General features: G+C 62.9%; 54 protein-coding genes, 1 tRNA gene and 2 pseudogenes (1 of these 57 only partly in view). 28 read left to right on the forward strand and 29 right to left on the reverse strand.

Features of this window, described 5'->3' with window-relative positions:
- On the forward strand, nt 1–281 hold a 281-nt coding region (locus IM784_RS00005), incomplete at its 5' end, for a transposase (RefSeq protein WP_199553265.1).
- 13 nt (nt 282–294) lie between these two features.
- On the opposite strand, the gene IM784_RS00010 is transcribed toward IM784_RS00005, so the two are convergent.
- Nucleotides 295–1,443 (reverse strand): acyl-CoA dehydrogenase family protein, encoded by a 1,149-nt coding sequence (locus IM784_RS00010; RefSeq protein ID WP_199553266.1) that lies wholly within the window; start codon nt 1,441–1,443, stop codon nt 295–297.
- A 140-nt stretch (nt 1,444–1,583) separates the two neighbouring features.
- Between IM784_RS00010 and rpmH the strand changes: the two genes are divergently transcribed.
- The 7 genes and pseudogenes from rpmH to IM784_RS00045 all read left to right on the forward strand — a co-directional run bounded on the left by rpmH (nt 1,584) and on the right by IM784_RS00045 (nt 7,455).
- Nucleotides 1,584–1,718, forward strand: coding sequence for a 50S ribosomal protein L34 (gene rpmH / locus IM784_RS00015; RefSeq protein ID WP_199553267.1), 135 nt, complete (start codon nt 1,584–1,586; stop codon nt 1,716–1,718).
- A 60-nt stretch (nt 1,719–1,778) separates the two neighbouring features.
- Nucleotides 1,779–2,195, forward strand: a complete 417-nt coding sequence (rnpA, locus tag IM784_RS00020) for a ribonuclease P protein component (RefSeq protein WP_199553268.1) — start codon at nt 1,779–1,781, stop codon at nt 2,193–2,195.
- Nucleotides 2,192–2,416, forward strand: a pseudogene (gene yidD / locus IM784_RS00025) (membrane protein insertion efficiency factor YidD); the annotation flags it as partial. The gene rnpA and the pseudogene yidD, both read left to right, overlap by 4 nt.
- 67 nt (nt 2,417–2,483) lie before the next feature.
- Nucleotides 2,484–4,190 (forward strand): membrane protein insertase YidC, encoded by a 1,707-nt coding sequence (gene yidC, locus IM784_RS00030; RefSeq protein ID WP_328799398.1) that lies wholly within the window; start codon nt 2,484–2,486, stop codon nt 4,188–4,190.
- Entirely contained in the window at nt 4,187–4,825 is a 639-nt protein-coding gene (yihA, locus tag IM784_RS00035) for a ribosome biogenesis GTP-binding protein YihA/YsxC (protein WP_199553271.1), read from the forward strand. The genes yidC and yihA overlap by 4 nt, the downstream gene beginning before the upstream one ends.
- Nucleotides 4,826–4,894: 69 nt before the next feature.
- On the forward strand, nt 4,895–6,310 hold the full coding sequence (locus IM784_RS00040; RefSeq protein ID WP_199553272.1) for an NAD(P)H-dependent flavin oxidoreductase: 1,416 nt from the start codon (nt 4,895–4,897) through the stop codon (nt 6,308–6,310).
- Between the two features lie 71 nt (nt 6,311–6,381).
- A complete protein-coding gene (locus tag IM784_RS00045) occupies nt 6,382–7,455 on the forward strand; it encodes an OmpA family protein (RefSeq protein ID WP_199553273.1) in 1,074 nt (357 codons plus the stop codon).
- A gap of 35 nt (nt 7,456–7,490) precedes the next feature.
- Here IM784_RS00045 and IM784_RS00050 read toward each other — a convergent pair whose 3' ends face one another.
- On the reverse strand, nt 7,491–7,700 hold the full coding sequence (locus IM784_RS00050) for a hypothetical protein (RefSeq protein WP_199553274.1): 210 nt from the start codon (nt 7,698–7,700) through the stop codon (nt 7,491–7,493).
- Nucleotides 7,701–7,803: 103 nt separating this feature from the next.
- Between IM784_RS00050 and IM784_RS00055 the strand changes: the two genes are divergently transcribed.
- The 3 genes from IM784_RS00055 to IM784_RS00065 all read left to right on the forward strand — a co-directional run bounded on the left by IM784_RS00055 (nt 7,804) and on the right by IM784_RS00065 (nt 12,767).
- Nucleotides 7,804–9,167, forward strand: a protein-coding gene (locus IM784_RS00055; RefSeq protein WP_408006028.1) for an IS3 family transposase whose coding sequence is annotated in 2 segments (ribosomal slippage) — nt 7,804–8,151 and nt 8,154–9,167 — 1,362 coding nt in all. Because the reading frame shifts where the segments join, the coding sequence is not laid out codon by codon here.
- A gap of 130 nt (nt 9,168–9,297) precedes the next feature.
- Nucleotides 9,298–12,192, forward strand: a complete 2,895-nt coding sequence (locus IM784_RS00060; RefSeq protein WP_199553275.1) for an ATP-dependent Clp protease ATP-binding subunit — start codon at nt 9,298–9,300, stop codon at nt 12,190–12,192.
- Nucleotides 12,193–12,269: 77 nt separating this feature from the next.
- Complete coding sequence (locus IM784_RS00065) at nt 12,270–12,767, forward strand: HPF/RaiA family ribosome-associated protein (protein ID WP_199553276.1); 498 nt, start codon at nt 12,270–12,272, stop codon at nt 12,765–12,767.
- On the opposite strand, the gene IM784_RS00070 is transcribed toward IM784_RS00065, so the two are convergent.
- The 6 genes from IM784_RS00070 to IM784_RS00095 form a co-directional block, all read right to left on the reverse strand.
- Entirely contained in the window at nt 12,764–12,889 is a 126-nt protein-coding gene (locus IM784_RS00070; protein WP_328799399.1) for a hypothetical protein, read from the reverse strand. The two genes, IM784_RS00065 and IM784_RS00070, sit on opposite strands and share 4 nt — an antisense overlap.
- Entirely contained in the window at nt 12,886–13,965 is a 1,080-nt protein-coding gene (gene arsB, locus IM784_RS00075) for an ACR3 family arsenite efflux transporter (RefSeq protein ID WP_199553277.1), read from the reverse strand. The genes IM784_RS00070 and arsB overlap by 4 nt, the downstream gene beginning before the upstream one ends.
- Entirely contained in the window at nt 13,962–14,402 is a 441-nt protein-coding gene (arsC, locus tag IM784_RS00080) for an arsenate reductase (glutaredoxin) (RefSeq protein WP_199553278.1), read from the reverse strand. Before arsC ends, arsB begins: the two co-directional genes overlap by 4 nt.
- A 61-nt stretch (nt 14,403–14,463) precedes the next feature.
- Nucleotides 14,464–14,793, reverse strand: a complete 330-nt coding sequence (locus IM784_RS00085) for an ArsR/SmtB family transcription factor (protein ID WP_199553279.1) — start codon at nt 14,791–14,793, stop codon at nt 14,464–14,466.
- A gap of 321 nt (nt 14,794–15,114) precedes the next feature.
- Nucleotides 15,115–15,372: a hypothetical protein gene (locus IM784_RS00090; protein ID WP_199553280.1), complete on the reverse strand. Its 258-nt coding sequence runs from the start codon at nt 15,370–15,372 to the stop codon at nt 15,115–15,117.
- Between the two features lie 448 nt (nt 15,373–15,820).
- A complete protein-coding gene (locus tag IM784_RS00095; protein WP_199553281.1) occupies nt 15,821–16,582 on the reverse strand; it encodes a hypothetical protein in 762 nt (253 codons plus the stop codon).
- Nucleotides 16,583–16,670: 88 nt separating this feature from the next.
- On the opposite strand from IM784_RS00095, the gene IM784_RS00100 reads away from it, so the two are divergent.
- The 3 genes from IM784_RS00100 (at nt 16,671) to istB (ending at nt 19,419) form a co-directional block, all read left to right on the forward strand.
- Nucleotides 16,671–16,955, forward strand: a complete 285-nt coding sequence (locus IM784_RS00100) for a hypothetical protein (RefSeq protein ID WP_199553282.1) — start codon at nt 16,671–16,673, stop codon at nt 16,953–16,955.
- 207 nt (nt 16,956–17,162) lie between these two features.
- Nucleotides 17,163–18,695 (forward strand): IS21 family transposase, encoded by a 1,533-nt coding sequence (gene istA / locus IM784_RS00105; RefSeq protein WP_199553283.1) that lies wholly within the window; start codon nt 17,163–17,165, stop codon nt 18,693–18,695.
- A 49-nt stretch (nt 18,696–18,744) separates the two neighbouring features.
- Nucleotides 18,745–19,419 carry an IS21-like element helper ATPase IstB gene (istB, locus tag IM784_RS00110; RefSeq protein WP_199553284.1) on the forward strand — a complete coding sequence of 225 codons (675 nt, stop codon included), beginning with the start codon at nt 18,745–18,747 and terminating at the stop codon, nt 19,417–19,419.
- On the opposite strand, the gene IM784_RS00115 is transcribed toward istB, so the two are convergent.
- Nucleotides 19,399–21,168, reverse strand: coding sequence for a TonB-dependent receptor (locus IM784_RS00115; RefSeq protein WP_199553285.1), 1,770 nt, complete (start codon nt 21,166–21,168; stop codon nt 19,399–19,401). The genes istB and IM784_RS00115 overlap by 21 nt on opposite strands.
- Nucleotides 21,169–21,618: 450 nt before the next feature.
- Here IM784_RS00115 and IM784_RS00120 point away from each other — a divergent pair, with 450 nt between their 5' ends.
- Nucleotides 21,619–22,134, forward strand: a complete 516-nt coding sequence (locus IM784_RS00120; protein ID WP_199553286.1) for a MarR family winged helix-turn-helix transcriptional regulator — start codon at nt 21,619–21,621, stop codon at nt 22,132–22,134.
- Nucleotides 22,135–22,141: 7 nt separating this feature from the next.
- Here IM784_RS00120 and IM784_RS00125 read toward each other — a convergent pair whose 3' ends face one another.
- From IM784_RS00125 to IM784_RS00135, 3 genes are all read right to left on the reverse strand, one after another.
- Entirely contained in the window at nt 22,142–23,389 is a 1,248-nt protein-coding gene (locus IM784_RS00125; protein WP_199553287.1) for an acyl-CoA dehydrogenase family protein, read from the reverse strand.
- A gap of 543 nt (nt 23,390–23,932) precedes the next feature.
- Nucleotides 23,933–24,178: a saccharopine dehydrogenase NADP-binding domain-containing protein gene (locus tag IM784_RS00130; RefSeq protein WP_199553288.1), complete on the reverse strand. Its 246-nt coding sequence runs from the start codon at nt 24,176–24,178 to the stop codon at nt 23,933–23,935.
- Nucleotides 24,175–25,386, reverse strand: coding sequence for an FAD-dependent oxidoreductase (locus IM784_RS00135; RefSeq protein WP_199553289.1), 1,212 nt, complete (start codon nt 25,384–25,386; stop codon nt 24,175–24,177). The genes IM784_RS00130 and IM784_RS00135 overlap by 4 nt, the downstream gene beginning before the upstream one ends.
- A 317-nt stretch (nt 25,387–25,703) precedes the next feature.
- Here IM784_RS00135 and IM784_RS00140 point away from each other — a divergent pair, with 317 nt between their 5' ends.
- Entirely contained in the window at nt 25,704–28,166 is a 2,463-nt protein-coding gene (locus IM784_RS00140; protein ID WP_199553290.1) for a TonB-dependent receptor, read from the forward strand.
- Nucleotides 28,166–29,761, forward strand: coding sequence for a CehA/McbA family metallohydrolase (locus tag IM784_RS00145; RefSeq protein ID WP_199553291.1), 1,596 nt, complete (start codon nt 28,166–28,168; stop codon nt 29,759–29,761). Before IM784_RS00140 ends, IM784_RS00145 begins: the two co-directional genes overlap by 1 nt.
- 112 nt (nt 29,762–29,873) lie before the next feature.
- On the opposite strand, the gene IM784_RS00150 is transcribed toward IM784_RS00145, so the two are convergent.
- The 5 genes from IM784_RS00150 to IM784_RS00170 are packed head-to-tail and all read right to left on the reverse strand — an operon-like array spanning nt 29,874 to nt 35,049.
- Entirely contained in the window at nt 29,874–31,469 is a 1,596-nt protein-coding gene (locus tag IM784_RS00150; protein WP_199553292.1) for a PepSY-associated TM helix domain-containing protein, read from the reverse strand.
- 4 nt (nt 31,470–31,473) lie between these two features.
- Entirely contained in the window at nt 31,474–31,767 is a 294-nt protein-coding gene (locus IM784_RS00155; protein ID WP_199553293.1) for a hypothetical protein, read from the reverse strand.
- On the reverse strand, nt 31,767–32,033 hold the full coding sequence (locus IM784_RS00160) for a hypothetical protein (protein WP_199553294.1): 267 nt from the start codon (nt 32,031–32,033) through the stop codon (nt 31,767–31,769). The genes IM784_RS00155 and IM784_RS00160 overlap by 1 nt, the downstream gene beginning before the upstream one ends.
- The gene (locus IM784_RS00165) at nt 32,030–32,842 is read right to left on the reverse strand and encodes an alpha/beta hydrolase (protein ID WP_199553295.1); all 813 of its coding nucleotides are present in this window, start codon (nt 32,840–32,842) and stop codon (nt 32,030–32,032) included. The genes IM784_RS00160 and IM784_RS00165 overlap by 4 nt, the downstream gene beginning before the upstream one ends.
- Nucleotides 32,836–35,049, reverse strand: a complete 2,214-nt coding sequence (locus tag IM784_RS00170; RefSeq protein WP_199553296.1) for a TonB-dependent siderophore receptor — start codon at nt 35,047–35,049, stop codon at nt 32,836–32,838. The genes IM784_RS00165 and IM784_RS00170 overlap by 7 nt, the downstream gene beginning before the upstream one ends.
- 291 nt (nt 35,050–35,340) lie before the next feature.
- Here IM784_RS00170 and IM784_RS00175 point away from each other — a divergent pair, with 291 nt between their 5' ends.
- Nucleotides 35,341–36,603 carry an NAD(P)/FAD-dependent oxidoreductase gene (locus IM784_RS00175; protein WP_199554079.1) on the forward strand — a complete coding sequence of 421 codons (1,263 nt, stop codon included), beginning with the start codon at nt 35,341–35,343 and terminating at the stop codon, nt 36,601–36,603.
- A 234-nt stretch (nt 36,604–36,837) separates the two neighbouring features.
- Here the strand turns inward: IM784_RS00175 and folE are convergent, their stop codons facing one another.
- Complete coding sequence (folE, locus tag IM784_RS00180) at nt 36,838–37,437, reverse strand: GTP cyclohydrolase I FolE (RefSeq protein WP_199553297.1); 600 nt, start codon at nt 37,435–37,437, stop codon at nt 36,838–36,840.
- A gap of 109 nt (nt 37,438–37,546) precedes the next feature.
- Here folE and IM784_RS00185 point away from each other — a divergent pair, with 109 nt between their 5' ends.
- From IM784_RS00185 to hisI, 3 genes are read left to right on the forward strand one after another with little or no spacing between them, the layout of a single operon-like run.
- Nucleotides 37,547–38,743, forward strand: a complete 1,197-nt coding sequence (locus IM784_RS00185; RefSeq protein ID WP_199553298.1) for a CobW family GTP-binding protein — start codon at nt 37,547–37,549, stop codon at nt 38,741–38,743.
- Complete coding sequence (gene cysS, locus IM784_RS00190) at nt 38,740–40,146, forward strand: cysteine--tRNA ligase (protein ID WP_199553299.1); 1,407 nt, start codon at nt 38,740–38,742, stop codon at nt 40,144–40,146. Before IM784_RS00185 ends, cysS begins: the two co-directional genes overlap by 4 nt.
- Complete coding sequence (gene hisI / locus IM784_RS00195) at nt 40,143–40,613, forward strand: phosphoribosyl-AMP cyclohydrolase (protein WP_328799401.1); 471 nt, start codon at nt 40,143–40,145, stop codon at nt 40,611–40,613. Before cysS ends, hisI begins: the two co-directional genes overlap by 4 nt.
- A 140-nt stretch (nt 40,614–40,753) precedes the next feature.
- On the opposite strand, the gene IM784_RS00200 is transcribed toward hisI, so the two are convergent.
- Both IM784_RS00200 and IM784_RS00205 read right to left on the reverse strand, forming a co-directional pair.
- Nucleotides 40,754–42,877 (reverse strand): TonB-dependent receptor, encoded by a 2,124-nt coding sequence (locus tag IM784_RS00200; RefSeq protein ID WP_199553301.1) that lies wholly within the window; start codon nt 42,875–42,877, stop codon nt 40,754–40,756.
- A 146-nt stretch (nt 42,878–43,023) separates the two neighbouring features.
- On the reverse strand, nt 43,024–43,854 hold the full coding sequence (locus IM784_RS00205) for a helix-turn-helix transcriptional regulator (protein ID WP_199553302.1): 831 nt from the start codon (nt 43,852–43,854) through the stop codon (nt 43,024–43,026).
- A gap of 300 nt (nt 43,855–44,154) precedes the next feature.
- Between IM784_RS00205 and IM784_RS00210 the strand changes: the two genes are divergently transcribed.
- The 5 genes and pseudogenes from IM784_RS00210 to IM784_RS00230 all read left to right on the forward strand — a co-directional run bounded on the left by IM784_RS00210 (nt 44,155) and on the right by IM784_RS00230 (nt 47,170).
- The gene (locus IM784_RS00210) at nt 44,155–44,310 is read left to right on the forward strand and encodes a hypothetical protein (protein WP_199553303.1); all 156 of its coding nucleotides are present in this window, start codon (nt 44,155–44,157) and stop codon (nt 44,308–44,310) included.
- Complete coding sequence (locus IM784_RS00215) at nt 44,307–44,885, forward strand: integrase arm-type DNA-binding domain-containing protein (RefSeq protein WP_199553304.1); 579 nt, start codon at nt 44,307–44,309, stop codon at nt 44,883–44,885. Before IM784_RS00210 ends, IM784_RS00215 begins: the two co-directional genes overlap by 4 nt.
- A gap of 59 nt (nt 44,886–44,944) precedes the next feature.
- Nucleotides 44,945–45,669, forward strand: a pseudogene (locus IM784_RS00220) (transposase); the annotation flags it as partial.
- Between the two features lie 233 nt (nt 45,670–45,902).
- Nucleotides 45,903–46,529, forward strand: coding sequence for an SOS response-associated peptidase family protein (locus tag IM784_RS00225; protein ID WP_199553305.1), 627 nt, complete (start codon nt 45,903–45,905; stop codon nt 46,527–46,529).
- A gap of 233 nt (nt 46,530–46,762) precedes the next feature.
- A complete protein-coding gene (locus IM784_RS00230) occupies nt 46,763–47,170 on the forward strand; it encodes a YybH family protein (protein ID WP_199553306.1) in 408 nt (135 codons plus the stop codon).
- A gap of 471 nt (nt 47,171–47,641) precedes the next feature.
- Here IM784_RS00230 and IM784_RS00235 read toward each other — a convergent pair.
- The 5 genes from IM784_RS00235 to IM784_RS00255 all read right to left on the reverse strand — a co-directional run bounded on the left by IM784_RS00235 (nt 47,642) and on the right by IM784_RS00255 (nt 51,283).
- A tRNA-Met gene (locus IM784_RS00235) sits at nt 47,642–47,718 on the reverse strand.
- 40 nt (nt 47,719–47,758) lie between these two features.
- Nucleotides 47,759–48,373, reverse strand: a complete 615-nt coding sequence (locus IM784_RS00240; protein ID WP_199553307.1) for an ABC-type transport auxiliary lipoprotein family protein — start codon at nt 48,371–48,373, stop codon at nt 47,759–47,761.
- On the reverse strand, nt 48,370–49,323 hold the full coding sequence (locus IM784_RS00245) for an MlaD family protein (protein WP_199553308.1): 954 nt from the start codon (nt 49,321–49,323) through the stop codon (nt 48,370–48,372). Before IM784_RS00245 ends, IM784_RS00240 begins: the two co-directional genes overlap by 4 nt.
- Nucleotides 49,323–50,147: an ABC transporter ATP-binding protein gene (locus tag IM784_RS00250; RefSeq protein WP_199553309.1), complete on the reverse strand. Its 825-nt coding sequence runs from the start codon at nt 50,145–50,147 to the stop codon at nt 49,323–49,325. The genes IM784_RS00245 and IM784_RS00250 overlap by 1 nt, the downstream gene beginning before the upstream one ends.
- A complete protein-coding gene (locus IM784_RS00255) occupies nt 50,147–51,283 on the reverse strand; it encodes an ABC transporter permease (protein ID WP_199554080.1) in 1,137 nt (378 codons plus the stop codon). Before IM784_RS00255 ends, IM784_RS00250 begins: the two co-directional genes overlap by 1 nt.
- Before the next feature lie 70 nt (nt 51,284–51,353).
- On the opposite strand from IM784_RS00255, the gene IM784_RS00260 reads away from it, so the two are divergent.
- Nucleotides 51,354–51,911 carry a thermonuclease family protein gene (locus IM784_RS00260; protein WP_199553310.1) on the forward strand — a complete coding sequence of 186 codons (558 nt, stop codon included), beginning with the start codon at nt 51,354–51,356 and terminating at the stop codon, nt 51,909–51,911.
- Nucleotides 51,908–52,564, forward strand: a complete 657-nt coding sequence (locus IM784_RS00265; RefSeq protein WP_199553311.1) for an HAD family hydrolase — start codon at nt 51,908–51,910, stop codon at nt 52,562–52,564. Before IM784_RS00260 ends, IM784_RS00265 begins: the two co-directional genes overlap by 4 nt.
- Here the strand turns inward: IM784_RS00265 and IM784_RS00270 are convergent.
- The 4 genes from IM784_RS00270 to pabB all read right to left on the reverse strand — a co-directional run.
- On the reverse strand, nt 52,509–53,192 hold the full coding sequence (locus IM784_RS00270; protein ID WP_199553312.1) for a protein-methionine-sulfoxide reductase heme-binding subunit MsrQ: 684 nt from the start codon (nt 53,190–53,192) through the stop codon (nt 52,509–52,511). The two genes, IM784_RS00265 and IM784_RS00270, sit on opposite strands and share 56 nt — an antisense overlap.
- 7 nt (nt 53,193–53,199) lie before the next feature.
- The gene (gene msrP / locus IM784_RS00275; protein WP_199553313.1) at nt 53,200–54,126 is read right to left on the reverse strand and encodes a protein-methionine-sulfoxide reductase catalytic subunit MsrP; all 927 of its coding nucleotides are present in this window, start codon (nt 54,124–54,126) and stop codon (nt 53,200–53,202) included.
- A 232-nt stretch (nt 54,127–54,358) separates the two neighbouring features.
- A complete protein-coding gene (locus IM784_RS00280; RefSeq protein ID WP_199553314.1) occupies nt 54,359–55,561 on the reverse strand; it encodes a pyridoxal phosphate-dependent aminotransferase in 1,203 nt (400 codons plus the stop codon).
- A 67-nt stretch (nt 55,562–55,628) separates the two neighbouring features.
- On the reverse strand, nt 55,629–56,073 hold the 3' portion of the coding sequence (gene pabB / locus IM784_RS00285) for an aminodeoxychorismate synthase component I (RefSeq protein ID WP_199553315.1). 1,241 nt of this gene lie beyond the right edge of the window; 445 of the gene's 1,686 nt are visible here — the last part of the coding sequence; the start codon falls outside the window, past its right edge — the gene reads right to left on this strand; its stop codon occupies nt 55,629–55,631.

Here is a 56,073-nt window from a genome sequence, read left to right on the forward strand (position 1 = left end):
AGGGCCAGCAAGCGGATGCCATCCTCGCCGATAAAGCCTATGACAGTAATGGCTTACGCGAGACGATCGCTCAGATGGAGGCGCAGGCGGTGATACCGTCCAAGCGCAATCGCAAAGTCTTCATCCCCCACGACACCGAACTCTACAAGCAGCGCAACCGGATCGAGCGATGCTTCGGCCGCCTCAAGCATTTCCGCCGTTTCGCTACCCGCTACGATCGACGAACCATCCACTTCACCGGCTTCATTCACCTCGCCGCAGCAATGATATGGTTACGATGAATGTCGATCCGGCCTAGTTCGAAACTTTCAGCAGCTCGCGCGCGGTGATCACCCGCATGATTTCGTTCGTGCCCTCCAGAATGCGGTGCACGCGCAGATCGCGCCACAGCTTCTCGATCGGGTAATCCATCAGATAGCCATAGCCGCCGTGCAGCTGCAGCGCCCGGTCCACGACCGAGCTTCCGGTATCCGTCGCCAGCCGCTTTGCCATGGCGGCGAACTTGGTCTTGTCCGGCGCACCCGACGTCACTTTGGCAGCCGCCAGATACAGCAGCGCACGTGCGGCCTGCAGCTCCGTCTCCATGTCGGCCAGCGTGAACTGCGTCGCCTGGAAATCGACGATGCTCTTCCCGAACTGCCTGCGGTCGCGGACATAGATGAGGGTCTCGTCCAGCGCCCGCTGCGAGCCGCCCAATGAACAGGCGCCGATGTTCAACCGCCCGCCGTCAAGGCCGGCCATGGCGATCTTGAAGCCCTGTCCTTCCACGCCGACCAGATTCTCCGCCGGCACCCGCACGCCGTCGAAATGCACCAGCGCAGTCGGTTGGCAGCGCCATCCAAGCTTGCGCTCATTGGCGCCGAAGGAAACGCCCGGCATGTCCTTCTCGATCACCAGGCAGGAAACCCCGCCGGCACCTTCGCCGCCCGTGCGCACCATCGTCACATAGATCTCGTTTGCGCCTGCGCCCGAGATGAACGCCTTGGAACCGGTCACCACATAGTGGTCACCGTCGCGCACAGCGCTTGTCTTCAGCGCCACCGCATCCGACCCCGAGCCCGGCTCGGTCAGGCAATAGCTGGCGATCTTCTCCATCGTCACCAGTTGCGGCAGATATTTCGCCTTCACCGCCTCGCCGCCGAAGCAGTCGATCATCCAGCTCGCCATGTTATGGATGGAAATGAAGGCCGATGTAGCGGGGCAGCCATAGGCCATGGCCTCCATGATCAGCGCCGATTCCATCCGCCCCAGGCCAATGCCACCCGATTCCTCGCTCACATAAATGGCGCCAAAGCCCAGCTCGGCGGCCTTGCGGATGGTCTCGCGCGGGAAGTGATGCTTTTCGTCCCATTCCGCGGCAAAGGGCGTGATCTCGGACGCCGTGAACCGCTGCGCCGTTTCGCGGATGAAAAGCTGGTCTTCGGTCAGGTCGAACTGGGTCATGTGACAAGGCCATAACCCGATCGCGCAGGATTGCCACCTGTTTGCGACTGTGGTTGACCTTTCGCCGCCCCTTCGCTATGCGGCGCGCTCTTGTCGGCAGCTGTGGCTGTCGGCCCATACCCTATTTCGAGGCCTGACCAATGAAGCGCACCTATCAACCGTCCAAGCTCGTCCGCGCCCGCCGCCACGGCTTCCGCGCCCGCATGGCGACTGTTGGTGGCCGCAAGGTGCTGGCCCGCCGCCGCGCGCGCGGCCGCAAGGTCCTCTCGGCCTGAGCCGAGCTGTTCGGCCCTCTCGGCCTGAGCCGAGCTGTTCTGGACTGCCGGACAAGATTCATGCCTGATGAAACAGTCGCGGCTGGCCCTGTGCCGGCCGCGTTTCATTCTGTCTCCGGCGAATCGGCTGCATCGGTTGCCATCGACCGTATCCGCGTCCGCCGCGATTTCCTGTCTGCCAACAGCGGAATTCGCGTGCCCATGCCGCCGTTCGTGCTGCTGGTGAAACCGACCGCGCTTGGCGTTTCCCGCTCCGGTTTCACCGTCAGCAAGAAGGTCGGCAACGCCGTTGCGCGCAATCGCGCCCGTCGTCGCCTGCGGGAAGTTGCGCGGCTTGCCATGCCCAGCCTTGCGATTCCCTCGGCCGATCATGTCTTCATCGCCCGCCCGCAAAAGGACGAAACCCCCTTCGAAGAGCTGCTGGACCTCACCCGCAAGGCGCTCACCAAGGCCCGCCGCAAGCTGGACCGGCCATGAAGATTGCCGAACTCCCCGCCCGCGCCGTCGCTGGTCTGTTCCGGCTGTGGCAGCTGACATTCTCCACCGTGCTGCCACCCAGCTGCAGATTCACGCCCAGCTGTTCCCATTACGGCATCGAGGCTCTAAGGCGGCACGGACTATTAGCCGGCCTCTGGCTGACGGCGGTGCGGATCGCGCGCTGCCATCCCTGGGGCGGCAAAGGATATGACCCCGTTCCCAGCCGGTTCCGGCTGGCCCCATGGAAACCCGAGCCCTCTGGCGACCGGAATAAGGCGAGCCACTGAAGTGACCACCGAGAATCGCAACCTGATCCTGGCCGTCGTGCTGTCGGCCTTTGTCCTTTTCGGCTGGACCTTCGTCTCCGAACGCTTCTTCCCCACGCCTCCGCCGCCCGCCCGCACGGCGCCTGCCAGCACGGCCGCGCCGGCTGGCCCGGTTACCCCCGGTGCATCCGCGGCGCCCGCCGCACCGCAGGTGATTTCGGCAGAGGCAGCCGCGGCCGCTGCCCCGCGCATCGCCATCGACACGCCGCGACTGAAGGGTTCGATCAATCTTGCCGGCGCCCGCATCGACGATCTGGTGCTGCGCGATCACACCGTTTCCATTGCCCCGAACTCGCCGCCGGTGCGGCTGTTCGCCCCGTCGGGTGCAAAGAACGCCTATTTCGCCGGCTTTGGCTGGGTCGGGCCGGGCGCGCCTCCGGCCAACGCCGTCTGGACGGCCTCCGCCCAGACGCTGAGCCCGGGCAAACCGGTCACCCTGCGCTGGACCAGCCCGGAAAAGCTGGTCTTCCAGCAAGTCATTTCGGTTGACGACAATTTCCTCTTCACCGTCCAGCAGAGCGTCCTCAACGGCTCGGCAAGTCCGGTATCGCTGCGCCCGTTCGGTTATGTGAACCGCACCGGCCGCTTCGACACCAAGGATCAGATGAACCTGCACATCGGCCCCATCGCCGTGCTCGATGGAACGCTGAAGGAAGGCGACATCAGCTTTGACAAGCTGCGCGACGACGGCCCGCAGACCATCGCCTCCAAGGGCGGCTGGCTCGGTCTTACCGACAAGCACTGGCTCGCAGCCCTCATCCCCGACCAGAACAGCAATATCGAGGCTCGCTTCACCGCTGCCGACGGCGACCGCTACCAGACGGACTGGCTGAAGGCGTCCGAAACACTGCAGCCCGGCCAGACTTCCAGCACGACCAGCCACCTGTTCGCCGGCGCCAAGGAGCGCCGCCTGCTGAACCAGGTACGCGATGATCTGGGGGCGCCGCTGTTCGACCGGGCACTCGCCTGGGGCTGGTTCTGGTTCATCGCCCAACCCATCGCCGGGCTGCTGGGCTGGCTCTACAGCCTCCTCGGCAACTATGCGCTGGCCATCGTCGGCCTCACCCTGATCGTCCGTGCCGTGCTGTTTCCGATCGCCAACAAGCAATATGCCAGCATGGCGAAAATGCGCATCTTCGCGCCGAAGATGAAAGAGCTTCAGGAGAAGTACAAGGACGATAAGCAGAAGCAGCAGGTTGAGCTGATGGAGCTCTACAAGCGCGAGAAGATCAATCCGCTTGCCGGTTGCCTGCCGATCCTGCTGCAGATCCCGATCTTCTACGCCCTCTACAAGACACTGCTGATCTCAGTTGAAATTCGCCACCAGCCGGCCTTCCTGTGGATCAAGGACCTGTCCGCGCCCGATCCGCTGACGCCGCTGAACCTGTTCGGCCTCATCCCCTGGGATCCCCCGGGCTTCCTGCACCTGGGCGTGCTGCCGATCATCCTGGGCATCACCATGTTCGTGCAGTTCAAGCTGAACCCGCAGCCGATGGATGAAATCCAGGCAAAGGTCTTTGCCTGGATGCCGTGGCTGTTCATGTTCATGATGGCGCCGTTCGCGGCCGGCCTGCAGATCTACTGGATCGTCAACAACCTCGTTTCCATCCTGCAGCAGTGGGTGCTTCTGAAGAAGTATCCGGCACCCGCACCGGCACCCGCAAAATGACGGAGGATGCATTCCGGCTGGAGGAAGCGCGCAAACTGTTCGCAGGCCCCATCGCCTTCCAGCTTTCCGCGCCCAAGCTGGACTTCCTCCCCCGTGCCGACGTGCCGGAAGTCGCCTTTGCCGGTCGTTCCAACGTGGGCAAGTCATCGCTGCTGAACGCGCTGACGAACCGGCAGGGCCTTGCACGTACGTCGAACACGCCCGGCCGCACGCAGGAACTGAACCTGTTCCAGGTCGGGGAGCCGCCCGTCCTGCGGCTCGTCGACATGCCCGGTTATGGCTATGCCGAAGCGCCCAAGGACCTGATCCGGCAGTGGGGGCTGCTGATCGGCGACTATCTGCGCGGCCGCGCGACGCTGAAGCGCGTGCTGGTGCTGGTGGACAGCCGCCACGGCCTGAAGCCCGTCGACCGCGAGATCATGGAGCTGATGGACAAGTCCGCAGTGTCCTACCAGATCGTCCTCACCAAGGCCGACAAGATCAAGCCGACCCAGCTGGCTGCGACCATCACCGTGGTGGAGGAGGAAGCGCGCAAGCATCCGGCCGCGCACCCGACCATCATTGCCACCAGTTCCGAAGCCAAGCAGGGGATCCCTGAACTGCGTGCCGCCATCACGGCTGCCGCCTTCGCCTGAGGCGACCGATAAAAGCGTGCAGCAATCACGCACGCCTGCTGCTAAAATGGCGGGCAAGAGGAGAGAGACTTGAAAGCTCTGAGTGAAGTGACCGTCGGCGGCCAGACCTTCCTGCCGCTCGTCGAGGGCGGCAAGGGCGTTTCCGCCACCAACCATGCGTCTGCCGGGGCCTGGGCAAAGGCCGGCGGCCTGGGCACGGTTTCGGCGGTGAATGCCGACAGCTATGACGCCAATGGCGACGTCATTCCGCAAATCTACCGCGGTCGCACCCGCGAGCTGCGCCACGAAGAGCTGGTGCAATACGGCATCGACGGCGCCGTCGAGCAGGTGAAGCGCGCCTACGACATCGCCGGCGACGAGATCCGCGCCGGGCGCGGAGCGCTCAACATCAACGTGCTGTGGGAGATGGGCGGCGCCCAGCGCGTTCTGGAAGGCACGCTGGAACAGACCAAGGGGATGCTGCACGGTGTGACATGCGGCGCGGGCATGCCCTACAAGCTGTCCGAAATCGCCGCTCGCCACGGCGTCTACTACTATCCGATCATCTCTTCGGGCCGTGCCTTCCGCGCCCTGTGGAAGCGCGCTTACTCCAAGGCCGCCGAATGGCTGGGCGCCGTCGTCTATGAAGACCCCTGGCTGGCGGGCGGCCACAACGGTCTTTCCAACGCCGAAGACCCTCGCGCGCCCCAGGATCCCTATCCGCGCGTGAAGGACCTGCGCGAGGTGATGCGCGAAGGCGGTATCCCAGACAGCGTTCCCATCGTGATGGCGGGCGGCGTCTGGTATTTGCGCGACTGGGCGCATTGGATCGACAATCCCGAGCTGGGCAAGATCCTGTTCCAGTTCGGCACCCGTCCGTTGCTGACGCAGGAAAGCCCCATCCCCGATGTCTGGAAGGCGCGCCTGCCCACTCTGGACGAGGGCGACATCCTGCTGCACAAATTCTCGCCCACAGGCTTTTACTCGTCGGCGGTGCGCAACACCTTTCTGCGAAGCCTCGAAGGCCGCTCGGAACGGCAAATTGCCTTCAGCACCGAGGCGGCAGGCGACCACCAGTACACGCTCGACGTCGGCGTCGGTCGCAAGACCTATTATGTCACCCGCGACGACCTGAACCGCGCGCGGACATGGAACGGTGACGGCTTCGACACGGCGCTGAAGACGCCCGACAACACCCTCATCTTCGTCGGCGCCGACGAGGCGAAGATGATCCGCAAGGACCAGGCCGATTGCATGGGCTGTCTCAGCCACTGTGCCTTCTCCGCGTGGAAGGACCATGACGACCACACCACCGGCTATCTGGCCGACCCGCGCAGCTTCTGCATCCAGAAGACTCTGCAGGACATCGCCCATGGTGCAGATCCGGAGCATGAACTGATGTTCGCCGGCCACTCCGCCTATATGTTCAAGCAGGATCCCTTTTATTCCAATGGCTTCGTCCCAACGGTGAAGCAGCTTGTGGAGCGTCTGCAGACGGGCGATTGAGCTGGGCTTGCCGCGATAGACATGGTTGACCGAAAAGTGCAGTCTCCCCCGGCAACAAGGGAGCAAACACAATGACCAATCTTGTCGAAACCATTATGGGGGCGTTGCCCGCAAACACCGGCGACGCGCTGGGCTCGATGCTGGGCGACAACCCGGATTCCAGTGTAAAGGGACTGTCCGCAATCCTGCCTTTGCTGTTGGCAGCCTTTGCCGGCAAGGCTGCGTCGGGCGCTGACCTTGGTGGCCTCGTCTCGACGATTTCGGGCGGTATCGCGGGCGGAAACCCGCTGGATAATCCGGCCGCGCTGCTCTCCGGGTCGGCACCTGCCTCCACGGGCCTCGGCGGCCTCGCCTCGCAGATCCTCGGCTCCAACATGGTGCCGATCGCCACGGCGGTTGCGGCGATGTTCGGACTGAAGAACGGAACGGTCAATTCGCTGATGGCGCTGGCGGGCCCGCTCCTGGTCGGCGGCATCGGCAAGGCGCTGGGCGGCGCTCCGACCGTGCACGGCCTGCGAAACCTGCTGGCGACCGAAAAGGACAGCTATGAGTCGATGCTGCCGCCGCAACTGCGGCAGCTGATCTCGCCTGTTGCGCCAGCGGCTGCTGCCGCACCGGTTGCGGAAACCGCCGCCAGCTCCGGCATATGGAAATGGCTGCTGCTGGCCTTGGCGATCCTGGCGCTGCTCTGGTACCTCTTCGGACGCGGAACAAAGGAAGAGGTCGTCACGCCGGCCGCAGTTGAACCTGCCGCCGTGCAAACGGCGCCGGTCGCCGCGCCCGTGATTCCGACCGGCTCCGGCGTTATCGCCCAGGACCGTGCGGGCCTGCCGCTGCTGGTCGTCTTCTTCGATGTCGGCAAGAGCGATGTCTCAACCGACCTCGCAGCTGCATCGGCTGCGGTGAAGAGCTATTATGACAGTCACCCGCAATCCCGGCTGTCGGTGTCGGGCTTCAACGACCCGACCGGAGACGCAGCCGCCAATGCCGAACTGTCCAAGAATCGCGCCGAGCAGGTGAAGGCGGCGCTGGTTGCCGCCGGCTTCGCGGCCGACCGCGTCGATCTCGATAAGCCCGCAGCGCCCACCGATACGTCGGAAGGCTATGCAGCCGCCCGCCGCGTGGAGGTGACGATCAAGCAGTGAGGAGCGAGGGGAGGGGGCTTCGGCCCCCGACCCGCCTAGCGCAAGGCTCCAGCCACAAGCCTCTCGCAATCCACCGGCGGGATGGCCGGCGGGGCGGGCTGGTCCTTGCGCAGGCCCAAAGCGCTTCCGATCGAGCGGCCGATCGCCCCCACGATGCCGCCTTTCGATTCTCTTCCGTCCTCCGCAACCGTGATCCTGGGTTGTGACAGGGTTCCGCCGACGCGGATCGGATCGACCAGCCGCAACGCGGCCTTCTTCGTGCTTGTTCCCCGTCAGCACCTATGGCACAGATTTGAGGTTGTGAATTAAGGAGTGTTGGGGCTTCGTCGTAGTGACGAAGGAACGAAGATGAAGCCCCAGCACTCCTTGAAAAAATCGCCTGCCAAGGCCCCTGCTGAGCGGGTGGTGAAGGACATCCGGCGGCAGACCCGCCGGCATTTCTCGGCCGAGGACAAGATCCGCATCGTGCTCGAAGGCCTGCGCGGCGAGGACAGCATTGCCGAGCTGTGCCGCAAGGAAGGCATCGCCCAGAGCCTGTACTACACCTGGTCGAAGGAGTTCATGGAAGCGGGCAAGCGCCGGCTGGCGGGTGACACCGCCCGCGCCGCGACCACTGGCGAGGTGCAGGACCTGCGCCGTGAGGCCCGTGCCCTGAAGGAATGCGTTGCCGACCTGACGCTCGAGAACCGTCTGCTGAAAAAAAGCATGATCGCGGATGGGGAAGGCGACGAATGAGGTATCCCGCATCCGAGAAGCTCGAGATCATCCGGATCGTCGAGCAGTCGCACCTGCCTGCCAAGCGAACGCTCGACAAGCTCGGCATCGCCCGTCGGACGTTCTACCGCTGGTACGACCGCTTCCTCGAAGGCGGGCCGGAGGCGTTGGAAGATCGGCCATCCACGCCGAGCCGCGTATGGAACCGGATCCCGCCTGACATCCATGATCAGATCATCGAACTGGCGCTGGAGCAGTCCGAGCTGAGCCCACGGGAGCTGGCAGTGCGCTTTACCGACGAAAGGCGTTACTTCGTATCGGAAGCCACGGTTTACCGCCTCCTGAAGGCCCACGGCCTGATCACCAGCCCGGCCTACGTCGTGATCAAGGCCGCCGATCAGTTCCACACCAGGACCACCCGGCCGAACGAGATGTGGCAGACTGACTTTACCTACTTCAAGATCATCGGCTGGGGCTGGATGTACCTGTCGACCGTGCTCGACGACTTCTCGCGCTACATCATCGCCTGGAAGCTGTGCACCAACATGCGCGCCGAGGACGTCACCGACACGCTGGACATGGCATTGGCCGCATCGGGCTGTGACAGCGCCAGGGTACTGCACAAGCCCAGGCTGCTCAGCGATAACGGCCCCAGCTACATCGCCGGCGAACTGGCGGAATACATCGAAGCCAACAAGATGAGCCACGTTCGCGGCGCACCGTGCCACCCGCAGACCCAGGGAAAGATCGAGCGCTGGCACCAGACTCTGAAGAACCGCATCCTGCTCGAGAACTACTTCCTGCCCGGCGACCTTGAAGCCCAGATCGAGGCCTTCGTCGAGCACTACAACCACCAGCGATATCACGAGAGCCTGAACAACGTGACGCCCGCCGACGCCTACTTCGGCAGGGCGCCAGCCATCATCAAACAACGTGAAAGGATCAAGCGACAGACCATCGAACATCGGCGCTTGCAACACCGCAAGCTCGCCGCCTAACATCAACCCCCAGACGAGGTCCGCACTCCGCTAACTTACGCCGCGAGTTGTGCCAAATGTTCTGACGACGGACAACTGGCGCAGATGATCGGCGGACAACCCTGACTGGATAGAGAAACGGAGAAGACGAATGGCAAACGGAGCTTGCGATATTTGCGGTCGCCCGGCGACGGCGCGCGTGCGCGCCTCGGTGAACGGCAGGGTTCAGAACATGGAGCTGTGCGATCAGCACTACAGCGAAATAGCGCGCCGGTCGGGACGCAGCGCCTCGCCGCTGGAGTCCCTGTTCGGGCGGCGTTCCCTTCTTGACGAATTCTTCGGCGAGAGGGGTTTCGGCAGCCTCTTTGGTGACAGTCCGCTGCGAGGCGGCACGCTCGGCTCTATGGGTAATGGCGATGACGCTGTCGTCGACGCCACTTTCGGCGAGGGCGCGCCGCGGCGTGGATCGCGGCGCGGCGGCGGACGCACCATCGCCGACCGGCTGAGCGAACAGGGCAACAAGCTGCTGCAGGATGCAGCACAGAAGGCCGGGGAATTCGGGCGCAGCGAGGTCGATACCGAACATCTGCTTCTGGCATTGACCCCGTCTGACGTCGTCAAGACGATCCTGGAACAGTTCAAGGTCGATGTGGACGATCTGCGGCGCCAGATCGAGAAGGAAGCGAAGCGTGGAGACGCCAGGACGGAGGGCGAAATCGGCGTAAGCCCTCGCCTGAAGGACGCGCTGAACCGGGCCTTCATCGCCTCGAACGAACTCGGCCATTCCTATGTCGGTCCCGAGCACCTTCTGATCGGACTTGCCGAGGAAGGTGAAGGCCTGGCCGCGGCGATGCTGCGCAAGCTGGGGTTGACGCCGCAGGCGCTGCGTCAGCAGGTGACGAAGGTGGTCGGCAAGGGAGCCGAGGAAGGCCGCGTCGAGACTCCGTCGAACACCCCCGATCTCGACCAGTTCAGCCGTGACCTGACGAAGCTCGCCCGCGATGGCAAGCTCGATCCCGTCATCGGCCGCGCCCGCGAGATCGAGACGACGATCGAAGTGCTGGCCCGCCGGAAAAAGAACAACCCGGTACTGATCGGCGAGCCCGGCGTGGGCAAGACCGCCATCGTCGAGGGACTTGCACAACGGATCGTCGCCGGCGAAGTGCCCGAGGCGCTGCGCGACAAGCGGCTGGTCGAGCTTAACATCAACTCGATGGTGGCCGGGTCGAAGTATCGCGGCGAGTTCGAGGAGCGGGTGCAGAAGATCCTCAAGGAGATCACCGAGGAGAAGGACAGCCTGATCCTGTTCATCGACGAGATGCACACCATCGTCGGCGCCGGCCAGGGCGGTGGCGAAGGTGGTCTTGACATCGCCAACACCTTCAAGCCGGCGCTGGCGCGGGGCGAGCTGAACCTGATCGGCGCGACGACGCTCAACGAGTACCAGAAATACATCGAGAAGGACGCGGCGCTCGAGCGACGGTTCCAGCCGGTTTATGTGGACGAGCCCACTGTCGCACAGACGATCATGATTCTGCGCGGGCTGCGCGACACGCTCGAAAGCCACCACAAGGTGACGATCACCGACGAGGCGATCATCGCCGCCGCGGAGCTTTCGGATCGCTATATCACCGGTCGCTTCATGCCCGACAAGGCGATCGACCTGATCGACCAGGCCGCGGCGCGGGTGAAGATCTCGGCCACTGCTCGGCCCGTGGACGTGCAGGAACTCGAAGCCGAGGTCGCGCAGATCAAGCGCGAACAGGACTATGCCGCAGCCCGCAAGCAATTCGACCGAGCAGCAGAACTGAAGAAGGAGCTGGAGCAGAAGCAGAAGGAGCTGGACGAGCTTCTGGAGATCTGGAAGCGCGATCAGGCTTCGGCGACCACCGAGGTGCGCGCCGATCACGTCGCGCAGATCGTCTCCAAGATCACCGGCGTTCCGGTCACGGACCTGACCACCGAGGAGAAGGACAAGCTCCTCAAGCTCGAGGAGAAGCTGCACGAGCGCGTCATCGGCCAGGAAGAAGCGATCCGCGCCGTGGCCGATGCGGTGCGGCTGGCGCGTGCAGGACTGCGCGAGGGACGCGGCCCGACCGCGACATTCCTCTTCCTCGGGCCGACCGGGGTTGGCAAGACGGAACTGGCCAAGACGCTCGCCGAAGTAATCTTTGGCGATCAGGACGCAATCATCCGCATCGACATGTCGGAGTATGGCGAGCGCCACTCGGTTGCCCGGCTGGTTGGCGCGCCTCCGGGCTACGTCGGATACGACGAAGGCGGGCAGCTGACGGAGAAGGTGCGCCGTCGGCCCTACTCGGTCGTGCTCCTCGACGAGATCGAAAAGGCGCATCCCGATGTCTACAACATCCTGCTTCAGGTGTTCGACGATGGCCGCCTGACAGATGGCAAGGGCCGCGTGGTGGACTTCACTAACACCATCATCATCGCCACCTCGAACCTCGGTTCGGACATCATCCAGCGCAACCTCACGAAACGCGGCAGCAGTGAGTTCGACGAGGCCAAGCAGAAATCCGAACTGATGGAGGTGTTGCGCGGTCATTTCCGGCCAGAGTTCATCAACCGGATCGACGAGATCATCGTCTTCCACTCGCTGAACCAGTCGGAAATCCGCCAGATCGTCGAGTTGCAGCTCAACCGGGTGAAGCGGACCGCCCTTACCCAGGGCGTCGAACTCGAACTCGATGTGAGCGTCGTGGATCACTTCGGCGCGGTCGGCTTCCGTCCCGAATTCGGTGCCCGCGAGCTGCGCCGGCTGATCCGGTCGCAGTTGGAGACCGAGTTGGCCCGCGAGATGCTCTCCGGGCGGATCGAGGATGGTGACAAGGTCCGCGTCGCCTGGTCGGAAGACGAACAGAGGGTCGTGTTCGAAAAGATCGTAAAGGACACCGGTGACGACAGCCCGGACGATCAGGCCAAGGCCGGGATCGAGGAGCCCAGCGAAGTTGCCGAAAACAACACGGACGTTCCGAAGCCCAGCGTTGGGGATGAGGTGCAGTCCAAGGACGACAAGTCCGCCGAGTGACAGCGCAAAAGACTGGCCCGGCGCGATATCGGTCGCGCCGGACCATCTCTTCGGAGAGTTATAGGAAGGTCCACGGCATGAACGTCATTAGATCATTCCGCAATCTCGACCGGCACGGCCAACAGCGCGCGCCTGAGGTCATCGAGGAAGAAGTGCGGCAACTTGAACCGCACCTTGCGCGCTTTCGCGAGGATCTGGTCCGGCTCGAAGTGGTTGCCTCGCAGACGAGGGGCAAGAAGCGCATCAAAGTCAGCCTGCGCCTGCAACTGCCGTCAGGCGTGATCGCGGCACAGGAAGAGGGGTTCGAGATCGAGCCTGTCCTGCGCAAGGCCTTTGCCGACCTGCGCCAGCGGGTTGACCGGCATGTGGCGCGCCTCAAGCACGATTCTGAATACAAGCGTCCCGCCCGCCGGCGCCGGATCGGCGCCCCGCTGGCGCCCGCGCGGGATGCGGCGGAAGCGGAACGGCGCCAGCTCTTCTTCGACCTGATCGAGGATCATCTCGATACGGTCTACGACACCGTCAGGCGTGAGTTGACCTATCTCGAATGCAGTGGATCTGTGCAGGCTGGTTAGAGTAGCAGGATGCGCGGTGGTGGGTCGAGTTCGCCAAGACCCAGCGCAGGCAGGCGGTGCACATACTCGGGCCTCAGAGCCGGAAAATGATCGGGGTCCGGAAGTGTACGCAAACGGCTCATGCAATATCCTTGGCGGAAAGGCTGGGCGTGGTAGCGGGGAACCATCGGCGGCCCAGCCAGAAGGCGACGTTCACCAACAGGATCAGCACCGGCACCTCGACAAGCGGGCCGATGACGGCTGCAAAGGCGACCGGCGATGCAAGGCCAAAGGCCGCGATGGCAACGGCAATTGCCAGCTCGAAATTGTTGCCGGCTGCTGTGAACGCAACGGCGGACGTGCGGGGATAATCCGCCTCGATCAGTTTCCCCATCCAGAAGCTGATGAGGAACTGGACAACGAAATAGATGACGAGCGGGATGGCGATGCGGATCGCGTCACCCGGCAGGGTCAGGATATCCTGACCCTTCAGGCTGAACATGGCGACGATCGTGAACAGCAGCGCCAGCAGCGTGACGGGGCCGATCTTTGTAAGGAAGCGCTGTTCATACCAGTCGTTGCCCTTGCGTGCGACCAACACGCGTCGGGTTAGGAAGCCGGCAGCGAATGGGATGCCGAGATAAATGAGGACCGCCTGTGCAATGGTCCAGAAGCTGATGTCGATGACACTGCCTTCCAGCCCCAGCAGCGGCGGCAGGAACGCGAGGAAGAACCAGGCGTAAATACTGAAGAAGAGGATCTGGAACAGCGAGTTGAACGCGACCAATGCCGCTACATACTGGTTATCACCCTTCGCCAGCTGGTTCCAGACAATCACCATCGCGATGCAGCGGGCGAGGCCGATAAGGATCAGCCCGGTCATGTATTCGGGGTGATCGCGCAGGAAGATGACGGCGAGCGCGAACATCAGCACCGGGCCGATGATCCAGTTTTGGACGAGCGAGATGGCCAGAATGCGCTTGTCGCGGAACACCAGGGGCAGTTCCTCATAGCGAACCCGGGCGAGAGGCGGATACATCATCAGGATGAGCCCGACGGCGATAGGCAGGTTGGTGGTGCCGATGCTGAAGCTGTCGATCGTTGCCGGCAGCGCCGGAAACAGCGCGCCAAGGGCGACGCCCGCCGCCATTGCGAGGAAAATCCACAGCGTCAGATAGCGATCGAGGAAGGAGAGACGTGCGCGGGCAGAACTGCTCATGGTTGCCCAGGCTCCAAACGATTACCATCGGCGTCGATGACTTGTTCGCCGTCTTCCTTGGTGAACGCGCCCTGCTGTGGCGCTGGCAGTAGGTCGAGCACTTCCTCTGACGGACGGCACAGCTTCACACCCAATGGCGAGACGACGAGCGGTCGGTTGATGAGGATCGGGTGCGCCATCATGGCGTCGATCAGCTGTTTGTCAGTAAGTTCGGGGTTGCCAAGGTTGAGGTCCGCATAGGGTGTCCCCTTCTCCCGCAGCAGGTCGCGGGGCGTAATGCCGGCCCGCTCGATCAGGCTTTCCAGCAGCGTCCGTGACGGCGGGGTCTTCAGATACTCGATGACATGCGGCTCAATCCCGGCGTTACGGATGAGACCGAGCGTGTTGCGCGACGTTCCGCACTCGGGGTTGTGATAGACGATGATATCGGTCGCCATCACGCAGCACTCACGCGCGGCGAAGACGCGCCCTCAGCCTTATCGGACATGCTTCACTCCATCAGCAGCAGGTGAGTTCTGCCAACAGCGGCTCGCAAAGCTCGGGGCGCCCCTGGCAGCAGTCTTTGGCAAGAAACAACATCAGCGCCCGCAAGCCATCGACATCAGCGCGGTATTGGATGACGCGACTATGCCGTTCGGATGTGACGAGACCGGCTCGCGAAAGAATGGCCAGGTGGGTAGAAAGAGTGTTGGCCGGCACCTGAAGATCGCGGGCAATCTCGCCCGCCGGCAAACCGTCAGGCTCGTGGCGCACAAGCAGTCGAAATGCGTCGAGCCTCGTCTCCTGAGAGAGGGCCGCAAGGGCGTCGAGTGCGTTCTTTGAATCCATAATTCCGGATATATCGAAATATCAGGGAGGCGCAATAGGCGCCATGCTTTGCCGCTCCACTGCCTGCAAATTGTCGACATCCTGCCCAGAGTCAGTCCGCTCTGCCGCTCCGACGCAAATTCGCTGCAATTCGCAACAACTGCCAAGGCAGCTGGACTGATGACATCATAGCATCAGGCTGCAATAAGACCGTTGCTGCGGCGCACATGGCTGCAGTGGGGCTTGGTAACCCCGACGCGCGACTGAGGCTTGGCCAGGTTCTGGCCGGGTCGCCGTCGTGCATGTCCAAGGCTTCGCCCAAAGACGGCGGCGCATTCGGACTCAGTCGCGGATGTTACCAAGGCCCGGCTTTCTGGGTCTGGGATATGGCGACGTATGAAGATCACACTCGGCGGTCGATACACGATAGCGGAATTTGCTGATGTGCTGGCCGAAACGCTCTTCGCGCTTCAGGACAATGGGGTGGAAGAGGTCCAAGGTGCCAGCCTCTAGCTCCAAACCTATTCGGATCGGCGTCAGTTCTTCCTGCTGAACGAAAGTGGCCGGCGCATTGAGCATCTCGATTATGATGGGGCACATGCGCGCACGTATCAGAGTAGATCAGAGCATCTGAACGTTGTGGAGGAGGGGCCCGTTGAGCGCCGCTTCTCGGATCGCCGCGGTGCCAAGTAGCAAATATTATGAGTCGTCGATCTGGACCGAGTATTTTTTGGTCTCTGGGTTGCGAACGATCTTCGCCTTGTGCCCTGCGGCGCGGATAGCGAGAAACTCCCTGTTGAGACGCGAGACCTCGTCATATCCTCCGACCTTGTTAAGAAACTTAACGAACTTCGCCTGATCTGATGGCGACACTGGACGAATGCATATCCCTCGCATGGTCGAAAACCTAGGTCGTCGAATTGCGGTTGTCCATGTGCCCCTCTGGCGAAGCTGAAAAGCAGATTATGTCGTATTTTATCAGACACTCGGCATGCATCTGATCAGCGCCTAATTGGCCGGCACCTCAATCTCGATTTCCTGCGCCGGGTCACTCGGTCCAATCGAGGATCCCGGGTGCAGAGGGAAACAAGTGCGCCTTGTCCGGCAGTTCCGATCGCCAGGGGAAGAATACATCGAGCTTACGCGTCGAGCGGACAAACAGCCATTGCCTGTAGCGATTGCCGATCGCGTCAAAGAGATGACCAAAATTTGTATCGAGCGCCGGTATCTCCGAAATGCGTCGCAAATTGCCAAAGTAGAGATCAATCGCCTTTATGCGCAGGTCATGTGAATTGATCGTTTGCGAAAGCTCGAGATAGAGGAGCGTCAACTCCAGCAGATCCAGCCCGTCAATTCGCCCGATGGCCGCTACTGCTATGTCGTCGAGCTCGGCGAGTTCCCAAGCGGGCGCCCAATGCTGCTCGAATAGAATGGGGCGCAGAAGCTCGTGAGCCCAGAGGGCGGCCTCGACATCACCGCGAGTCAATTTTCCTTCCAGGGCATTCCAGATCGGGCTTCTGAACCAGCGGGCTGTGCCAGCTGCCGCGGCTTCGGCCAGATTGACGGAATTGTCATCATCGTCTCGATCAATCGGGACACTCTTGCCCGCTTTGTATTTGTCCCACTTGCGGGGCCGAAACACCCCATCGGGTCCGGCCTTGACCTTGTCTGGTTCCAGGCGGCGCTCCACGGCATAGGAGGACGAAACTCCCAGCCCCAACTCGACGGAGCGGTACCAAATGCGAGTCCGCAGTCGCCGCACCTCGGCGGTCTTCCGTCGTCCGCGCGCCGGCTTCTCCCCGGGATTCATGGGGTACAGAAAATCAACATTTCGGTTCGGGTTTTAGCGAATCGAAATCCGGGCGCAACCAGGCGCAACCGAGCAGCGGAGAGCGCACATGACCGAAAGCAAGGCAAACAATCATGCCCACCTCGCCGATACGCATGGCCGACTGCGAGCGGAGTTCCTCGAACTTTATGGTCCGGTCGTAGGCGGAGCGGATTTGGTGCGGGCGCTCGGCTACAGCAACGCGGCGGCTTTTCGCCAGGCACGTCGTCAGGGCCGCATCAGCCTCAACATATTTACGCTGCCGGCCCGCCGCGGTTCATTCGCGCTGAGCACGGATGTAGCCGACTGGCTCATCGCCGCCCGCCAAACTGGGAAGGAGAAGGACATGCCATAAAGCTCGACCATTCGCGGAGTTCATCCGCCAGAAGCCGAACATTTCGAGCTGGAAAATGCGACGGGCTTCGATGCGACAACATCGAAGCCCGGCAACGAAGGTCCAAACCTTACACCGACCTTCTCCTCGCATCACCGGCAGATGTCAAGCTGGGACGCTGTCCCGGAATTGGAAGGGCGCGCCCTGGCCGCCCGGAGGAGTAATATCGTGCAATCGAACCTGAGGGCCGTTCTACGGCAGATTCTTACCACAAACCATTCGCCCAACTTCATCGCCGAACAGAGAGGCATGTCACACAATACCGTGCGTAATTGGCGCAGGATCCTGGAGGAGAAGGAGATCACCTCCACGCAGCTTGATCTAATGACTGACCAGCAACTGGATAGTTTCATCCGCCGCCGTAGGCCCGCATTGAGGGGTACAGCGTTGCCAGATTGGGACGACGAGGTTCGGGCCATTCGTTCTGGCCTCAACAGGCTGGAAACCCACGCGATCTACGTGGGTCGGGTAGGTGAAGATTGTGCGATGGCTTACCGCACGTATTGTGAGCACCTTCGCCTTCACCTGCAAGCACTTGATCCGATATTGCGTCTTGATCATGTCCCAGGCTACGCCAATCAAACTGACTATGCAGGCTATATGCCGGAGGGTCGAGAAAACGGCGGGCACGAGCGCCGAAAATTTAAGCTCTTCGTTGCAGCCCTACCGTTTTCGCGGCTGATTGCCGCCGCGATCGTTCGCAGCGAAACCGTCGGCGACCATATCGAAGGCAATCAGCGAGCGTTGCACTATTATGGTGGCGTGCCGGCCATCCTGGTTCCCGACAATCTGAAAGCGGCGGTGATCTCAAGGCCCAAGTACGGGCCGCCGAGGCTGCAGGAACAATACCAGGCCTTTGCTGACCACTATGGTGCTGCAGTGGTACCGGCACGTCCCGGCCGACCGCAGGACAAATCGGCAGTCGAGAATTCCGTTAAGTTGGTGCAGCGGCTGCTCGGTATTCGCCTATCCCAGCGGCCGCTGCTCGAAATCGACGAGATGCAGCGCGTGCTCGACGACATCGTGGAGCAGTTGAACAATCGGCCGATGAGGCGCGCGAACGGACATTCGCGTCGGTCATTGTTTGAGGCTGAAGAACGGATGCACCTGAAACCGCTCCCCGCACAGCGGTTCGAACTGCGTGAGCCGACGGTCTCCCGCAAGATCGCGAAGGACTATCACGTCGAGTACAAATCCAACTACTATTCCGTCCCGCATCGGCTTGTCGGCCAAAACGCAGACGTGCGGGCTACCGGGAGCCTCGTCGAGCTGTTTGTTGATGGGCTCTCGGTTGCCGTCCACACGAGAGCCTATTCGCTTAACTGCAGGATCACGAACGACCAACATCGGCCACCAAGCCACTCCTTTGCCTCCCAGACAGACCTCATGGAATGGGCAAAACGCTACACGGCCGACGTCGAAAAGCTGGCCGAAGTTGAAGTCATGCGGACCGAACTTCCTGAGATCCAGCGGCGCCAGCGCATTGCATGGATACAGAACCTGCCGAGAATCCACGGACGGCAAAGATTCGAGCAAGCCTGCCGGCGGGCTAACAGCTTCCAGGACCTTAGGTTCGATCACGTCCGCAACGCGCTCGACAAAGGCATTGAGTCCTCGATGCCGGAGCCTTTGGCCCAGGCGGCGCCGCCAAAGCCTCAGCGGAACGTTCGGGGCGCTCGCTACTTTGGCAAGAAGGGGTAAGGCGATGTACAGCACAAGAGAGCGACTTGTGTCGCTACACCTCGCAGGCATGGTGAAAGCCTTTGATCAGCAGTTGGGCTCATCCGCGTTTTCGGCGATGCCGTTCGAGGAACGGCTCGACCATCTTGCCGCTATGGAGGAGCACGAACGCGACCATCGGACACGTCGACGGCTTCTGCGGCAAGCCAAGTTCAAGATTGTGGCTGACCCGCGTGAGATCAACTTCGAGGCCCAACGCGGCCTTGATCGCGCCTATGTAGCGGAATTGCTGACCTGCGGGTGGATCCGACGCTGCGACAACGTACTGATCACCGGCCCGGCCGGCTCCGGGAAGTCATTTCTCGGTTCCGCATTCGGGGCGGCAGCGATAGATTGCGGCCTGTCGGTTCGCTACGTTCGCACCAATCCGATTCTCGAACAGATGGCGCTGGCGCACATCGATGGCTCGATCAGCAAGCTGCGCCATTCCCTGATCTCAGCATCGTTGTTGATCTTGGACGATTTTGGGATCGCGCCGATCACCCTCCGCGCCAAGGAGGATTTACTCGAACTGTTAGAAGGCAGGATAGACGCAGGATCGACCATTGTTATGGGTCAGCTGGCCCCTGAGGAGTGGCACGACTATCTCGACGCGCCGCACCTTGCCGACGCCATCATTGATCGGCTCTTTCAACGGTCACACCGTTTTGCACTGAAAGGCACATCAATGCGAATGCGGCTGTGATTGCGGGGCAGACCTGCTGAGGCGGCACTGCCGCCACGGCAGGTCTGCTCGCAACGCTAAGTCAGCAACGCCACGTCGAGTCTCGATACCGCGCAACATGGAGTCATTCAGCCCGCCGCCGCTATATATCCGATTGTCCAGAAAGCGACCCTTGATGCCAACCTCGATCGTATCCGCCTTTTCGGGCGCCAACGTCCAGGGATTTGGGGTGGGCTGGGCCAGCCTTGTGGTGTTGTTGAACGAGCCTCCTTTTGTGCCGCGCCCGACGTTCAGATAGGCGACCGAGCTGTCCGTCAGATTGTAGCTGATCGTAGCCGCCGCATCGATCGTGTCATCCTTGATCGTGTCACTGCGCGTGCCCCCTTGATAGGCAAGCCGAACGAGGTTGGTCGGTGAGGTGTCGCCAAACAGATCCGGGCGCTTCTTTTCGAAATGGCCGTTCTTTTCTTCATGGCCGAATCTGGCGCCAAGGTCGAACCGCAGCCGTTCGTTGATCTCCCAGCTCAGCTGGCCGAACAGGGAAAACGCATCGCCATCCTGCTTGAAGTTGTTTTCCACACGACCCGTCAGATGGAAAGGCGGAGCGGCCGGAAATCCCCGATAATTGTTCGCCGTCGGGAAGCTTATCGTATGGTGGATATAAGCGCCGCCGATGATATAGCTGATCTTCTTGTCGGCTGGGGAAATATAGCGAAACTCCTGACTGTATTGCCTGAATTTTTCGCCAAACTGCGTGAAGATGTAGGGCTGGGGCGTCACATCCGTGTCATGGGCACCCTCAAAGTCGTAGTTCGTGTAGCTGGTAGTCGAGATCAGACTGCCACCATTCGCAAAATCATAGGTGATGATCAGGGCAGGATCATATCCCGTTTGCTTTTCATACGGGTTCCCGGCCCCGCCATTTGCCCCGTTGTAGGTGACGAACGGCAGCAAACCTCCATCAAGAACGCCAGCCGCCACAAGCACAGCCGGGTTGTCCGGCTGGATAAACTCAAAGGCAATGCCATCCGTTCTTAGGCCGCTGGCCTGCAGTTTCAGCAGGATATTCAGCTCGTCGGTCGGGTCAAACTCGATCATCGAGCGCAGGACCCAGCGTTCTGTTCGCGGATCTTCACGCCCGGTGAAGCGGTTTTCGACCCAGCCCTTCGCGTTCGAGTAGAGCCCCGACATCCTGACGTGAACGGTATCACTCAACGGGATGTCGAGCGCGCCCTGCGCATTGGCAGCCCCATATTCCAGTTCATAGCCTCCGGACACATAGCCGCCGAAGCTATCCCCCGGGCGTCGGGAAATGATGCTTATTGCCCCGACACTGGTGTTCTTGCCGAACAGGACGCCCTGACTTCCCTTGATGATCTCCAGCCGTTCGACATCGAACAGCGCATCGCGCAGCTGCCTTGCACGCGGATGATAGACCCCGTCGACAAACAGGCCGACGGATTGTTCGAGCAACTGGTTGCTCGAAGCAGAGCCCACGCCGCGGACGCTGACCGCAACAAGGCCGATCGGAGATTCGTTGAACGTCACGCCCGGCGCCAGCGCCTTCAGATCCCTGAGTTCGACGATGTTCTGCCTGGCCAGCTCGTCCCCTGACATGACGCTCACGGGGATTGGCGTCGTTGCCAGAGAAGATTCGCGGCTCTGGGCGGTGACGACAATGTCGCTCAGGCCGGTTTCCTGGGCATGTGCGAAGGCGGGCCACCACAGCGCAGCCAAGCCGACAACCCCGCTTACGGTTTTTGACTTCATTCAATCCTCCCCATCCCGTCACGAGGCAGCGTGATCCGGTACATTGCCAGTTCATCGCGCCTCAGCCCGGAGATATTGGTGGATTGGTTGGCAGTTGTCATCTAAAAAATAGGAATAATATTGTCCTTTGTTTTTCGGCTGCATTCTATCTGTGAAACATATTGCGTTTATATATCAATATATTATGTGTTAAATAGCTCAATATGGCGGAGAATTTTCTGGTAAAATATCTGGTAAATAATATCGGCCAGAATGGCTCGGCATCCCGGCGTAGCTCACTTCGGCCTGTCAGCCTGCGACCATTGGTGAGGGAAGGCGTGGACAAATGCTGGCTTTCAGGATGGATTCGACGCTAGCCAGAGCTGGCAATAGAAGCGGATCGGCGAGCACGGGGAATCGCAAGTCGATCGACGATCGGAGAGAATCTGCGTGACCTCAATGCCTTTGCTGATGGTCGACATGCTGGCGGCGGTGTACTGGTACGACGAGGCACTGCAGGCGGGATTGCGCGCCAACGGATGGGCGTCGCTGTCACGCACCCATTCGATGATTTTCACCAACATGTCGGCCGGTGTCTGCCGGCCGACGCAATTGGCGCGCAACATCGGGATCAGCCGTCAGGCTATCAGCCACGCGTTGGCGGAGATGGAGGCCGCAGGGCTGGTGACTCTGGGGCCGGACCCGGATGATCGCCGCGCGCAGCGTGCCGCGTTTAGTCCGCAGTCCGCGGCGATCCGGCGCGACGCGGTAAAGATTTTCGACACGATTGATGCAGTCCTCGCCTCCCGAGTCGGTGCGCGGGATGTCCAGCATCTGAAGGAGATCTTCAGTCGCGACTGGGGTGCATCGCCGGCAGAAATTGTGGCGACGGCATTCGGGTCTCCTCCTCCTGCACCAAAGCGTCGTGGACGTCCTCCGCGTTCCCCCAGGGCAAAGCCCCAACCGATCGAGCCGAGCAGATCCTGACCCGAGGTCAGTGCGCCAGCGCGTTTGGCGGAAGTCCAAGCAGGGCCCGACCATGCAGTTCGAAGGCGATGTCGACATCGAACACGATGTGGGTGGACATGGCAAACAGGTCGCGGAAGTTCCGCTGGAAGGGATTGTCCAAAGACAGGGCGCCCGATCCGGCCCCTTCGGCCAGAAGCAGGGCGGCATCACGGCATTGTGCAACTGCAAGCGCCAGCTGGCCTCGCACAGCAATTCGCGCTGGCGTTTGCTCCGGCTCCTCAAGCTTTGCGACTTCAATCAGATTGCGCCCTGCATCCCGGATAAGTGCCTCCGCCGAACGCGCCAGGAGATCGGCGCGCCCAAGCCGTATGTGCGGGGCGACCTTTTCCGCCTGCACGGTGTTGCTTCCGCCACGAAGGTGATGCTCAAGTCGGTTCTGGTACGCTTTCAGCATCCCGCGCGTTGCGCCCAGGGCAGGGATGGCGGCAGACATCGCCAGGAATGGCAGCATGGGAACGCCATAGATGGGGTTCTCGAAGGCCCGCTCGTTTGGCTGGCGGCCACTCCGCGCCAGATTCACCACGGCACGGTCCGTCGGCACGAAGACGTCTTCCACAACAATGTCGTTGCTGCCCGTACCGGCCATGCCGAACATTTGCCAGGTGTCGGGCACCCGAACCTCCTCAGCCCGCAACAATACCATGGCTTGCTGCGGCGGGCCTTCCGCTTGGGGAATGAGACTGTTCAGCATCACCCAGTCCGCATGCATGATTCCGGTGCCCCAGCTCCAGCGGCCGGTGACGCGATAGCCGCCATCCACCGGAATTGCCTTTCCAGGAGGGGAAGCGGAATAAGGGGCAATGATATAGGGATGGTCGCCGCCCCAGATCGCGTCCAGCGTGGCCTTCGGAAAGTGCGACAGCAGCCAATTATGTTCAGCGCAGAAGGTCGCCACCCACGAGGTGGAAGGGTCGGCCTCCGCGATCGCCAGACTGGCATCGATGAACGAATCGAAATCCGTCTCTATCCCGCCATAGACCTTGGGCACAAACTGATAGAAAAATCCGCTGTCGCGCAGCGCCTGCCAAACCGCATCGACCGGCCGACGCAAACGTTCCGCCTCCGCGGCGTTCGCTTCGATGAGAGGCACCAGGCTCCGAATGCGGCGGGTGAGTTCCTCGGGCGTGATTGCCGCCACCTCTTCCCTGGAAAGATAGCCGCCCTTAGGAATGCGACGGTCTGCGTCGCCACTTGATGTCTTATCCCGAGCCATGAAATCCTCTCTCATACCGTTTCACGGGATGGAAACGCCGATATGATTTATTAGTCAAGTAATTTGCCTTTATTTTTTATCTGGCGCGGCGATTGGGTCCAGAGCCCAGGCGGACATCCGGGAAAATTCGCGATAGGTTCAGGCGTTCGCAGCAACCGTTCCCGGCTGGATTGCGAATCAAGGGCAGAATTTTGACACTGAGACTGAGGCCACATCGGTGCGGAGGGTGGTCGGCTGTGGTCGACAGGGGCATTGCCATGGCTTGTATTGGAACATGTCGGCAATCCCGGCAGAGCCAAGCCGCGTATGAAACCCCTCGGAAGTCGCACTCATCAGGCTACTTCTCTACACCGGGGCACGGCTAGGAGAAATAGGCGACCTGCAGTGGGAATGGGTACGACCGCCGCCGCGCTACGGGACGCGCTGACCGACCAGCTCGTCAGAAAACACATGGCGGCCGACGAATGCCACGCCGGCTGCCTGCCGATCACAATCAACTCCGACCGTACATGGCAGCATCCCGATACCGGTGCGACCCTGGAGCTAACGGCACTCATCGGCTGGCTGAATTTCGAAGCGCAGGAGATCGGGCCGATACACGCGCAAGGCCTCGGCAGTTTGTGCCCGATCGACGACGATGGGCGAGAGGCGGGGGGTGCCGGCACAAAAGGCTTGCGCCCTGTCCGGCGATCGCCCGGCAACGAGCACTTCGTGGCCGGCTGCCGCCAGCCGGTGCGCGATCCGGCCGCCAAAGCCGCCGTAGCCGCCAAGCAGCAGAATAAGGCTCATTCCGCCAGAACCTTGTCAGTGGACAGGTTGAGCGGTTTCAGCGGATTGCCGACAAGGCCACTTACCATGGCAGCCTGGATGAAAGTCGCCGGCCATAGCCTTGAAACCGGGCCGACCAGCCTGTCGCGCACGAACGGCAACAGCCGGCTGTCCGACTGATAGACCGGTGTGAACAGGTTCGTGAGCCACTGGTACAGCAGAACGTGGCGTCGTCGCAGCCGAACTGCGGTTGCAACGGCCTCATCGACGGTCGCGGCGCTTTCCAACCCCATGGCCAGCGCCCAGGCGTCCAGCAGAGCCATATTCGCTCCTTGGCCCAGCTGCGGGCTGGCGGAATGCCAGGCATCCCCAATATGGATCAGCGCCTGCTCGGTCGGGCGCGCAAGCGTCCGATGGGCATAGCGCGCGAAGGTTAGCTGCGCCGGATCATCGATCTGGTCCAGCAACGGGGCACAGCTGGGCCACAGCTTCGCCACACGCGCTTTCCACGCAGCGAGGCCGCCCGCTTGCCATTCCGCCAGCCTGTCCGCTCGCAGCGACCAGAAGAAGGCGGTCTGCGGCTCGCCCGCGGCAGGAGGAGTCCCGATAGGCAAGACCCCCGCCATGATGCTGGCCCGTTCATAACGCTGTTCCAGCGTGTGCGGATCGAACCCGGATGCAGGCCAGTCCAGGCTCGCCCAGAGTGCGCCATAGGCAAGTTCCCTGCCGGTTGCAGGCGCCAACGGTGTGCGGGTGCCCAGCGCATCCACCACCAGATCGAATGGGCTACTCTGCTCTCCATCTGCGAACCGCAGAAATCTCCGGTTACCCTTCAGTCCGCTGCCGTTGATGGACCGGCCGGTGTGGATGGGAATAGCCGCAGCTTTCGCGGCGTTGAACAATAACGCGAACAGGCTTGCCCGATGGATGCCGATCCCGAACGCTTGCTGCCCGCGCAGAGCCGAGTAGCTAACGTCCAGCACGATGCGTTCGTTAGCCTTTCCAAACAGTCGGTCCACACGGGAGCCCATGCCAAGGGCCCGTTTTAGCAATCCCAGTTCGGCCAGAACTGCCATTCCGGTGGGCTGCAGCATCAGGCCTGAACCAATAGGCTGGGGGCTTTCGAACCGCTCGAACAGGCTCACGTTGTTGCCGGCCCGTTGCAACATCAATGCGGCAGCCAGCCCACATGGTCCGCACCCGGCTATGGCAATATCCAACCCCTGCATTGCGGGGCGTGTAGACCGGGACCGACATTGTTCCAATGGCTCGAAGCTACTACCGGACGCTGATGCGGCAATTCCAGATGCGCTAACGAACAGAGCTGTGCTGCTGTTCGTTTGTCGCTGATCGAACGGCTGCTATCCGGCATGATCAATCGGGCGCTAAACACCTAGGCTTCGCGCCGCCTCAGGTCGGCGCAACGATGCGGAGATTTCGGTATGTACCGCCTGATGTCTTTGCATCGAAACACAGTTGACCCTCCGCTGAAACAGTCCCGGCATAGGGACGCGCTCCATCAGAATGTCTACAAAAGGGGCCGTCCATGTCGATGCGTATTGCTGTTTCCCTCGTCGCGCTTTGCTGCGCCATTCCCGCCGTGGCGCAGACCGCTGATGAAGCCCCCGCATCCGATTTCGATACCATCATCGTCACCGGCCGCGCTGCCGGATCAGAAATGCGCAAGGCCGAGGCGAGCTTTGCGATCACCACCATCGACCAGCAATCGCTGAAGGTCGCGCCGCCCATCTCCACGGCAGACACGTTCCGCCGCGTCCCCGGCTTTTGGGTGGAATCGTCTGGCGGCGAAGGCTCCAACAACGTCCGCGCGCGCGGCATCCCGACAGATGGCTATTCCTCCGTCGGCCTGCAGGAAAACAGCTCGCCCGTGCAATATGACGGCGCGCTTGGTTACCTCAATGCCGACCAGAGCTTCCGCGTCGACGACACCATCGCCCGCGTGGAGGCCGTGCGTGGTGGCCCGGCCTCCATCTTCTCGCCCAACTCGCCCGGTGGCGTCGTCAACTTCATCACCCGCAAGGGCACCGACACACCCGATGGTGCCGGCTCCGTGCGCTACACCTTCACCAATACCACTGCCCACCGCGTCGACGCCTGGTTCGGCAAGGAGATCGCACCCAATCTCGGCGTCTTCGTCGGAGGCTTCTACCGCCAGGGCGATGGCATGCGCGACATGGGCTTCACCGCGGAAAAGGGCGGGCAGATCCGCGCCACCGTCAACTATGACGACGGCGACAACAGCCTCCTCCTCGACGTGAAGCACATCGACGACCGCACGCCCTTCTATCTGCCGGTGCCGCTCACCTTCGATGCAGACGGCGGCATCGACTCGGTGGCCGGCTTCGATCCGCTGAAAGACACGCTTTCCGGAAGCAACAACAAGCGCGTCGACATCAAGAATGTCGGCCGCCCGTATGATTTCGACCTGACTGAAGGCAGCCATACCAAGCTGACGGCAGTAACGCTGCAAGCCAAGGTGCGCCTCACTGACGGCGTTCGCTTCGAAACCCGCAATCGCTACCGCACCAGCGACATCCTTCGGAACGCGCTGTTTCCCACAGGCAATGTCGACACTATAGCCAATTACCGGACAGTGCTTCTGGGGCAGGCAAGGGCCGGCGGCTTCACAACCGCAACCGGCATACAGCTGCGCTATGCCGACGATGGCACGGCCGTTCCGGCTGACGCCAACGGCAACGGGCTGATGGTGCAGGGCAATTTCCTGTCCGTTTCGGTGCCGCTGGACGAAATCATCTCCGACAACCGGGTGACGGCCGATATCGGCAACCATGCGCTTGCGGTGGGCTTCACCTATGCCCATTCCGACTATCGCTTCGATCGCTACATGGGAACGGCGCTTCTGGACGTGCGCGGCAATCCTCGCCGCATCGATGCGATCGCCGTCGACGCCGGCGGTGCGACGGTGGGCCGTGTCACCGACAACGGCTTCGTGCGCTATGGCTCCATCTTCGACAATGTCGGAATGTCGACCGACAACATCGCCTTCTACGCTGGAGACGAATGGCAGGTAACGCCCGATATCCGCATCGATTTCGCCGGCCGCTACGAAAAGCTGACCTTCGGTGGCCTCGTCGCCAAAAAGACGACGGTGAACCTTGGCGATCCGACGACGCTTGCCGACAACAGCGTGCTCACCTTCGGAAACGGCTTCACCAATGTCCGCCAGAGCTTTGATGGCTTCGGCTGGACCATCGGCGGCAACTGGCAGTTTCATCCCGGCATGGGCCTGTTCGCCCGCTATACCGACACCTTCCGCCTGCCCTCCGCCGGGGAGTGGAATGGCAACCCCACCCGCACCGACATGGCAAAGGTGCCGATCAAGATGGGCGAAGTGGGCTTCAAATATGGTGGCGAGATGTTCAGCCTGTTCGCCACCGCCTTCTGGACCAAGTTCGAGCGGCTGACGCTGACCGACTGGTATTTCGACAATGCCACCAATACCTATCTGTCGCGCATCGCCATCGCCGGCACGGAGACCTTCGGGCTTGAGGCGGAGGGCATGGTTCGTCCGGTCGAATGGTTCGATCTCGGCGTCACGCTCACCTGGCAGGACCCACAGTACAAGAACTTCCACTACACCGACAACACCGGCAAGGAATTCGACTTCAGCGGCAACCAGCTGATCCGTGTCCCGAAACTGGCGCTCCGCGTCACGCCCGGCATCAACCTTTTTGACGACCGCTTCCGGGGCGAGGTGGAGATAGAGCATTTCACCAAGCGCTATGCCGACATCGCCAACACCCAGCCGCTTCCGGCCTTTACCAATGTGAACCTGAACATGCGCGCCGAGGTGACGAAGAACATCGCGCTGGGCTTCAATGTCTCGAACCTGTTCGACACGCTGCAGCTGACCGAAGGCAACCCGCGCGCGGGCAGCTTCATTTCCGGCGACGCGGGCGCGCGCTACTTCCTGGCGCGGCCGAACTTCGGCCGCATCATCCGCGCCTCGGCAACGGTCAGCTTCTGATGCGCGGGCTTGCGTGGCTGCTGCTGGCCCTGCTTACGGCGCCAGCAGCGGCCGCGCCGCCGGCGCCCGCTGCCGCCACCGCCCCGGCGGGTGGTCGCGCACCCGACACGATCCTCTCAGGCCGGATCACCCGCGCCGATCACCAGACCTATTTGTCGGCGCCCTTCCAGTTCCCGAAGGGTGCAGACAGGCTTCTGTTGCAGGTAAGCCTGGACGAGCAGGAACAGCGCACCGTCATTGACATCGGCCTTGAGGACCCAAACGGGATTCGCGGCGCATCCGGCTCTAACAAACGGGTAGTGCTTGTGGGCGAGACGGCGGCGACGCCCTCCTACATCGCCGGCCCAATGCCGGCCGGCCAATGGAAGCTGCTGATCGCCGTTCCCAACATCCGCGAAGGGGTGACGGCGAACTGGCAGGCGAAGCTCTGGTTCCTGAAGCCGGGCGAGCCGGATATCGCGCCCCCCACTGCCGGGCGCGGGCCGGGCTGGTATCGCGGAGACCTGCACCTGCACACCGGCCATTCCGACGGCAGCTGCGTTCCCCACGCACAGTCTCGGCGGGATGCAGCCAAAGTGCCGTGCCCGCTGTTCCGGACCTTGCAGACAGCAGCTGTTCGCGGCCTGGATTTCGTTTCCGTCACCGAGCACAACAGCATCAGCCACCACAATGGCCTGCTTGAAGCCCAGCCCTATTTTGACAAGCTGCTGCTGATCCCCGGTCGGGAAATCACCACCTTCTTCGGCCATTTCAACATCCATGGCGTGACGAAGCAGCTGGATTTCCGCATCCAGCCGGGCGGCTACGTCACCTTCAACAGCATCGCCGATGAAGTGCATCGGCTGGGCGGCATCGTCGTCGTCAACCATCCGGCGCTTCCGTCGGGCGAAGCCTGCATGGGCTGCGGCTGGACAATGCCCGATGTAGATCCCGCCCGCGTGGACGCCATCGAAACGGTTAACGGCAGCGCCATCAACGCCATTGGCGGCGATCCCACCGGCCCGGTCGACGGCACGCCTTTCTGGCTGGACTGGCTCGGGAAGCACGGACCGGTCGGAGCGCTGGGATCGTCTGACAACCATGACGGGCCGCTGGACCGCGAAGCTTTCGGTGACGTCGGGCGGCCAGCAACCGTGGTGCAGGCAGAAGATCTGACCCAGCGAGGAGTCCTGGCCGGGATCCGCGCCGGCCGGATGTTCATCGATTTGGGCGCCGGCCCCGGCAACCTCGTCGACTTCTGCGTCCACGCAGCCAAAGCGCAAGCCTGCATGGGAGGGAAACTGGCCGCCAGCACGGGAGAAGTGCGGGTGGAAACGAAACTTCGGCTGGGGCGCGGCGGCGAACTGCTCCTGTTGGACGGCACTCGAACTGTTGCGAGGCAAACCGTCCGAATAAGCGAACCGTTGACGGTTTCGACCGACCGACCGACCGATCCGATCAAGATGGCCCGATGGGTCGGTCAACTGGCAGACCCGGAACAGAGCCCCACCATTGCCATCACGCTCGCGCCTGGGCGCCACATCCTTCGGCTTGCGGTCTATGAGGGCAACCGACTGACGCTGTTGTCGAATGCGGTACTGGTTGACGTCGAATAGGCGCAGTAGCGGACAAGCGGGCTACTGTAAGCTGAATGAATGGCGGCAATTGAAGGCAGGCAGAACGCGCTGAATGTCCGGAATGCCGGCGATATCGACAGCGAATTCTTGCTCAGAGACTGACAAGCTTCTTCGGTCCGCTCTTTGACCAGACGCTGCCCGGCTGACCGGATATCGATCGCTTGCGGGCAAGACGCGCCAGATAGAAAAGGGTCAACGCCGCCGCCAGTGCCAGTCCGTCCACGAGGCGCGTCGGGCCGGGATGGCTCCAGGCGCCTGGCGCCAATAGCGTGACCAACGGGATGGCGAGGAAAGCGACCGCGGCGGCGAGCAGCAACTCTCCGCCGGCGCGGGCAGCTCCGCGTCCGAAGGCCCAGACGACGGCGGCCACGAAGAACCCGTAGTAGATGCCGATATGCCAGCTTTCGACGTCGGCGACGCGGCCGGGCAGCAGCTTGGCGGCGGCAATGGAGAACCCGACCCCGATCACCGAGCCGAGCGTGACGCCCACCGTCAGCGCCGCCAGTGCATAGGTCTGCCGGCTCTGTTCGACCGGTCCGGAGTTGCGCCGCTCGCGCTTGCGGCGGCTTTCGATCCACAGCAGGTTGCCAGTGTAGAAGATGAAGGTGCCGGCGATACCCATCAGGAAATAGCCCCATCGCACCGGAAGGCCGCCAAAGCTGCCGAAGTGAAGTGTGAAAAAGCTGGTGACGGTCGCCTCTGCCGCCTTTTGAAAGCCGGGCATCATCTCTGTCTCGTTCATCAGCCCTGTTGTCGAATCCACGCCGACATAGCCGACTTCGCCCGACCGGTGGCCAAAGCGATCGTCGTGACCCGCCACGCGCAGGCCCATATGCCCGCCATGGTCCTCTTCCTCGCGGCTGTAGGCGAGAGTGACGGGCGTGAACCCGGGCGCCTGCCGCTTCAGCTCGGCGAGCAGCGCCGTGACGGATAGCAGCGGCGTTGCCTTGTCCGGCGCGGGCGGGTGTTCATGATCCTCCCAGCGCTCCTCGATCCTGTCCTGGTAGATCAGCTTGTCCTGCGCGTCGTAGATCTGGTCGTGCACGGCAAAGACGATGGCGGTGAGCGCAATCATCAGGTGGAACGGCAGGCTGAACAGCCCCAGCACATTGTGCACGTCGAGCCACATGCGCTTCAGATTCTGCCCCACGCGGACGGCGAACAAATCCTTCACCAGACTGGGCAGCAGGATGATGAGGCCGGAAACCAGCGCCACGAAATAGAGCATGGAGACGATCCCGGTGATCGGCAGCGCCACGCTGTTCGGCAGCGGCAGGCCGACACGCCGGTGAAGCTCATCCGCCAGATAGCCCAGCTTTGATTCCTGAACGGGATGGACCTCCAGCGTCCCGTCGGGCGCGAGATTTGCCCCCATCAGCTTCGGCTCGCGGCGCTGGCCCTCGTTCCAATAGAGGCGGGCGGGCATTTCCGGTCCCGGCTCAAGCTGGATGGTGTAGCTGTCGGCGGCCTTTGGGTGGGTGATCGCCACGGCGGCAATCAGCTCCTCCACGCGTTCCAGCGGGACCGGCGCGGAAAACTGGGTGGACGGCGGCGTTGCCCACCGCGTCAGCGGCTCACGGAACATCGTCAACGCGCCGGCAAAGAAGGCGATGAACAGGAACATGCCCGAGACAATGCCAACCCAGCTGTGCACGTCCTTGTAGGTTTTCACCACATCCTGACGCATCGTTTCAGCTCATCATTCGCTGGCCGCCGAGGACGATGCCCCAGACGACGAGATTGGCAAGCCCCAGCCAGCCCCACGCGGCGCGAGGGGACGGGAAGAAGAACACCAGCGAGCAGACGAGGCCCCACCACAAAGGCACCATCCACATCGAGATCTGCATTTTCACCGGGCCGCCCCTGAAGCCGCCGGGCCCGAACCATGTCCAAAGCCCGGAAATGCCCACGGCCAGCAGGAAACCGAGTGTGGCGGCCGCGAGCGCCTTGCCGAACCAGTCGCGGCTGGTGAGGAGTTGGGTCATCAGGACTCTCCCGAACCGGGGCGCGCGAAGGTGGCAATCAGCGGCGCCAGCATCCAGGCCAGCATCAGCAGCAGCAGGAACACGAATATCGCCGTCGCCGGACCGAAATGGGTGAGCAGCACGGCAAGCGCTGCAGCCAGCAGCGCCCAACCCAGCGCTCGCACCAATGGCCGGCGCACGGCCACGCCGCGCCCTTTCGGCCGGTGTTCGACATAGAGGACCAGCGCTCCGGCCAGCGCCAGCATTGCCCCCAGCACAACGATCATCGCGCGAATACCTCCGGCAAGGCCTGGCCGATTGCCGGCAGAACAGCGGAGCCGTGGTTCTCGTTCTCCAGCGGGCGGAACCGCACCTTGAGCCCGCTGGCGGACAGCTTTTCGGCAAGTGCCCGATTGGCGGCAACGCCGTCGAAGGCGCCCGCCGGCCCACCCTTTTCCTGCGTGCCCACGGTCAGGATGACGGAAGGGGCGGACGCCCCCAGCCGCCTGGGCAAGGCGGCGATCCCGCCTTCCAGGTGGTTCGGTGCCGCCCACAGAGACGGGCTGGAAGCGACATAGGTGCGGAACAACCCCGGATCCGCCAGCAGCGTGTCGATCACGAACAGGCCGCCGTGGCTGTGCCCCATCAACGAGCGACGCGAAGGATCGAGCTGCAGCTCCTTCCCGAGGGAAGGAAGGAGCTGCGCCGTGACGAATTTGCGAAAGGCCGCTGCACCGCCAAGCCCCTGGAAGCGGTCGTCTTCCGCAGGGGGCGTATAGTCGAAATTCCGGCGCTTCATGTCGGGCGGGATGATGGCGATGATATAGCCGTCGCTCACCGTCTTTGCGGCAAAACGGTTGAGACGGGCGTAATAGTCGGCGGCGGTGGCGAAATTCTGGTCGCCATCCAGCAGCCACAGCGACGGCCAGCCACCCGCCGGCGGCTCGCCCGAAGGCCGCCGCAGGATGATGCGATACGCGGTGCCGTCTGCGGCACGCACGTCGCGCACGTCGGAAGCCGCGATGCTCCAGCTTTCAGCCTGCGTAACCGCCGGTATCGCCACCAGCGCCAGCAGCAGCGCGACGCGGATCACCACCGGTATTGCGCCCGGATGTTCAGCGTGCGGCCCGAGCCATAATAGCAGGCGGCGACGCTGCCACAGGTGGCGACATAGGTCTTGTTCGCGAGGTTGCGGGCGTTGGCAGAGATGGAGAAACCCTCGAGAGCGCCACCGTCCTTGCCGAACTCATAGCGCAGGAGCGCGTCGAACAACGTGTGGGACGGGATTTCCAGCGTATTGGCGACATCACCATAGGTGGTGCCCGTGTAGCGGACGCCGCCCCCGAAGCCGAGGCCGGCCAGTGCGCCCGACGGCACGGTGTAGTTGAGGAACGCCGAGGCCATATAGTCCGGCACCTGTGCCATGCGGTTGTCGACTTCCGCCGGCGTGTTCGATCTGGTGATCTTGCCGTCCAGCTTGGTGAAGGTGACGATCGCTGCCACCCCGAAAGGCAGCGTAGCGCGGCCTTCCAGCTCCAGCCCGCGAATGCGCGCCTCGCCGGTCTGCACCGAGCACTGGCCGCCGCCGCAGACGTGCGACAGATCGGGATCTGGCGTCGTGATGTTCTGCTGGGTGATCTGATAGGCGCCAAGCGTCACATAGATCTGGCTGTCGTTGGGCTGCCAGCGGATGCCGCCTTCCCACTGCTGGCCTGTCGTCGGCTCGAAGGGCGTGCCATCGAAATACTGGCCCGAAGTCGGCTGGAACGATGTCGCATAGGTGAGATAGGGTGCCAGCCCGTTGTCGAACAGATAGACGCCCCCGGCACGCCAGGTAAAGGCGTCGGCCTTGATGTTGGTGCGCGCCTGGTTGATCTGGTTCACCTGCGTTTCGTCAGCCCAGTCATAGCGGCCACCGACGGTGACGCGCAGGTTGCCGATCGACATCTGGTCCTGCCCGTAAAGGCCGGTCTGCTCGCCGTTGGAGCGGGTATAGACCTGGGGCGCCATGTTGGCGGCGTAGTCGGCCGAGCCACGTGGGACCGGGTTGAAGATGTCGAGCAGCGGCAGAACTCGGGCTGCCTTCACCAGATCGCGGTGATGTTGCCACCCGGTGAAGAAGTAATCGAAGCCGCCCAGCACGACGTGATCGATCGAACCGGTCGAGAAGCGGCCCTCAAGCTGGTTGTCCATCGCCAGCCCCTTTGACCAGCCGTCGCCCTGCACGGCGCGGCGACGGATGGTCTGGCCGACAATGCAGCCCGCGATGCCGACGCATCCTGCCGCCGTGGTCACCGTGTCTCCCGCGAGCACCGTCACCTGATAGAGTGAATCCACGTAGGTGTAGCGCGCGTTCAGCCGGTACGTGATCGCGTCGGAGAATTTGTGCTGGAACAGGCCGGCGATCAGCAGCTGGTCGCGATCGAAGGTGTTCCAGTCCGGCTCGCCAAGATAAGAATCATGGCCGATGCGGCCGCCATTGGTTTCCACGAGCGTCCCGGTCTTGGGCAGGAACTGGTAGGTGGAGCCGCCACGGTCGCGCTGATACTGCACCAGCAGGGTGAAGCTGGTGGTATCGGTCGGCGCGAAGGTGAAGCTTGGCGCGAGATAGAGACGGCTGTTCGAGGTCTCGTCGATCTGCGTCTGCCCGTCGCGATAGAGGCCGACGAAGCGGGCGCTGATATCGCCATCGGACGCAAGCGCGCCGCCGATGTCGACCGCTGCCTGCCCCTGCCAGCGGCTGAGCTTGGTGAAGCCCGCCGCCTGCAGCATCACTTCGCCATGTGAGTTGCGATCAGGCCGCTTGGTGACGAGGTTGACGAGGCCGCCCGGAGCGACCTGACCGTAGAGAACCGAGGATGGGCCCTTGAGAACGTCGATCTGTTGCAGACCGAATGGATCAAAGGACGTCCGCGTCCACTGTCCGCCCGAGGGCAGACGCATGCCGTCGACAAAATTGTTGGAGCTGGAGAAGCCGCCCGCAGCAAAGCCCCGCACCGACACATCATCCACCCGGCTGTCGATGCCGCCGGCCTCGGCCTGCACCCCCGCTGAATAGGAAAGTGCTTCTGCCACCGTGTGGACGCCACGCAGGTCCATTTCCTCGCGGGTGATGATGGAGATCGACTGCGGCGTCTCGATCAGTGGTGTGTCGGTCTTGGTGGAGGAAATCGCCTGGCTCTGGCCCGTGGCGGTGACCACAATCGTATCGGACGATTGCTCATCCGCGCCATCGGCGGCGAGGGCAGGCGACGTTGCGCCAGCGGCAAGGAGAAGCAAGGCGTTGACGCCGTGGAAACGCATGTAGGCCCCTTTATCGAGTCTGTTTCGGGGTGGGGCATAATGCTATTGCGGCTCTGTCGCAATAGCATTATGCCTTGTTTGGCCAGGCATCGACGGGGCAAAAGTCGGCAGAGATCAGCGGACGCCGAAGCAGGCGACTTGCAGCACATGGCCTATCCATGTTGTTTGTGGCCCTGCGTCCGCGGCACAATAAATGCTCGCACCCAATCATTTGATGTCAGGGGCGCCCTGCGCCAATGCGTATCTGGCCTGCCGGCAAAACCGCCGAATGGCTCTGCAAGATTGAGGGTGATGATGCGTCCAAAGATAGTGATCGTGGGCGCTGGCTTCGGCGGCATGGCAACGGCCCGCTCCCTGAAGCGAGCAGAGGCCGACATAGTCCTGATCGACAGAACCAATCACCATCTGTTCCAGCCGTTGCTGTATCAGGTGGCAACAGCTGCGCTGTCGCCTGCGGATATCGCCACGGCCAGCCGCGTTCTCCTGCGCGGCCAGAATAATGCCACGGTGTTGATGGCTGAGGTTGCCGGTATCGATACGGCCGGCAAGGCTGTCGTTCTCGTCGACGGGCGTCGTATCGCCTTCGACTATCTCGTGCTGGCCACCGGAGCCGCCTATAGCTTCTTCGGCCATGATGATTGGGCAGAACATTCGCAGGTTCTGAAATCTCTCGATGACGCGCTGGATATCCGGAAAAGGCTGCTGTCCGCCTTCGAGCGCGCGGAACAATCTGAAGACCCCGACGAGGTGAAGCGCCTCCTGACCTTTGTCATTGTCGGCGGCGGTCCGACAGGGGTCGAGCTGGCGGGAACGATTGCAGAACTGGCGCGCTCTACGCTGGCCCGGGATTTCCGGCGTATCGATCCGCAGTCTGCCCGGATCATCCTGTGCGAAGCCGGCCAGAATGTGCTTGGCGCGTTTCCGAAGGACTTGCCAGCCTATGCCGCCGAGGCACTTGCGTCGCTCGGCGTGGACGTGCGCCTCGGTCAGGCCGTAAGCCTCGTCGATGCGGACGGCATTGTCCTTGGAGGCGAGAGGATCGGCGCGCAGACGGTAGTGTGGTGTGCCGGGACGCAAGCCCGCCCGGCTGCGCAATGGCTCGGCGCGGCAAGTGCGCGGAACGGCGCCGTCAAAGTACTTCCGGACTGCTCGGTGCCAGGCCATCCATGCATTTTTGCGATTGGCGATGTTGCAAGCTTCGATCCGGGCACGGGCAATCCTCTTCCGGGCCTTGCCCCGGTAGCCAAGCAGCAGGGAGCCTATGTCGGCAAGCTGCTGGCCGCGACGATCACCGGACGCGGGCCGACGCCGCCCTTCCGGTATCGCAATTTGGGCACGATGGCCGTCATCGGGCGATCCCGGGCGATCGCGGACTTCGGCAAGTTCCAGCTCAAGGGCTTCCCAGCCTGGGTCGTCTGGTCGATGGTTCACCTGATGCTGCTGGTCGATTTTCGCAGCAGGCTGCTCGTGTATGTGAACTGGTCGTGGGCCTGGTTCACCTATGGGCGAGGCGCACGCCTGCTAACCGGACAGGATTCAGCACCGACCGAATGAGCGGCAGCTATCCTGAAGCCAGATCGCAAGTCGGATACGGCAGCCTTGTCGGCGACATCACTCGCAGCCGCAGCTGGGACTGACGCAACAATCGCACCGGTCGGAAGGCAAGCCAGCACAAGGGCGATTGGTGTCGGATTCATGTGCGCTCCAATGAATTCAGCCTTAGGCGCTTCCTTTTCATGATATGAAGTTACATTGAAAAGGGGGTTTCTGCGATGCCTTGCCAATCGATCACCGAGGCATGGCGAGCAACTGCAGGAATTCGCCGCGGGTAACGGCATTGTTCCGGAACTCGCCCAGCATCCGGCTGCTTGTCATGGTTACACCGGGTTTCTTGATCCCCCGCGTGGTCATGCACTGGTGTGCAGCCTCGATCACCACGGCAACGCCCCTGGGGCGCAGCACCTCCTCAATGGTGTCGGCGATCTGCGCCGTCAGCGTTTCCTGGATCTGCAGCCGCTTGGCGAAAGCCTCCACCACCCGCGCAAGCTTGGAGATGCCGACGACCCGCCCGGCCGGCAGATAGGCGACATGGGCCTTTCCGATGATCGGGACCATATGATGCTCACAGTGCGATTCCAGGCGAATATCGCGCAGCAGGACCATCTCGTCGTAGCTGTCGGTCTCCTCGAACGTGGTGGCAAGCATCGCCTTCGGGTCCTCCGCATAGCCGGCGAAGAACTCCTCGTAGGAGCGGACAACGCGGTCGGGCGTGCCCACCAGCCCCTCGCGATCCGGGTCGTCGCCTGCCCACTCGATCAGGCAGCGGACGGCGGCTTCGGCCTGCTCCCGCGTCCGGCGGACAGGACCAGGCGCAAGCAAGTCGAGCATCAGGGAAGGCCTTTCCAAGGGGTGGGATCGTGACTAATGATATAGTATATCATTATATCGATGCCTGTGCACGGATTGCCGCAGGTAAGCAACAGGAACAAGCCTTCCCATGAACATCGACCCGGCCCAACCATGGTCAGCCGACGAATGGAACGAAGCCCCCATCCCGATCAGCGTGCTGACGGGCTTTCTGGGCAGTGGCAAGACCACGCTCCTCAACCGCATCTTGCGCGATCCGGCGTTCGCCCGGACGCTGGTTGTCATCAACGAGTTCGGCAGCATCGGGCTGGACCATGACCTGATGGCGCGATCGAAGGAGAGCGTGGCGGTCGAGATGTCGAGCGGGTGTCTGTGCTGTACCATCCGATCGGATTTGCAGAAGACCCTGCGCGACGTCTGGTGGCGCTATGCGCGGGGCGGCAAGCGCTGGTTCGACCGGGTCATCATCGAAACGACCGGGCTCGCGGACCCGGCGCCGATCCTGCACACCCTGATGACGGATCCGGGGCTGCTCGATCTCTATGCGCTGGACAGCGTGGTGACGACCGTCGATTCCGTGAACGGGATGGCGACGCTCGACCGGCAGGAGGAAGCGGTCAAGCAGGCCGCCATGGCCGACCGGCTCATGGTCACCAAGACAGATATCGCGGACGAAGCGGAGATCGCGGCGCTCGAAGCCCGTCTGCGCGCGCTGAATTCGGCCGCGCCGATCCAGCGCATCGTCCAGGGCGAATGCACGCCCGCCTCGCTGTTCGGAGCCGGCGTCTATGACCCGTCGACCAAGGGCGAGGTCGTGCTCGAATGGCTTGCAGCCGAGAGTTACCGTCAGCAGCACCATGGTGCAGGTCATGGTCACCACCACGACCACCACCACGACCACCACCACGATCAGGGCCACGATCACGGGCACGCCCATACGCATGACGAGAACCGGCACGACGACCACATCCGCTCGGTCTGCCTCACCATCGCGCAGCCCATCCCGGAGGATGTGTTGGTCAACTGGATCGGCATCCTCGCCATATTCGCCGGCCCGGAGCTTCTTCGGCTGAAAGCCATTCTGAACGTCGCCGGCGAGGAGCGGCCCGTCGTGCTGCATGGGGTGCAGCATGTGCTCCACCCCGTCTATCTGCTGGAAAAGTGGCCCGGCACGGATCGGCGGTCGCGCATCGTCTTCATCGTCCGCGACATGACGGGCGATACTTTGGCTGGAATGATCAAGATGCTGACGGATCGCCTGGATGGCGTTGCCATACGGGGTGCCGACGATCTCCCCCTCCCGCCCGCGCCGGCGGCGGTCGCATGACGCTGCGCTTCACCAACAGCCTGGGCGGCGATAAAGCGCCGTTCGTTGCGCGCGATCCGGAACGGGTGACCCTCTATGTCTGCGGCCCCACCGTCTATGACTATGCCCATTTGGGAAATGCCCGCCCGGCGGTCGTGTTCGATGTGCTGGCCCGGCTGCTGCGGACGCAGTTCCACCGCGTCGTATATGCCCGCAACATCACCGACATCGACGACAAGATCAACGCGGCCGCGGCCCGGCAGGGGGTGCCGATCGAGGCCATCACCAACCGCTTCACCGACGCCTATCGCGAGGACATGGCGAGCATTGGGTGCCTGCCGCCGGATCTCGAACCCCGCGTGACAACGCATGTGCCGGCCATCCTTGATCTCGTCGAGCGGCTGATTGCGCGCGGCCATGCCTATGCCGCAGACGGCCATGTGCTGTTCCACGTGCCGAGCTTCCCTGCCTATGGTCGTCTCTCCGGCCGAAGCCTCGAAGACATGATTGCCGGCGCGCGGGTGGAGGTGGCCCCCTTCAAGAAGCATCCCGCGGACTTTGTGTTGTGGAAACCGAGCACGGACGACCAGCCCGGCTGGGACAGTCCATGGGGGCGCGGCCGGCCCGGGTGGCACATCGAATGCTCGGCGATGATCGAATGCCAGATGGGGGCAGGCATCGACATCCACGGCGGCGGTGCAGACCTGATCTTCCCGCATCATGAGAACGAGATTGCGCAGGGGACAGCAGCACGCGACGACCCTGCGCCCTATGCCGGGCTCTGGCTGCACAACGGCATGGTGACGGTGGAAGGCGCCAAGATGGCGAAATCGGCCGGCAACATGATCACCGTGCGCAGCGCACTGGAGCGCTGGCCGGGCGAAGCACTGCGGCTGGTTCTGCTGTCGGCGCAGTATCGCCAGCCGGTCGACTGGTCGGAGGCGGCAGCCGCGCGTGCGGTGCGCACGCTGGAGCGCCTCTATGCCGCGCTGGCGCTTGCCGGGCCGGCCGATCCGGCCGCGCCGCTCGACCCGGAGGCCCTGGCCTCCGTCGAAGCAGCGCTGCAGGACGATCTCGCCTTTCCGCGCGCGCTGGCGGCGATGGCGGCGCTTGCGAAGCGAATCCGCGCGGCCAATCCGGGTCCGGAGCGACAGCGCCTGGGGGCAGCTCTGCGGGCTGCCGGCAAACTGGTCGGCCTGCTGGAGCAGCCGGACCGCTGGCAGGCCGACACGCAGGGGGATGGGGGCGATATGGCAAGCGATGCCGAAGTTGCCGCGCTGATCGACGAGCGGGCGAGCGCCCGCGCAGCCGGCCACTGGGACCAGGCGGATCGGATCCGGGACAGGCTGGCGGCGCTCGACATCCGGCTGATCGACGATGGAGGAACGACCCGATGGGTCAGGAAGCTGGAGACACTGGCGTGAGGTTCGCGGACCGGGAGAGTGTGGAACAGGTCGAGATCGGGCTGGAGCTGGCCCCGAAGTTCGACGCCGACGGGCTGGTGCCGGTGGTGACCACCGATGCCGCGTCGGGCGCAGTGCTGATGCTGGGCTGGATGAATGCCGAGGCGCTGCGCCGCACGATAGAGACTCGCCTGGCGCACTACTGGTCCCGCAGCCGCCAAGCGCTTTGGCACAAGGGAGCGCACAGCGGCTTTTTCCAGCATGTGGAGGCGCTGCTGGTGGACGACGACCAGGATGCGCTGATCCTGCAGGTACGGCTGGAGGGGCCGGGCAGCTGCCATGTCGGCTATCGCTCCTGCTTCTATCGGGCGATTGATCTCGACGCGGCGGGAGGGGGCGGGGTTGTCCCGCTGCGCATGACGGAGACCGAGAAGGCCTTCGACGCCGACACCGTCTACGCGGGCCTCGAAAATCCGACGCGCTTGTAGGGCACGATGCCGAGCCGCCGGCAGCGACCGTTTTCCGAAGGACCACGAAGCGGTAAAGAGGCTCGCGGTTGGGATGATGACCGGAGTGACAGAATCTGCGGCATTGGCTCCGCGGCAAATAATGCGCTTCTGATCGCGGGTTAGAATCTGGCTTCCATCTCAAGCCCTATGACGCGGGGGGGTGCCAGGGGGGCGTAGAAGGTGCCATCGTTGCCGAACAGGAAGTTGGTATAGGCTTGTCCCGCGAAGTATCGGCTGTTGCTGAGGTTGCTGCCAAAGGCACGGACGGTGAACCGGTCGGTTTCAAATCCCGCCTGTGCGCCAAGCGTCACACCATTCTGGAACAGGCTGTTTTCGGCGTTGAGCGCGGTTCGGCCCGTCAGCCGTGCCTCCCCGCGTACGAACCAGCCAGCCGGCGCGTGATACTGGAGAACGGTCGTTACATCGAACTCGGGCACGAGCTTTACCCGGTTGCCGGCAAAGTCCTGCGTCGGCGAAAAGGCGTAGCGCCGGTAAGTGGCATCGATATGGCCCATGCCCAGGATCAGCTCGAGGCCGCGGGCGGGCCGTGCTTGAAGCTCGATCTCGAATCCCCGGCTCCTGATAGCGGCGTTGGAGGTGATGAGATTGGTAGACAAAACTTCGCCGCCGGGGCCGGTCAGCACATTGAACTCCTGCCAGCTGGGCGCATCGATCAGGAACATGGCCCCTGCCAGAAAGAGGCGGCGATCAAGCAGTTCGGCCTTCGCACCAACTTCGTAGGACCAGAGCGCCTCGTTCCCGAACCGGCCGAAATCCAGCTCCGCGCCCAGCCGTGTCGCTTCGAGGTTGAATCCGCCCGGCAGCCAGCCCTTGGCGGCACTGGCATATACCTGGGCTCGGGGTGCCAGCACGTAGGACAGGGCGAAGCGCGGAAGGAAATTGTCGAACGTCGCGGACTGGTCGACAGCATCAAAGCCGAATTGCCCGAGCGGCCCGAGATCGAGCACCCCTGCCTCCTGTCGGCGCGCCCGCCGGGCATTGTCGTAGCGCAGACCAACCGTTGCCTCGAGACGGGGCGCGAGGGGGGCAATAACCTGCCCGAAGACGGCGATGTCTCTTGCATCGGCGAACTGCGGCGGCGCCGGACTGAAATCGTCGAGTGTCCCCGGTCCCACCAGCGTCGACAGGCTTTGCCGCTTGTGCTCTTCGTACAACATCGCGCCCGCAACCCAGCGCAGCCCATTCTGCCTGCCGCCAGAGACGCGCCACTCGATGTTGAGATAGCGGTTCCGGTCCTCGTCGCCGCCGGCAGCGGCAGGAGATGCGGTCAGGTCAAGATCGGTGCCGAAGGCGGTTTCATCCTCCGCACGAAACGATGCGGCAAGCGAGAGTTCGACCGTGTCGCCCAGCGCTTGGGTAAGCGCGGCGCCAATGCCCCACTCACGCTCGCGGGTGCGCTTTGGGGCATCGTGCAGCAATCCGAACCGCGCAATGCTGCGCCCGCCATTGAAACTGTCCCGATAGTTGCGATCGTAAATGGCGCGATCGACGGGAGCGAACTCCTGCTCATACAGGCCCGGCGCGGTGACGGCCGTTCGAAACGCCAGGATGTCGAGGCGCGTGTCGGCCGACGGCGCGAAGCGCAGCTTTGCAACGCCCTGAACGTTGGTGAGGCTGCCGGCCTGATCGATGGACGAAGCCGCGTTCCGCACGAAGGACGCACCATGCTGGTGCGAAATCGAAACTGAGGCACTGAGCGTGTCGGTCAGAGGACCGGACACCCTTCCGATAATCGGCCAGCTTTGGCCGTTCCCAAACGCTTCTATACCGACGGATGCGCGCGCAGAGAGCTGTTCCGTCGGGTCTAGCGTGCGGATGACAATGACACCGGCGCTGGCGTTCGCGCCATAGAGCGTGCCTTGCGGGCCTTTCAGGATCTCGATCTGGGCCGCATCGGCCAGGACCTGCGCATCCGGGTCCCGGAAGGGGATACCGTCGATATAGACAGCCGCTCGGTTCACGATGAAAGGATTGGATTCGATCCCACGGATGGAGATGAAGGTCCCGCCGATCTGGCCGATCTGGTTGATCGACACGTTCGGCGAGTAATCCGCCAGCTGACGGAGGGAGCGGATGCGCGCCTGTTCGATGAAGCGCTGGTCGTAGACGGTCAAGCTGGCCGGGACTTCCAGAAGCCGCTGATCGGACTTGGTGGCCGTCACGACGATGTCGGGCCCGGTTGGCGCCTCCTGTGCGAACGCAGAAGCCGGTGCCAGCGTCATGGCAGCGAAGCGGAAAGCTATGCGGAAATGTGCCAAGCGGATGTAACCCTATATCATGCGAGACGCTCGCAATAACAGAGGGCGCCAACGGCACAACTGGGGGCATCGTCGATCACGGCACTTCTATCGTCGATCCTGGGATCGTCTTACATGCGTCGGCTCGGCGGGTGGCCGAAACGCCGGCGGTAGGCCTGGGCGAAGTGGCTGGGGCTGAGCCCGACCCTGGCTGCAACCTCCCCCACGGGAAGGCCCGCAGCCAGCATGTCGTCTGCATGCTGAAGCCTGAGCGCCGCGATATGGGCTGCAATTGAGCGCCCATAGCGTTCCCGGAAATCATGTGTGAGATATCGGCGGTTGACCCCGACGCAACGGGCAAGCTCAGCAAGAGTTGGCGGATCGGCATATTCGTTATCGATGATGGCACGCGCCGCTGCCACCGCCTCTCGGCGATGGAATGCTGGGGGCCGAAAGGATTGGCCTTCGCCATTGCTGCTGGACGCCAGCAACGCATAGGCCTCCGCCCGCAGTGCCCATTGATGCGCGACGCCGCGGTATCTTTGGGACCAGCTGCCACCGATCAAGGCCAGGATTCCGGCCGGCGGCGGGCAAGGCCGAGGAACGCTGGTCCTTTCGTCCGAAAGCAGTGGATAGAGATCGCTTGAAGGCGCAATCCATAGCCCGAGGCTGGTCCAGTGGGTCCCGGCCAAAATCGCCGTGGCACATCTGGTCGGCTCCATCAGCGTGAACCTGGCGAAGCTTGGGCCGACAAAGGCAATCCGCTGACCGTCGATCTGGGTTTCCACGCGGCCACGCCCGGCGCTGATGTGAACGCCAACCGGCATCTCGGCCTCGTAGCAGAGCCCGGCGGACCCGGCGCTTCCATGTGCCCGCCAATATGAAACACCGGGCTCAAGCATGATCCGCCTCTCAGCCGCCGGGGCTGCAACTGACAGCAGAATGTCCAGAGCATCACGCACCCGGCCTCAATCTCATCAGACGATCCGCGTGGCAACAGAACGGCGAGACCGTGAAACTGCTCTCACGGTTACCCGTCCCAGAGAACTGCGATGGCTCGATGATGGCAGCTAACAAGCGGCGCCCGATGCTCACCGAACCCACCGCGAGGTGCGCTCATGGAAAATTGCCGAATAAAATCAACGATCTATTTCGGAGATCAGCTAGATAGTACAGAGATGTCTGTTGGCTATTTGGTCCCCCGAAATGACGGATTTCTGAGGACTTTTTCGAGCAGTTTCGCTACGGACGATGGCCTTATAATGGACAATGTGCCGCTCGCCATGATCGGCAAGCTGCTGGGACACCTCCTTCCAGAGACAACTGCAAAGTATGCGCATCTTTCCGACGACGTGATCGCAGATGCAGCGGTGCGCATCTCCGGGAACCTGGCGCAGGCGATCGGGCTGCGCCAATGACCGCCTTCGCACTCAAAAGGGTGGTCGCCGAGGCGCTGGCGGAAGTTGGTGCAAATGTTGACTTCATGCGCCTGCCCAAGGGCAAGCCGCGCACAACCACATGGCTCGGCATCGAGCACGGATTCGGTATTCGCCACTACGCTTCAGGCCGGAAAGTCTACATTGTGCAGACCCGGATGGCTGGTCGCCTCCGCACCATCACTATCGGCTCGGCGGCGGTGATCACACGTTACCAGGCTACAATGGTTGCCCGGCGCGTGATCGCCTACGCTCAGGTTGGGCTCGATCCGGCAGCCGAGCGCAAGCGCATCCGCGGAGCCCCTCGGTTCGATGATTTCCTCGAGGAATATTGGCGGCGCTGGTCGCCGCACTGGAAGCTGTCGACGCTGATCAGCCAGGAAAAATATCGGCGGCTATATCTGGACGATGCGTTCCCGGACATTTTCATCGATGCGCTCAATGAGGCTGATGTCACCAAATGGTTTGCAGATCTCAATAACAGGGTAGGTCCCGGCGGTGCCAATCGTGTCATGTCGATCCTGAACAATATGCTCAACAAGGCGGAAAGCTGGTGACGTGCTCCCCTGAAATGTGACTGCGATGAGGTAGGTCCGGCTCATGAGGAGACGGACGGATGAAGCGGAGCAGGTTCAGCGAAGAGCAGATGATCGGGATTTTACGAGAGCAGGAGGCGGGGTCACGAACGGTGGAGGTCTGTCGCCGCCACGGGATCAGCTCGCCGACCTTCTACAAGTGGAAGGCGAAGTTCGGCGGTCTTGAGGTGTCGGAGGCCAAGCGGCTGCGGGCGCTGGAGGATGAGAACAGCCGGCTGAAGAGGCTGCTGGCCGAAGCGATGCTCGACAATGCGGTGCGGAAGGATCTGACATCAAAAAAATGGTGACGCGCGACGCGAAGCGGGACGCGGTCGCACATGCCCGGGAACAGTATGGGCTGAGCGAGCGTCGGGCGTGTCAACTGGTGGGGGATCGCGCGGCGGGTGGCGCGCTATGTGCCCACGCGCCCGGACGATGCCGAGTTGCGGTCCCGGCTGCGCGTGCTGGCAGGCGAGCGTCGGCGGTTCGGCTACTGGCGCCTGGGCTATCTGCTGGAACGTGAAGGGATCGCGCCCAACCACAAGAAGCTGCTGAGGATCTACCGGAAGGGTTGAAGGTCAGGTGGCGTGGAGGGCGCAAGCGGGCGCTGGGCACCAGGTCGCCGATGATGCTGCCACAGGGGCCCAACCAGAGATGGAGCCTGGACTTTGTGGGCGATGCAATGGCCTGCGGCCTGCGGTTTCGCATCCTGTGTGTCGTCGATGATTGCACGCGGGAGTGCCTGGCGCTGGTGGCGGACAAGTCGCCCTAGGTGGTGTGGACTCTTAGGATTTCTTTTGGTTTCGAAGTCTGATTCAAGGTTGTCTTTTGGAGGCTGCTTTGGGTGTGATGGATCGGTTGGTTCTATCCTCTCCGCCAGACGAACAATTGACGAACGGTTGCGGGTGACCACTACGCACCTCCGGTCTGCCATCCGCTTGCCAAGGCAAACTCGATGTTCGACAGTCTGCGGGTGACGACACATAGGCCGTGCTCCTCATGACCGCGCTCTATCGCATCGATTCTACCTCCGCCGATATTGCCCGAGCCTTTAATGCCAGGGCTGGAGCGGATCCGTGGGCGGGCGGCCAGATTGCGCCGGGAGGATTTGCACCTGTCGTCACCGCCGGGCGCGATTTCATTGCTGGCCCACGACCCGCCGGCAAACAGCTGACGGCGCGGATCGTGCCGCGTGTGTGGGGTGTGCCACCTCCGGGACCGGCTTCGACCGAAGCTGGATACGGCGTGTTGACCGTGCGCAATGCCGATAGCCCGTTCTGGATTGGCAACCTGCGCAACGCCGAGTTCCGGTGCCTGGTACCGGCCACAGCGTTCCTGGTTCCGGGAAAGGGGAGAGACCGGGACGGTCGTCGCCTGCGGCATTGGGTCGGCTGCGCTGACCAGCCTCTTTTCGCCCTGGCAGGTGTGTGGAAGGACAGCGAGGTTCCGAGTTTTGCGCTGTTGACCTGCCCGCCAAATGACGTTCTGCAGATGGCAGGCCGTGACGCCATGCCGACGATACTTCCAGCCAACCCCGAAGCGCGAGACCTCTGGCTTCACGGCGACTGGCCCAGGGCACGACAACTGATCAGACCCTATTCTGCAGCTATGATGACCGTGCGCTGATGAGCGACCGCTCCGATATGAACAGATGCGTTAAACTGTTTCCGCGCAGTACGACGTCTTCATGCGGGATGCAGGCCGTTTGCTGCACGCGCCCTCTTTGGGTTCACGTCCTGGCATCCCACGCTACGCATCGTTTGCCGGCGATCGTTTCTCACGCATCGGTCGCGAGAATCGTATAGCGGTATGATGACGTTTCAAGCCCTGGACCAGACACCACAGGAGGATTGCGAAAGATGACGGCAACCACACTCGAAGAGGCCATTGCGCTCAATCAGCGTGCCCTCGACACGATGCTCAAGGGGAGCGGCCAGGGCTATGCGGCTCTGTTGAGCGATCGTGACGATGTAAGCTGGGGCAATCCTTTCGGCCCGTTTGCGGTCGGGCGCGAGCAGGTCGAGGCCGCCCTTGCCAGGGCGGCAGCAAATTTTCGGGAGGGTGCAGCGACCGACTTTGAACGGGTCGCGGCGTATGTCGCAGATAATCTGGCCGTGATCGTGGAAGTGGAGCGCGGACACGTAAAGTTTGGTGGCGCGGACGACTCGTCACCAGCAGCTCTGCGCGTCACCACGGTATTCCGGTTGGAGGGCGAGGACTGGAAAGTTGTTCACAGGCATGCGGATCCGGTCCCACCGCAGGCGTAGTTGACGACGTGATCCTGGCGCCAAGCTCGCCTGACGATCCACCGCTCGTCGGCGGGCTGGGTGACACGCCCCGGCTTTGCCGGAGGCTCCAACGCCTCAGAATGGTGGTCGTCGCAGGCGACGCAGCAAGGCGGGTTCGGCGAAGGGTGCTGCAATCTGCGTTTCCGTCCTGCGCCTCGCCGTCCGTTCCCGCGCTTTGGCCATGTGCGCCCGGTGCCGTTCCTCGTCCCGCTCACGCCGCAGTTCTCGGGCGATACTTATGGCGGCAGCATCCTTCGGCGTCAGGTCGCGGGTGGGCTTTTCCATCAGAGATAGAATGCGCTGCCGGATAGGCTCCCGAGCCTCCTGCCGAAACTCCTGTGCAGAGCTATCCCGCCAATCTTCTTCCAACTGCCGCACGTGTAGCAGTCGCGTGTAGAAAATCCCTGTGATTTCAACATGTTCTAAGCATTTCAACTGCTTAGATACACTTGGTGGCGGGGGCGGGACTTGAACCCGCGGCCTCAGGGTTATGAATCCTGTGCTCTAACCAGCTGAGCTACCCCGCCAGCCGTGAGGCAGGGGCGTTAGCCTCCCGTCACGCACCGGTCAACCCGAAGTTCCAACCCATTTCGCAACATCTGCCGCGATCAGGTTCGCAACGCCGTTCAGCGCGGTCGACGCTTCCGGGCCGTCCACCCGGCCCAGTGCCGCTTCCCGCTCGAATCTCCGCTGGCGGATGCCAGCCGGGCCATAGAGTGTCGCATCATAGCGGATCTTCACGGCAGGCCCCCCGCGCACGTCCACGCCAAAGGCCATCAGCTGCCCCGTCAACCGCCGTCCGCCGATCTGCCCGCTGGAGCGCTGGTCGATGACGGCAATTCCGTTCGCCGTCAGCGTATCGGCCAACAGCCGCTGGAACAGCCGGTTCGGCTGCTCGGCCCATTGCGCCGATTGCACATACTGGATGCTGGTGTCGGAAACGGTCACCGGGATACGCAGCGTCTGCAGCGGGCCGGGCACTGCCGGCGTATCGATCGTCACCGCCGCCTTCATGTCCACCGGCTGCTGGCCAACCGCCACCGACGCGGGCGGCGGCGCCGAAATCGTATAGAGCGCGTCCGGTCGCGGGGCATTGCCGCCGATCTGCACCAGCGGACCGCAACCGGACAGCGTCAGCATCCCGCAACCGGCAAGGATCGACAGGGGCAGGGCGCGCGTCATTTCTGTTTCTCCGGTTCATAATCGGGAAGCGGACGTCCGCCCACCACGGTGCCCAGTGGATCCTCGTCGATCTTGGCCGCCAGCGCCCCCAACTGCTGCGTCACGTCACGCAGTTCGGCCACCAGCTGATTCACCTGCGGCACCGTCTGCGTCGCCAGCGTGTTCACGCCCGGCTCGGCGGCAGCGGTCAGCTTCTCGACGCGGCTCAGCGTTGCCTCGGTGGTGACAATGGCGCGCTTCAGCTCGGCGACCAGTGGCTTCCCATCCTCGGTCAGCAGCGTATTCGCCGTGTTTCCGGCCTGGGCGAGGCTGTCGGCAGCGCGCGTGGCGGCCTTCAGCGTCTGCTCGGCTTCGCGCAAGGTCCGGCGAATCGCGGGGCCCTCCTCGGCCACCACGCTCGCCGTCTTGTCCAGGTTGGTCACCAGGCTCGCCAGCGCCGCCCGGTTTTCATCATCAAACACTTCGTTCAGCCGTGCCAAGAGGGTGGACGCGCGCTCCAGTACCTGCGGCGCCGATTCCAGCAGCTGTCCGAAGCCGCCCGGGGTCGCCGGGATCACCGGCACGCCATAGGGGCCGGGCTCGGTCAGCGGCGCCTGCCCGCGCATGCTGCCGCTCAGCTGCACTTCGGTTACGCCGGTAAAGCCGACAGACGTCAGCGAGGCGGTGGTGCCGGCCAGCACCGGCGTATCCGGCTGCAGTTCGATCCGCACGCGAATGAACTGTGGCGTTTCCGGCATCAGCGCGATCTGCCGCACCTGACCCACGGGCACGCCGGAAAAGGAGACGTTCGATCCTACCGCAAGCCCCGCGACCGACTGGGCGAAGAAGATGTCATAGGCATCCTTGTCCTCGCGGGAAAAGCGCGCCAGCCACAGCACGAAGCCGAACAGCGCCAGCACCAGTATGAAGGTGACGGCGCCCACCAGCATGTACGAATTGCGTCTCTCCATCAGCCGACCTCCAGAGGCGCATGCGGCCCGTCCACACCCGGCCCGCGCCCCGGTTCAGAGGCAACGGCCGCAGCCCGGCCACGGGGACCGGCAAAATATTCCTGCACCCACGGATGCTCGAACCGCGTCAACTCGGCAACTGTCCCGCTGGCGATGATTTTCCGGTCGGCGATCACAGCTACCCGGTCGCAGATGGCGTGCAGCGTGTCGAGATCGTGCGTGATCAGGAACACGGTCAGCTGCATGGTATCGGCCAGAGTCCGGATCAGCTTGTCGAACCCGTCGGCAGCAATCGGATCCAGCCCGGCTGTCGGTTCGTCCAGGAACAGCAGCATCGGATCCAGCGCCAGCGCTCGGGCCAGCGCCGCGCGCTTTCGCATGCCACCGGAAAGCTCCGAGGGATATTTCGGCCCGGCCTCTGGCGGCAGACCCACCATCGAGATCTTGTAGGCGGCAATCTCGTCCATCAGCTCGTCGGAAAGTGCGAAATATTCGCGCATCGGCACCTGCACATTTTCCGCCACCGTCAGCCCGGAAAACAGCGCGCCCCCCTGAAACAGCACGCCCCAGCGCCTTGTGATTCCGGGATCCTGGGTGATATCGGCACCCAGCACCTCCTGCCCCAGCACGCGGATCGATCCCTCGTCGGGTTTCCTGAGGCCGATAATCGAGCGCATCAACACCGACTTCCCCGCACCCGAACCGCCCACCACGCCCAGAATCTCGCCGGGATAGACGTCGAGGTCCAGCCCCTCGTGCACTGCCTGCTTGCCGAAGCGGTTCACCAGCCCGCGCACTTCGATGATCGGTTCCCTCTCCGCCATCAGTTATAGCCCAGCGCCGAATAGAAGACGGCGAAGAAGGCATCCAGCACGATGACGATAAAGATCGCCTCCACCACGGCACGGGTCGTGCGGATGCCCACCGATTCCGCATTGCCGCTCACCTGAAAGCCCTGATGGCAGCCGATGATGGCGATGATCGCCCCAAAGACAGGTGCCTTGGAAAGCCCGATCCACACATCGGACATCGGCACCACCTCGCGCAGCCGCTGCACATAAGTGGCAGGCGGAATGTCCAGCGAAGCCCAGGTGAAGAGACCGCCGCCGATAACGGCAAGAATCGATGCGTAGAAGGCCAGCAGCGGCAGCATCAGCGTCAGCGCGATCACCCGCGGCAGCACCAGCACCTCCACTGGATCGACGCCGATGGTGCGCATGGCATCCACTTCCTCGGCCAGCTGCATCGAGCCGATCTGCGCTGCAAAGGCAGAGGCCGAACGCCCTGCCACCATGATCGCCGTCAGCAAGATGCCCAGCTCGCGGAAGGTCACCCGGCCGACAAGGTTGATGACAAAGATTTCCGCCCCGAACTGCTTCAGCTGCGTCGCCCCCTGCTGCGCCAGCACGATGCCGATCAGGAAGCTCATCAGCCCGATGATGCCGATGGCGTTCACCCCCACCTGCTCCATCTGTACGGTGATGGCGTTCACCCGCACCCCGCGACCGCTCCGAAAGGCCTGCCAGGCCGAAATAATCGTCAGCCCCACGAACGACAGCCCCGCCATCAGCGTGTCGCGGAACTCGACCATATAGGCGCCAAGCCGAACCAGCTCGCGCTCCAGGAACGGCTCTGCAACTGGCCGCACGGCGCAGGGTCGATCGGCGGCCGCCACCTCGGTCAAAAGCTTCTGTGCTGTCGGCGAACCGCCCTTCACCTCGCTGCCGGGGCGGTCGCGCAGCAGCCGGTGCACGATCCAGGCGCCAACCGTGTCGATCCGCTCCACCCGCGACAGGTCGATCGCCACAGGACCGTCGAAACCGTCCAGCAGAGAGCCCAGCTCCACCTCCAGCTTCGCCGCGTTGGCAATTGTCAGCCGCCCTTCCAGGCGCAGCAGCTTGCCGTCTGCCGTAAGGCTGGCATGCGTTGCGGAGGCGTCAGGGGGCGCGATCAGCGGCATCCGGTCTTGCAGCTCCTCCCTGTTGAACGCACTTTGCATATCGGCCCTTGCCGGTGCAAGGGAAGGGCAGATGTTTCGCCGCCTGCTTTTCACGTTTGTTCTGCTTGCGGCAATCCCGTTGCAGGCCAGCAGCTTCGAGGGCCGCGCTACCCGCGCAGCATTTGAGGGACGCGTTACCCGCGCAGCATTTGAAGGACGCGTTACCCGCGTCAAGGATGGAGACTCCCTTCTGGTGTTCCGCCCGGATGTTAAGCGCACCAGCGAAATCCGGCTGGCCGGCATCGATGCGCCGGAATATTCGCAGCCATGGGGCATTCAGTCGCGGTCGGCGCTGCGGCTGCTGGTGAACGGCAAACAGGTGCGCGTGGAAGTGACGGATCGTGATCGCTACAACCGGGTGGTCGCCCGCGTCTGGGTAGGCAAGACCTATGTGAACGCCTGGATGACAGAGCAGGGACATGCCTGGGCATTCGATCGCTATATGAAGGACAGCCACATCCGCGCCGGGCAGGACGCCGCCCGAAAGGCCGGGCGCGGCCTGTGGAAACTGCCGCAGAAGGACCGGGTTCCACCTCCGACATGGCGCCAGATGAACCCCAGAAGCCCGGACGGGAGCCAGGAGCAATGAAGCTATCCATCTACGACATGGACTATACCATTATCCGCAAGCCGAGCTGGATGTCGTGGCTCTTCCACTACGCCCGCACCGAAGCGCCCGCGCGGCTGCTCCTGGCGCCGCTGATGCTGGTGCCTGCGCTTGGCTATGCGCTGCACCTCACCGACCGCAAGGGGCTGAAACAGGCTACACAAGCGCTGATGATCGGCCGCCGGAGCCCACGCGAAAAGGTGGAGCGCGCGGCCGACAGCTTTGCCGCCGGCTTCGGCGCGGACAACGAACTGCAGGGCGCGCTGGCCGCCATCGCCGCCGATCGCACTGCGGGCTTCGAAGTCGCCATTGCCACCGCCAGCTGCCGCCACTACGTCGAAGCCTTGGCCCGGCGCTGGGGCATAGATCGCATCGTCGCCACCGAAAACCGCTGGGAAGGCGATTTCCTCACGCCCGAAATCCGCGGCGAGAACTGCTACGATATCGGCAAGCTGCGGATGATCCTCGCAAGCCTCGACGCCCGGCCCACCCATGTAAAATTCTCGTCGGATCATGTGAGCGACCTGATTGTGCTCGAATGGGCAGACGAACCGGTGGCCGCCAATCCGTCCGATGCACTCAGGCAGGTTGCGCAGCTGCGCGGCTGGCCCGTTTGCGATTGGGCAAAAGCCTGATCGCCAGCAGCAGCACCAGCACCACCAGATACACCCACGGCTCCAGCTGGAAGCCCTTCACCCGCAGGATGAAATGCACCGCCGCCGCAAGGCCGGCCAGATACACCAGCCGGTGCAGCCGCTGCCACGCCCTCCCGCCCAGCCGCTTGATCGCGGCGCGCGTGCTCGTCAGCGCCAGAGGCAGCATCGACAGCAGCGCCAGCATCCCGAACAGGATGAACTGCCGCTTCGCCACCTCCTTCAGCAGCAGCGTCAGGCTGAAATCCAGCTCCATCGCCATGTAGAACAGCAAATGCGCCACCGCATAGGCGAAGGCCCACAACCCCAGCATCCGCCTCAGCGACATCACCGGCGTCCAGCCGCTCAACTTGAAGACCGGCGTAACCGCCAGACAGGCCAGCAGACACCTGAGCGCCGTCAGCCCCAGCAGATTATGCGTATAGGCGACCGGCTCTGCCGACAGCTGCATCGAGGCCGGATTCAGGAACAGCAAATCCCCCCACGCCCACAACAGCCAAAGCGCCGGCAGCGCCGCCAATAGATGCACGACGGGCTTCAGCCAGCGCGGAGGGGCATTCAACCGCGCTGCGCTCGAAATCCGCAGCTTGGCAGGTTCTGGCGAATCCAACGCCACTTCAGAAGAACTTCTTCAGGTCCATGCCGCGATACATCGCCGCCACCTGCTCGCCATAGCCGTTGAACGGCAAGGTCGCCCGCTTGCGGAATTCGCCGATCCGCCGCTCGGTCGCCTGGCTCCAGCGCGGATGGTCCACGTCCGGGTTCACGTTGGAATAAAATCCATACTCTGAAGGCTGCGACTGGTTCCAACTGGTCAGCGGCTGCCGCTCCACGAAATCCACCGCAACAATCGACTTGATCGACTTGAAGCCATATTTCCACGGCACCACCAGCCGGATCGGCGCGCCGTTCTGGTTTGGCAGCCGCCGCCCATAGAGCCCCACCGCCAGTATCGCCAGCGGGTTCATCGCTTCGTCCATCCGCAGCCCTTCGCGATAGGGCCAATCCAGCGCCGGAAATTTCAGGCCCGGCATCTGCTTGGGATCATTCAGGGTCGTGAACCGCACATACTTCGCCCCAGACAGCGGCTCGGCTGCCTTCACCAGCGCCGCCAAGGGAAATCCCACCCACGGGATCACCATCGACCAGCCCTCCACGCAGCGCATCCGATAGACGCGCTCTTCCAGGCTCAGCTTCGATATCCAGCTGTCCACGTCCAGCGTCAGCGGCTTGTTCACCATGCCGCCCACCTTCAGCGTCCAGGGCGAAGGCCGCAGGGTGCCGGAGTTCTCGGCCGGATCGCCCTTGTCCAGCCCGAACTCATAGAAATTGTTATAGCCTGTCACCGCTTCCAGCGAGGTCGGTTCTTCGTTCAGCGAAACCGTCCGCCGCGACGCAAGCGCGGCCGGCGCCGCCGCTGTCATGCCAGGCAACAATCCAGCCGCCGCCATCCCGGCGACGATCTGCCGCCGCCCCAGAAAGAGGCCTTCGGGCGTCGCCGCCGCTTCGGGAAGGTGCCAGTCGGGTCTTTGAAGATAGCGCATGGCCCGATGTTATACGATGGAACTGAACCGGAAGTTACATCCAAGATGGCGCAGCCCATTAATCTGGTTGCGGCGGCCAGATAGCGGGGATCCACACCGCGAACCGGCGACCCTGTCACACCAATATGGCACCGCCGTCATCGCCCGCTGGAAATGGGCGCGCATGGGCCCGTTCGCAGACCCGGCGGTCTGCGCGCTGTTCCGCACCAAGGCTGGCAGCGATGTGGCTGGCTTAGGCGACCTGTGCGCAGGCGCGCTGGATACGCCGGCAGGCATCCTCCAGCACGCTGGTCGACGTCGCATAGCTGATGCGGAACGCGGGCGAGAGCCCGAACGCTGCGCCATGCACCACGGCGACGCCCTCGGTATCCAGGAAATAGGCCGCCACATCCTCGTCATTGGTCAGCAGCTTGCCGCTCGGCGTTGTCTTGCCGATCAGGCCAGAGCAGTCGGGATAGACGTAAAACGCCCCTTCCGGCTGCGGGCAGGAGAGGCCGTTTGCCTGGTTCAGCATCGAAACGACAAGGTCGCGCCGCTCCTGAAACGCCTTGTTGCGCTCGATCAGGAAATCCTGCGGCCCGTTCAGCGCCGCCACCACCGCCGCCTGCGCGATAGAGCAGGGGTTGGATGTCGATTGCGACTGGATCTTCGCCATCGCCTTGATGATCGGCTTCGGCCCGCCCGCGAAACCGATGCGCCAGCCTGTCATCGCATAGGCCTTGGAGGCGCCGTTCACCGTCAGCGTCCGCTCATAGAGCCGCGGCTCCACCTCGGCGATGGTGGCGAACTTGAAATCGTCATAGACCACATGTTCATACATGTCGTCGGTCAGGATATAGACGTGCGGGTGGCCCATCAGCACGTCGGCCAGCGCCTTCAGCTCGTCATAGGTATAGGCCGCCCCCGTCGGGTTCGACGGCGAGTTCAGCAGCACCCACTTGGTCTGGGGCGTAATCGCGGCGTCCAGCTGTGCGGGCTGCAGCTTGAAACCGGCTTCCAGCGGGCAGGGAAGGATCACCGGCTTGGCGCCGCAGAACAGCACGATATCCGGATAGGAAACCCAATATGGCGCCGGAATCACGACCTCGTCGCCGGGGTCCAGCGTCGCCACGAAGGCGTTGAAGATGGTCTGCTTGCCGCCGACGTTCACGCTGATCTCGTCCAGCGCATAGTCCAGCCCATTGTCGCGCTTGAACTTTGCCTGGATGGCCTTCTTCAGCTCGGGCGTACCATCGACGATGGTATATTTCGTCTGCCCCTTGCGGATCGCCTCGATCGCAGCCTCTTTCACAAAGTCCGGCGTGTCGAAATCCGGCTCGCCCGCACCAAGACCGATAATGTCGCGCCCGGCCGCCTTCAGCTCTGCAGCCTTGTTCGACACCGCGATGGTGGGCGAAGGCTGGATACGGTTGATGGCGGCAGAAAGCAGTCCCATTTGTCGAGTCCTTCGGGAGAGAAAGTCCGCGCGCGGCTTAGGCGCGTCGCTGCAATGCGGCAAGCGTTCAAAGCCGCGCTGCGAACAATCCGCGCACCGAATTGCCCAGCCAGAAGCCGCCGGCCAGATCGTCGCATCGCAATTCGGCTTCCACCGCTTGTCCGCTCGCCAGCAGTTCCGCCCGCAGCACCCCGGGCAACAGCCCCAGGCCAATCGGCGGTGTCAGCAGCACGCCATCCCGCTCGACGAACAGGCTGGTGAAGCTGCCCTCGGTCAGCAACCCGTCGGGCCTCTCGAAAACCACTTCAAAATTCTCGCTTCGCGCCCGGTCATAGAAGTCCCTGTCCCCTGTCTTGTGGGCCAGCCTCCAGTCTCCGGCGGCGATGGGCAGCGGCACGATCGCCGCCTGCACCGGGCCCGACGGAACAGCCGGCAGCGGCGAAAGCTGCAGGGCGACGGCGCCGCCGGCATCCAGCAACAGCCGCAGCCGCCGCGCCGGTCCCTCCGGCAAT

Origin of the sequence: Sandaracinobacteroides hominis (genome assembly GCF_016464365.1) — a bacterium.
Taxonomy (GTDB): domain Bacteria; phylum Pseudomonadota; class Alphaproteobacteria; order Sphingomonadales; family Sphingomonadaceae; genus Sandaracinobacteroides; species Sandaracinobacteroides hominis.

Excerpts from the sequence above, each read along its gene's own strand:
- IM784_RS00230 (WP_199553306.1), top strand. The coding sequence starts at position 46,763 with ATGACGGCAACCACACTCGAAGAGGCCATTGCGCTCAATCAGCGTGCC.
- IM784_RS00185 (WP_199553298.1), top strand. The coding sequence starts at position 37,547 with ATGAACATCGACCCGGCCCAACCATGGTCAGCCGACGAATGGAACGAA.
- IM784_RS00175 (WP_199554079.1), top strand. The coding sequence starts at position 35,341 with ATGATGCGTCCAAAGATAGTGATCGTGGGCGCTGGCTTCGGCGGCATG.
- folE (WP_199553297.1), bottom strand. The coding sequence starts at position 37,437 with ATGCTCGACTTGCTTGCGCCTGGTCCTGTCCGCCGGACGCGGGAGCAG.
- IM784_RS00095 (WP_199553281.1), bottom strand. The coding sequence starts at position 16,582 with ATGAATCCCGGGGAGAAGCCGGCGCGCGGACGACGGAAGACCGCCGAG.
- arsB (WP_199553277.1), bottom strand. The coding sequence starts at position 13,965 with ATGAGCAGTTCTGCCCGCGCACGTCTCTCCTTCCTCGATCGCTATCTG.
- IM784_RS00280 (WP_199553314.1), bottom strand. The coding sequence starts at position 55,561 with ATGGGACTGCTTTCTGCCGCCATCAACCGTATCCAGCCTTCGCCCACC.
- IM784_RS00215 (WP_199553304.1), top strand. The coding sequence starts at position 44,307 with ATGACCGCCTTCGCACTCAAAAGGGTGGTCGCCGAGGCGCTGGCGGAA.
- IM784_RS00045 (WP_199553273.1), top strand. The coding sequence starts at position 6,382 with ATGACCAATCTTGTCGAAACCATTATGGGGGCGTTGCCCGCAAACACC.
- IM784_RS00115 (WP_199553285.1), bottom strand. The coding sequence starts at position 21,168 with ATGAAGTCAAAAACCGTAAGCGGGGTTGTCGGCTTGGCTGCGCTGTGG.
- yihA (WP_199553271.1), top strand. The coding sequence starts at position 4,187 with ATGACGGAGGATGCATTCCGGCTGGAGGAAGCGCGCAAACTGTTCGCA.
- IM784_RS00135 (WP_199553289.1), bottom strand. The coding sequence starts at position 25,386 with ATGCAGGGGTTGGATATTGCCATAGCCGGGTGCGGACCATGTGGGCTG.
- IM784_RS00130 (WP_199553288.1), bottom strand. The coding sequence starts at position 24,178 with ATGAGCCTTATTCTGCTGCTTGGCGGCTACGGCGGCTTTGGCGGCCGG.
- msrP (WP_199553313.1), bottom strand. The coding sequence starts at position 54,126 with ATGCGCTATCTTCAAAGACCCGACTGGCACCTTCCCGAAGCGGCGGCG.
- IM784_RS00225 (WP_199553305.1), top strand. The coding sequence starts at position 45,903 with ATGACCGCGCTCTATCGCATCGATTCTACCTCCGCCGATATTGCCCGA.
- IM784_RS00255 (WP_199554080.1), bottom strand. The coding sequence starts at position 51,283 with ATGCCGCTGATCGCGCCCCCTGACGCCTCCGCAACGCATGCCAGCCTT.
- IM784_RS00010 (WP_199553266.1), bottom strand. The coding sequence starts at position 1,443 with ATGACCCAGTTCGACCTGACCGAAGACCAGCTTTTCATCCGCGAAACG.
- rnpA (WP_199553268.1), top strand. The coding sequence starts at position 1,779 with ATGCCTGATGAAACAGTCGCGGCTGGCCCTGTGCCGGCCGCGTTTCAT.
- IM784_RS00250 (WP_199553309.1), bottom strand. The coding sequence starts at position 50,147 with ATGGCGGAGAGGGAACCGATCATCGAAGTGCGCGGGCTGGTGAACCGC.
- IM784_RS00145 (WP_199553291.1), top strand. The coding sequence starts at position 28,166 with ATGCGCGGGCTTGCGTGGCTGCTGCTGGCCCTGCTTACGGCGCCAGCA.
- IM784_RS00245 (WP_199553308.1), bottom strand. The coding sequence starts at position 49,323 with ATGGAGAGACGCAATTCGTACATGCTGGTGGGCGCCGTCACCTTCATA.
- IM784_RS00060 (WP_199553275.1), top strand. The coding sequence starts at position 9,298 with ATGGCAAACGGAGCTTGCGATATTTGCGGTCGCCCGGCGACGGCGCGC.
- IM784_RS00240 (WP_199553307.1), bottom strand. The coding sequence starts at position 48,373 with ATGACGCGCGCCCTGCCCCTGTCGATCCTTGCCGGTTGCGGGATGCTG.
- IM784_RS00160 (WP_199553294.1), bottom strand. The coding sequence starts at position 32,033 with ATGATCGTTGTGCTGGGGGCAATGCTGGCGCTGGCCGGAGCGCTGGTC.
- IM784_RS00125 (WP_199553287.1), bottom strand. The coding sequence starts at position 23,389 with ATGGCTCGGGATAAGACATCAAGTGGCGACGCAGACCGTCGCATTCCT.
- IM784_RS00090 (WP_199553280.1), bottom strand. The coding sequence starts at position 15,372 with ATGTGCCCCATCATAATCGAGATGCTCAATGCGCCGGCCACTTTCGTT.
- IM784_RS00210 (WP_199553303.1), top strand. The coding sequence starts at position 44,155 with ATGGACAATGTGCCGCTCGCCATGATCGGCAAGCTGCTGGGACACCTC.
- IM784_RS00170 (WP_199553296.1), bottom strand. The coding sequence starts at position 35,049 with ATGCGTTTCCACGGCGTCAACGCCTTGCTTCTCCTTGCCGCTGGCGCA.
- IM784_RS00265 (WP_199553311.1), top strand. The coding sequence starts at position 51,908 with ATGAAGCTATCCATCTACGACATGGACTATACCATTATCCGCAAGCCG.
- IM784_RS00085 (WP_199553279.1), bottom strand. The coding sequence starts at position 14,793 with ATGGATTCAAAGAACGCACTCGACGCCCTTGCGGCCCTCTCTCAGGAG.
- IM784_RS00150 (WP_199553292.1), bottom strand. The coding sequence starts at position 31,469 with ATGCGTCAGGATGTGGTGAAAACCTACAAGGACGTGCACAGCTGGGTT.
- IM784_RS00140 (WP_199553290.1), top strand. The coding sequence starts at position 25,704 with ATGTCGATGCGTATTGCTGTTTCCCTCGTCGCGCTTTGCTGCGCCATT.
- IM784_RS00070 (WP_328799399.1), bottom strand. The coding sequence starts at position 12,889 with ATGAGCCGTTTGCGTACACTTCCGGACCCCGATCATTTTCCGGCTCTG.
- istB (WP_199553284.1), top strand. The coding sequence starts at position 18,745 with ATGGTGAAAGCCTTTGATCAGCAGTTGGGCTCATCCGCGTTTTCGGCG.
- arsC (WP_199553278.1), bottom strand. The coding sequence starts at position 14,402 with ATGGCGACCGATATCATCGTCTATCACAACCCCGAGTGCGGAACGTCG.
- IM784_RS00065 (WP_199553276.1), top strand. The coding sequence starts at position 12,270 with ATGAACGTCATTAGATCATTCCGCAATCTCGACCGGCACGGCCAACAG.
- IM784_RS00200 (WP_199553301.1), bottom strand. The coding sequence starts at position 42,877 with ATGACGCTGGCACCGGCTTCTGCGTTCGCACAGGAGGCGCCAACCGGG.
- IM784_RS00120 (WP_199553286.1), top strand. The coding sequence starts at position 21,619 with ATGGTCGACATGCTGGCGGCGGTGTACTGGTACGACGAGGCACTGCAG.
- cysS (WP_199553299.1), top strand. The coding sequence starts at position 38,740 with ATGACGCTGCGCTTCACCAACAGCCTGGGCGGCGATAAAGCGCCGTTC.
- IM784_RS00260 (WP_199553310.1), top strand. The coding sequence starts at position 51,354 with ATGTTTCGCCGCCTGCTTTTCACGTTTGTTCTGCTTGCGGCAATCCCG.
- IM784_RS00155 (WP_199553293.1), bottom strand. The coding sequence starts at position 31,767 with ATGACCCAACTCCTCACCAGCCGCGACTGGTTCGGCAAGGCGCTCGCG.
- IM784_RS00100 (WP_199553282.1), top strand. The coding sequence starts at position 16,671 with ATGACCGAAAGCAAGGCAAACAATCATGCCCACCTCGCCGATACGCAT.
- rpmH (WP_199553267.1), top strand. The coding sequence starts at position 1,584 with ATGAAGCGCACCTATCAACCGTCCAAGCTCGTCCGCGCCCGCCGCCAC.